The organism is Lentilactobacillus kisonensis DSM 19906 = JCM 15041 (assembly GCF_001434135.1).
Classification (GTDB): Bacteria; Bacillota; Bacilli; order Lactobacillales; family Lactobacillaceae; genus Lentilactobacillus; species Lentilactobacillus kisonensis.
This window is the reverse complement of sequence record NZ_AZEB01000021.1, coordinates 1-53438: the sequence shown is the minus strand read 5'-3', so window position 1 is coordinate 53438 and position 53438 is coordinate 1. Positions and strand designations below refer to the sequence as shown.

Below are 53438 nucleotides of genomic sequence, written 5' to 3'. Positions count from 1 at the left end.
GCCTCCTGCGAGGGTAGGACGTTGCCACGCTAACTAAAGCCTTTGATAGCACTTACTATCAGAGGCTTTTTTGTTATCATTTGATTGTTTCGTCCATTGCAGTTTTAGCTCAGAAGGTAGAGCATTTCCATGGTAAGGAAAAGGTCCCGGGTTCAAATCCCGGAAACTGCTTATTAAATACTTTAGTGTTAGCGTCTTATAAGGGCTTTGTTCTCAATACGTTTTCAAAGTTTGTCGTTTTATTTAGTGCCCTTTCAATAGTGTCACCGTTAGTCGTATGTATTCATCAATTAGATATGAATATATACGACTAACGGTGATAGGTAATTCATCCAAATTTTTGTTCATTTTTTATTCCTTATTTCATGTAGAATGGTACACTAAGTCTGTAAGTTGAACGTTGTGTACTATCTACTGCTTACAAATCTTAGAAAGTTCTGCCAGTTGGAAGCTTGTGCATAAGTGTTCAACATATAAATGCTGTATCAAACTATGGATGGATTTCTAACTGGCTGGTTCAGATCACTTTTAGGGGGAATCAACATGAAGAGTCATTTTTTGCACGGATTTAAATTGCTATTTTTTGTAACCGCATTCATATTCCTTGGGGGTATATTTGCTAACTCAGCCAAGGCCGCGCCTGCGAATTTGACAGATGGAAATTACACGGTTCCAATGAAACTGTGGCAAAAAGCAGATCCAACTCAGAGTTCAGTTGCCAATCAATTCTTTGATCCAACAGCTTCCGTTAATGTTTCACAAGGCAACTATTTTATTACCTTAAAACTAGTAAAGGGCGTCACCTTTATAAATTCAATGACTATCGGTGATCAGACAGTTTCTCCAACGGTGTATAGCAAGGAGCCGGATGGTGGTTCGGGAATGATAGCATTTACACAAGCAAATCCTGATGAAGTCTTGCCGGTTGACTTCTCACTCCAAGTTCCGCTTGGACCTAATGACGCGTTAATTCCGATGAATCAATGGGCACTATTTGATTTTTCTTGGTCACAAGCTACTAAGATATCTAACAATACACCCGTGACGCCTAATGTAACGCCGAATAATGGTCAAGTTGTAGTTACACCACCCTCTCAGACATCAGCAGCCACAACGCCAACTAGCACTAGTAGTTCCACTCCTGCCAAACCAGTTGCTGTCAGTGCCAAAGTAACGCCAAAGAAAGCCAAGGTACCAACAACAACTCGAACCTACGTTGTTTTGAAGGGATCTTCTAATTCAAAGTCAATGGCTAACAAATACTACACTCGAAAAGCAACGATTCAAAAAGTCAATAAGCATTATAATGTCCAATTAAAAGTTAGCTATAATAAGAGTTTAAAATTAGGCAGTAAAGCTGTTCGTCCTGTAACGATTAATAATCGTAAGGTGAAGGCTTCAACCGTGAAGTTTGGTCAAACTTCCAAAACCTATACGATGACTTACTCATTTAACGTTGCATCATTTAAGACGTTAAAGCATTTAATCAAAGGATCGATTCATGTCACCGTTCCATATATGAAGATCAGCCAAACATTCCCAATTCGATTTAAATTCAGTCAAAAAGCGCCTGCAAAGGCACACAAGGCTGCCAAAATTATTGCCTCGAATCAGCAAACAACTGATGGGAGGGTAATCAATGCGATCGGTCAATAAATTTCTATTATCAGTCACTGTGATATTGGGAATTCTATTGCTAGTTCCATTGACAGCCAACGCGCAGTCGATTTCATACAAGTCACTAAAATATGGCACTAACCAAACTTCAATGGCAACAGGCTACTTTGTGCATCCTGCAGCCGTTGTTGTTCGTGATAATTCCTACTACGTCACGATGCAAATTAAAACCGCTAAAAGTCTATCTCCGTTTCCCGTTAAAGTACTCTGGGTAGATGGGCAAACGCCACGAGCAATCCGGAAAGTCAGGGATCGAGCGGGCAATTCCCGTTTGTATTATTCGTTCTTCACGAAAAACCTGAAGAAACGAATTAACGCAAAATTGGCAATTGACGTACCAAAAGCCTATAAAGCTCGCCACTTGATTACGTTTGAGTTTAATCCGACCGGGCTACCAAAGCTTAAGGCACCTAGGTCTGTCCATCACGCTGTTTCGACCACCCACAAAGCAGCTGTTGTTTCGACAGCCAGCAAGCCCAGCACCAAGTCAGTCAGTAACTCGAAAACAGAAACACCCAAGGAACAGCAACCAAGTGCTGTTAACGATCATGCTAAAACCAAGTCCGAGTCGCATCCTAGTCAGGTAACTCACAAGAAGACGCCTAAGAAAGCAAGTTCGAAAAAACAAACTCAGCAGCCAAATAAAACGCAATCTTCCCGTGATACTGCAAAACCTAAGTCTAATGATCCGCAAAAAAGTCACCATAAAAATAACGGCACCCGTTGGATTGTTGGCGGTGTCGTTGCGGTAGCCGCCATTTCAGCTGGGGCTTGGATTTATTTGCGGCATTAGGGGGCGAATTGTGATGAAAGGTTCAAGAAAAATTGCCCTGATTGTACTATCATTGGTTTTGATTGTGGGACTAGCAGGCACGTTTTTTGTCAATCAAAGTCGGAAAAGCGCCAGCCGAAAGCCAAGGATTGTTGCCACAACCTATGCGGTGGTTCAAATTGCTGACAAGTTAAAGCTACCCTTGGTGGGGATACCCACAACTCAAAACAAGATACCTCAGCGGTATACGCATGTTACTCGGGTAGGAAACCCAATGAATCCAAGCGTGGAAAAGATTGCAGCATTAAAGCCAACGGTCGTCTATTCTGTTACGACATTAAAGGATCAGTTTGGAAGAGCGTTTAAGCAGCGGCATATTCAGCCCCATTTTTTGGACTTGACCAGTGTCGCTCAATTAGAACAGACCGTCCAAATAATGGGGACGACGTATCATCGTAAATCTCAGGCAACGAATGCTATCAATCAAATTAAGCAAGCTAAACAGCGCGCAAAAGCGGTAGCGATAAAACATGCAGTCAAACTCAGAGTGCTTGTTTTAATGGGACTGCCCGGAGCATCATATATGATTGCCACTAACAAATCTTATGTTGGCGATTTGGTCGCAATTTCTGGTGGTAAAAACGTTTTTGCTTCAAAGAGTCAGGAATATATACAGCCAAATGATGAAGAAATTAAACGGGCAAATCCCCAAGTTATTTTAAGATTGGCCCATGCATTGCCTCAAATTGTTGTCCCCCAATTTAATTCTGAGTTCAAAAGTGACCCAATGTGGCGGACGGTTTCAGCGGTTAAACATCATCGGGTTTATAACCTTGAAGAGCCAAATTTTGACGCGACAGCCAATATGCGGGCAGCACAGGCGATTAAAATCGTTTCTAATTGGCTCTATCCCTCAAAGGGGAGCGGTAATTGATGAATAACTCAGAGAAGCTTTGGTACTTAGTAATCATTTGCCTATTGATCGTAACGATATTAATTTCGTTTACCCTTGGTGCGAGTTTCATTTCGCCTCAAGAGATGATAAGTGCATTTTCAGGCCATCATCCAAATCAAAATGAAATTTTGCTAACAATCCGGGCGCCGCGGATTTTAGCAGCATTATTATGCGGTGCAATGTTAGCAGTGGCAGGGGCTCTTAGCCAGTCCGCATTTAAAAATATCTTGGCCGATCCCAGTATTCTTGGAATAACCAGTGCCGCTGAACTCTTCGTCACGTTTGGCGGGTTCTTATTACCAACTTTTACCGGTGGTAAATTGATTGATGCATTACTTGGTGGCGCCTTTGCATTACTATTTTTAACGTCTCGCTCAGTGCTAAAAAGCCCTTATAAACTTATTATTGTTGGGGTTGCGTTAATGTTGACATTTTCGGGCTTCCAGCAGTTATTCTCTGATGGAATGGCACAAACAACAACCGGATCGTTAAACGGGATTACCTGGTCAGATACAACTGGGCTCTTGATCCTGGGGGTTAGCGGGATGCTAATTGCGGTCTTAGTTTCACCATGGGCCAACTATCTCAAGTTATCGGGAGTTCAGTTGCAGACGAAGGGGGCATCGCCATTGCTTATGCGGTTTTCGTTGTTGGCAGTAATGGTGTATCTTTCGGCTGGAACAACAGCGGTTGTGGGAATTGTCCCGTTTGTAGGGATTGTTGTTCCTAACGTTGCGAGACACTTAGTTGGACGGGACTATACCACACTTATTCCAATGTCGATGTTACTGGGGGCTTGGTTACTATTGGTCGTGGATACGATTGGTAGGATTGTTGTGTTACCAAGCGAACTGTCAGCTGCAACCTTGATGACGGTACTCGGTGGCCCGTTCTTAGTTGTGATGTTACAAAGGAGGCTGTCGAATGGAATTAAATCAAGTTAGTTTCCGCTATCCAAAACATCAGACAGTTCTTCATGACATTTCAGTAGAAGCACCTAAAGGGAAAATTATCTCAATAATTGGTCCCAATGGTTCCGGTAAATCAACCATTTTAAAGTTGTTAGCCGGAATTTTAACGCCAACGGTCGGTCAGGTAACTCTCGATAATCAATCGATTAATACTTTTTCACGTAAACAACTCGCTAGCAAACTTGCAATTGTGAGCCAAAAAAACGATCTGTATGACGAAATAAAAGTGATTGACGTTGTCAAGACCGGCAGACTGCCATATCACAAGTTGCTTGACGTTATTTCTGATGAGGAAGTTACGCAGTATTTGGCAATGACTAATTTATCTGAATTAGCTCAGCGGCCTATGACATCGTTATCTGGTGGGCAGCAACAGCGCGTATGGCTAGCTTCTGCTTTGGCTCAAGAACCGGAGTATCTCCTTTTAGACGAGCCAACCACCTATTTGGATATTCATTATCAAACAGATCTGATGGCTATTTTAAAGCAACTTCATGAGCGCGAACAGATAACAATTGTTATGGTTTTACATGACATTAACCAAGCATTTAAGATTAGTGACGAATTATGGTTAATTAAGGATGGTAAATTAGTAGCTGAAGGTAGCCCGGAAAAGTGTTATGATTCTGAGCTACTGGGAGCTGTCTTTGAAGCGAGAATGCAAATTGTGACGGTGCCGCATTACGGTCGTTATATTGTGGAAATTCCAGGCAAGTAAGGGGCATTTTTTGTTAGAGGTTCTTGCATGCAATCTTTTGCTTTGCGGAGTGCGCCAATTCTACGTGAAAGAGAACAATTACTAGATTAAAATTAAAGAGAAAGTCATACCGACAACAATCCTTTTACCCACAATGTCCAAACAAAACAGCCAACAATGAACGTCTGCTCATTGTTGGCTGTTTTGTTTGGACCTAATTCTGTTGTATTTCTTGAAAGTTAATCATTATTTTTATACAGCGACTGTGGGATTCCATACCGTGAACGGCCCCAAGTCTTTTGTAACCACGGAACAAACCAGTAATCTAAACCAAATGATCTACCAGATCCATTCATCAAGGCAATTGCAGCGAACAGAATCCAAGTCGTTGGCCAAGACATCATGGCTGCGAAGAATAGGATGATCATGGCAAGGTTGGCAATCCAAGTGAATAATCCAAAGAAGATTAGGCAGCCCAGGATCGCTTCACAAATTGCCAAACCACCACTACCAGTTAGAAGGTAGTGCGCGCTGATTCCGTCAATCATCAAGGCTAACCCAAAGAATAATCGGAGGGGTACACTCCACAAAACATTACTTCTACGGGCTGTGTGGCCACCAAAGACGGTCCGATTGTCATTTACCCTGAAGAATTCATCAAGAATATACTGGAACATGAAGTAGCCCGAGCGAATTCGCCAGAAGTAAAGTAAATTTGAACCGTGCTTCATAATTGTTGCAATCCAACCACGAATCCGCTTGCCGCCAAAGACTTGGGCAATTCCGTAGTAAGCGCCAAACGAAACAGTGAACCCCATATTCTTATCATGGAATTCCATATAATTATGGGAACCGTCAATATCGGCTGCAATGTTGGTTGAAGTAACCACAGCTTCGTTTTCGGCTTCCTGAGCTGTTTGGGGAACCGCTCTTTCAGCTCCTTGTTCGGTGGCATTGGCGTCATCACCAGCAACATAGATACTACTATCTTCAAATCCCTTGGCTTGGAGATATTGATTAGTAATCAAACGGCCACCATGACCAGCATCAATTCCAAGGCTATCTGCTAGTGAACTTGTTTTAACACCAGCTGTCCAAATCAACGTGTTTGTTGCAATTGAATCTTGATCCTTGATATCCACACTGTCTTTATTGACACTTACAATCATTGATGACTTCCGGATATCAATGTTATTTTTCTTTAGGTAATTTTCAGCTGAAGCGGCGTTTGTTCGATCTAACATGTTAATAATCGTTGGGGCGGCTTCAACTAAAATAATTTTGATTTCGCTGGGATCAATCTTATTTTCTTTAGCTAAAACTTTCTTATAATCGATTAACTCACCGATCGTTTCAGCACCAGTAAAACCAGAGCCACAGACAACCAATGTTAACATAGCCTGACGTTTCCGTGGATCTCGTTCAATTGCACCCTTAGCAATAATCTCTTTAATATGCTTCCTTAATTCTAATGCATCCTCAATAGACCAGAGGGTAAAACCATTTTCCTTAACCCCAGGTGTTCCAAAGTCGTTAGGTTCACCACCCAAACTAATTAATAAGCTGTCAAATGGGTAAGTGCCGTTCTTACAAGTTACCAGCTTGTTTTCCTTATCAACTGATGTTACTTCATCAGTGACTAATTGAACGTTCTTTTGCTTGTGGAAAATTCGCTGTAGATCATATTGAATACTGTCTGGATTGACCCGATCGGTGGCAACTTCGTGAAGCCTTGTCAGATAGGTAAAGAACGAATGCTTATCAATCAGCGTGATTTTAACATCTGAATTACTCTTAAAATGCTTGGCAAGCTTTTTAGTGGCGTAAACACCAGCAAAGCCCGCACCAATAACAACGATATTCTTACTCATGAAATATTCCTCCCCCTTAGTAAACAGTGAGCAGAGCAAAGCGGCTAGAAATCGGAGTGTAAGTCTCCTATCGAGGAAATTCCCGGGCTTGGAATTTTTTCGATAGGTGCTTACGCGCAGATTTCTGCTTTGTGCAGCTGTCCTAATAACAGTGAGCAGAGCAAAGCGGTTAGAAACTGGAGCATAAGTCTCCTCTGACAGAAATCCCTGGTTTTTAGGGATTTTTGTCAGAGGTGCTTATGTGGAAGTTTCTGCTTTGCGCAGCTGTCCTAATCCTGATAAGATTGCTTAAATATACATATAATGAATGATAGCATAAACGATTCTTATCACCATTAGTATAAGAGTGCTGGTATAAATTGTCTAATGAAAGCCATTGCAAATTACGACAATGAAGCCATACTTATAAATTAAGGAGCTGTTATAAACGATTAGACATCGCTTTCATTGGCTCGCCGCAATTGTATTTATAGGGTTGATGAAATATAAGCAACAATTGATAATTAAATGCAATTAAAGTTTGAATATTAAACGGTTTCTATATACAATGTAGGTGTATGAGGAGAACTCATTATTTCTTAGCAAGGGGGGAATATTAAATGTTGAGTATTGGTCTTTCGATGTTGGGGCTATCGCGGTTTCAATTTGCGATGACCACGGTTTTTCATTTCTTCTTCGTGCCGTTTTCGATTGGTTTAGCATTTATCGTTGCAATTATGGAAACAGTTTACGTTATCAAGAAAGATGATACCTACAAAGACATGGCGAAGTTCTGGGGGAAGATCTTCCTGTATAGCTTTGCTGTCGGGGTTGTTACTGGGATTATTCAGGAATTCCAGTTTGGTATGAATTGGTCTGATTATTCACGATTTATGGGGGATATCTTTGGTGCACCACTTGCCATTGAAGCTTTGGCGGCCTTCTTCTTGGAGTCGACATTTATTGGTTTGTGGATGTTTACCTGGGATCGATTCAATAAAGGAATTCACTGTTTGTTTATTTGGTTAACTGCGTTTGGATCGACGCTTTCAGCTCTTTGGATTTTGGCTGCAAATAGTTTCATGCAGAATCCAGTTGGGTACGCAATGAACGCAGCACAGCATAAGGTCGAAATGACCAGCTTTTCTGCCGTTATTATGAACCGTCAATTATGGAATGAATTTCCACACGTTATCTTTGGTGCATTCTTAACAGCAGCATTTGTTGTAGCTGGTTGTTCGGCATGGCGGTTACTTAAGAAGGATCACGAACACTTTTATCGCAAGTCGATGAAGGTATCGTTGATCATTGGCTTAATTGCCTGCATGGGTTCAGTTTGGTCCGGTGACACGCAAACGCGTTACTTGATCAATAACCAACCAATGAAATTTGCCGCAATGGAAGGGATTTACAAAAATTCCACCAATAAAGGTGATTGGTCAGCTGCTCAGGGAATTAAGAACCACCAAAAGACTTGGTCAATTGAAATTCCTTATGTCTTAAACATTCTTGGTCACCATAGTTTGAATGGGACGTTTAAGGGTCAAGAACAAGTGAACAAGGAATTAAAGGCTAAGTACAATAAGAACGGTGAAACTCGAAATTACTATGTTCCAACCAGAACTTTATTCTGGAGCTTCAGAATTATGGCAATTTCAGCCGGTCTATTCGGTTTAGTTGCAATCGTTGGGCTGTGGTTCAACCGAATGAAGTCGCAAAGCATTATGAGGCAACGTTGGTTCCTATATCTAATGGGATTGATGGTTTGGCTACCATTTATCGTTAACACTTGTGGCTGGTTTGTCACTGAATTTGGTCGTTATCCATGGGTCGTCTATGGCCTTTTGACCATTGCTGACGCCGTTTCGCCAACATCTACCGTCGCGAGTCTCTTGTTTACGAATATTGTATACTTCTTGATATTCGCATCGTTAGGGGCCGTCATGATTATTTTGAGTCACCGAGTACTCAAGCAAGGTCCGGATTCTGTTACAACGGACGGATATTCATCTAAGACGGAAGAATCGTCTAAAGTAGATCCTTATGAAATGGGGGCGGCTCATAATGACTAATCTGCAATTACTTTGGTTTCTGTTGATTGGTGTCCTATTCAGTGGGTTCTTCTTCCTAGAAGGCTTTGACTTTGGCATTGGCATGGCCGTTCGGTTCTTTGCTAAGAATCGAGATGAACGGGATGTTGTCATTCAGACAATTGGTCCTCACTGGGATGGTAACGAAGTTTGGTTAATCACGGCCGGTGGTGCGATGTTTGCATCCTTCCCAATGTGGTACGCATCTCTATTCTCTGGATATTACATCATGTTGTTCTTAATTTTAGTTGCGTTGATTTTCCGGGGTGTTTCGTTTGAGTTCCGAGCTAACATGCAAACGGATACTTGGCGAAACTTCTGGGAATGGGCATCAACGATTGGTAGTTTCTGCGCAGCCTTTCTATTTGGCATGATGTTTGTCAGTATGATCCAAGGGATGCCAATTGATGCCAATGGTAATATTTTCGGCGGCTTTACCGATTACGTTAACTGGTTCTCAATTGTTGGTGGGGTAGCTGTCTCACTACTTTGTTTCATTCACGGGCTCAACTTCTTACGGTTAAAGACATCCGGCGAACTCCGTGATCGTGCTCAAAAATGGAGTAAGGTGCTTTATCCGGTATTGCTTGCCGGGGAAGTTGTCTTCGTTGTGTTGCTTTACTTAACCACTGATTTCTTTGCTAAGAAACCAGTTTCAACGTGGTCAATTCTAATTGCGTTGGTTATCTTTACCTTAGCTGCATGGTGGGGTGCCCAGGCTAAGCATGATTGGGCATCGTTCATCGCTAGTGGACTTTCATTAATCAGTGTCGTTGTTCTGATCTTTAACGGGTTATTCCCGCGGGTTATGATTGCGAATAATAGTGCTCATTCAATCTTAATTAAAAATGCTTCAAGTTCACCATACACGTTGCATCTCATGACGATTTTAACGTTTACGATTTTACCAATTGTTTTGATTTACTTCATCTGGAGCTATTGGGTATTTTATAAGCGCCTGAAGTCACCACGAACTGTTGAACAGTAAGGTGTAACAAGTAACTAGATATTTGAAATTTTTAATTCTATTAATAGGGTTATCATTCAGCTTTTTGAATGGTGACTCTATTTGTTTAGATGGCGTGCTTTTTAATGACGTTATTGGGATAGGCGGTTGCTTAAACTGTGGCTGCTGAATCGTTAATAAGTCCTACTTATTTTTAGTTATTTTCGGCAATTCCATATATCATTGTGCGCAATTTTTATCTATACTAAAGGTAATACGATGCAAGTTTGGGGGAGTGTAACTTTGATTGATAAAAGATTGTTTGATTTACCTGGAATGAGACGTTATGTCATGATCCTGGGGGTTCTAGTCTTTATTCAAGCAGTTGCCATTATTGTTCAGGCAAGGTATTTATCAATTGCGATTGTTAACTTATGGCACTTACAGCCAATTAGTTCTATCGTGGTGCCAACCTGTATTTTTGCGGTGGCCTTTTTGTGCCGCCATTTATTAACGGTTTGGCAAAATCGGGTGCTGTTTCCATTCGTCGAAAAAACGAGTGGTGATATGCGAGAAAGCTTGATGGCTAAGATTTTTCGCCTCGGTCCAGCTGAGATCGATAAGCGGGGAACTGGCAATATTGTGACGATGGCGTTGGAAGGGATTGATCAGGTCCAAACTTACCTGATGCTAGTCATTATCAAAATGTTAGACATGTCAATTACGCCTTGGCTTATTTTGATTTATATCCTATTCATTCGCTGGGAGCAAGCTATTTTTCTGTTTATTATTTTTCCAGTCATTATTTTATTCATGGTTATTTTAGGCTTGGCAGCTCAAAGCAAAGCTGACCGTCAGTACGAGGGTTATCAGCATTTATCGAATCACTTTGTGGATACGTTAAGGGGCCTGTCAACTTTGAAACAATTAGGTTTATCCAAACGATACGCCAACAATGTATATTCAGTAAGTGAATCATATCGAAAAGAAACGATGTCGACCTTGCGGATTGCACTAACTTCGACGTTTGCCCTCGATTTCTTCACGACGTTGTCAATTGCGGTTGTGGCGGTTTTTCTTGGGTTTGATTTGATGGATGGCAAGGTCATGTTACTACCAGCGCTCACAATTTTGGTCCTTGCCCCTGAGTACTTCTTGCCGATCCGGAATTTTGCTAACGACTATCATGCGACTTTGAATGGGAAGAACGCTATGACTGCCGTACTAGATGTTCTTAATCAACCTGAAATGAAACAACGTGAAGAGTTGCCTGATTTTAAATGGGACCAGGACTCTAAATTGGAATTAGATCACGTTAATTATACTTATCCTGAGGTCAAGCGGCCTGCCTTAAATGACATTTCGGTAACTATCAAGGGAATGAAAAAGATTGGCATCATTGGTGCTTCTGGGTCCGGGAAATCGACGCTAATCAATTTAATTGGGGGCTTTCTTTCCCCAGATAAGGCCAATCAGGTTGCAATTAACGGTCAGCGGCTACCTCATTTAGATCAGGCAGCTTGGCAGCAAAACTTCTTGTATATCCCCCAAAATCCCTACTTATTCCACGCAACGTTGGCTGACAATATTTCGTTTTATGTTAACGATGCAACGGACCAATCGATTAAGGATGCGGCTGAACGGGCTGGTTTAACGCGTTGGATCAAGTCATTGCCAGACGGTTTGGAAACGATGATCGGCGAAGGTGCAAGAACGGTTAGTGGTGGGCAAGCACAACGGATCGCTTTGGCCCGGGCGTTTTTGGATACTGACCGAAAAGTATTACTATTTGATGAGCCAACTGCCCACTTGGATATTGAAACTGAGGCAGCCTTGAAGAAGGATATTTTGCCGGTCTTCAACGATCACTTAGTTTTCTTTGCGACTCACCGGCTTCACTGGATTGGGGAAATGGATTATGTTTTAGTAATGGATCACGGCCGGTTAGTCGAGCAAGGAACTCCTGATGAGCTCGCTGCCAAAAATGGCGATTATGTTAAATTGCGTTCAGAAATGGAGGCATCAGATCTATGAAACGATTAAAAGAGACGTTTGCAAACGACACATGGGTGATGCCTTATCTTAGAAAATATAAAGGGTTATTAATATTAGTCTTATTCTTGGGATTTATGACCTTTTTCTCCGGCGGGGCCTTGATGTTTAACTCTGGTTACCTGATTAGTGAAGCGGCTAGACAGCCATCAAGCATTATTTATATCTATGTCCCGGTTGTTTTGGCGAGAGCCTTCGGGATTGCGCGGCCGTCATTTCGGTACGTGGAACGGCTGACCAGTCATAACTGGGTGTTAAAGATTGTTTCTGATTTTCGAAAAAAGCTCTATGAATCGGTTGAGAAAAAGGCATCGGCAATTCAGCGGTCACATCAAACGGGGGATATTCTAAGCATTTTAGCTGATGATATTGAACATATCGAAAACCTTTATTTGAGAACGGTTTTCCCGATGGTTATCGGCTGGCTACTATACCTATTTATCGTCATTGGAGTTGGCTCTTTGAATTGGGTCGTGGGGTTATTAATGCTGCTGTTGCTGGGGGTTATTGTGATTATCTTGCCGTTAGCGTCAGTCGCCACAAACGGTGTTCGTGAATATCAACAACATCAAATCCAGCACCAGTTTTATACCAATTTAACGGATGAGGTTCTTGGACTTGGCGATTGGTTGATTTCAGGTCGGTATCACGATTTTATTAACCTGCAGAAAAAGCCGATTAAAGAAATTGCCCAATTACGGCGTAAGGATCACTATTACCAGTGGTGGCGGTCATTTTTGGTCCAATTTATGGTGTTATTGACGACCATTACCCTTCTGGTTTGGGCGGCCAATTCATTTACGGCGACCAAGTCACTAGCCAATTGGGTTGCTGCCTTTGCGCTTGCCATTTTTCCAGCGGTATCACCGTTTCTAAATATTAGCCAAGGGGCGTCAGAGTGGCCAGTTTATCGCCGCTCAATTGAACGGGTTAACCAACTTGATAAAGATAATGTCACCCCCACTAAACAGGTTGCTTTAAAGGCGTCATTCAAACAACTGGATATTGATAACGTGACGTTCAAATACCCAGATGGCGACCGGGACATTGTCAAAAATATTTCAATGACGATTCATCCGGGTGAAAAAGTGGCATTACTGGGTCCTAGTGGGACTGGCAAGAGTACCTTCTTAAAATTGTTAGTGGGGGACTTGATTCCTAATACCGGCAAAATTGAAATTAATGGTCAAAGCGTTGCGGCACTTCAAAATGTGCGCTCATCGCTGTATGGTATTTTGGATCAGCAGCCCTATTTATTTGATACAACGGTTATGAATAACGTGAGATTAGGAAACGTCAATGCAACTGATGAGGAAATCAAACAGGCGATTGCTGCGGTTGGCTTGAAGGACCTGATTGAATCGCTACCAGATCAATATGATACCGAAGTTCAGGAGGCTGGCAAACGCTTCTCTGGTGGGGAAAGGCAGCGATTATCACTTGCAAGGATTCTGTTGCAAGACGCGCCAATTATTATTTTGGATGAACCAACAGTCAGCTTGGATCCGATTACGGAAAAGAAATTGCTAGACCGGGTATTTGCGTTGCTTCAGGATAAAACCATTATTTGGGTAACTCATCATCTAGCTGGGATTAATCACGTTGACCAAGTTCGGTTTATGGAAAATGGCCGGTTTGATATGCAAGGCAGCCCACAGGAATTATATAAGCAGGAGCCGAGGTTTAGGCAGCTGTATGATTTGGACAGAGGAAGGTGAGCGGAGAGAAGCGGTTAGAAGCGGTTAGATGCGATAATATAATGGCACTCCTCCAGAATCCGGGGTTGAATTTTGGAGGAGTGCCATTATATTTCAAGACAAGCATCTGCTTCTCAGAGCGGTCCTAATCCTATGTAGCTAAGAAATTAGTTTTGAACATGTTCGAAGCGCACCTCAGACTGATAAATCACATTTATCTATGATTAGCTTTCTACTCATTTGGGCAAAAAATGATTTACCAAACGAATCCTTTCTTGTATGATAATTCTTAGTTTGAATTGATACAACGAGTTATGATGAGGAGTATAAATGCCAAAAAAGAATCAGCTACAATTAAGAACGGTTATTTCGGGGATTATTGCCGTTGCTGCGATGACTTTATTAGCCATTGTGCTAGTTAGCGCCCCAAATCGCCAGGTCCATGTTGATGCTGCTGCGAATTCAAAGCACCAGGAGTCGCCCAAAATTCATTTAACCAAGCGTGAGCAGCGAGTTGCCCATCAATATCGTTTGACAAAACAACAGACGAGGACTGCTTCTAAAACACCTATTACGGCAATAGGTGATTCAGTAATGTTAGATGTTAAGCCAAATATCAAACAGGTATTTCGCCACAGTGCAGTTAGTGGCTCCGTTGGCAGACAATTTTATTCATTACCGAAGATTGTTCGTGATTTAAAAGCCCATGGTCATCTGCGCAAGTATGTCGTGATTAATTTGGGAACCAACGGACCGCCGACTCAAGGTGACATTAATGCCGTATTAAAAACCGTTGGCAACAAACGGCAACTTTTTTGGATCAATACCCGGGTGCCGAGACATTGGCAGGGAACAACTAACCGTTTGATCGCCAGGAATGCTAAGAAGCATGCTAACGTGCACGTGGTTAACTGGTATCAGGCAAGTAGCGGGCATGCTAGTTGGTTTGCCAGTGATCGCGTTCACGTTGACTTAACCGGAGCACGGTATTATACCCGTGAATTAGCCAGGGAAGTTTCGAAAGTATTAAACTAACATAGGACAAGGGATGCTCGTTCATTTTTCATTGAATGAGTATTCCTTGTCCTATGTTGTTAGATAGATGTTAATAATGTTTTGAGTTCCGTAAATGCTATCGGCAGTTCTTTGTCATCACCCATGTCAGTAAAATGATGGCCTGTCGGCATGAGAACAAACTTTGCGTGAAGGCGTCTCGCCATCGTTAGCGTGTAGGAATAGGGGACGCTTGGGTCGTTGATTGCCGAAATAACAGTGGCCCGCCTAATCTTAGGTAGTATCTCCGAATAGTCAACCGGATGCTTTGTGAAGCTGTTTAATTCTGGGATTGTCCAAACGGGTTCATCAAAGCCGGAAACTAAGAGGACGTTAATGTTTTTGATCGCGTGAGCTTGTAGATAATGAAGGACCTGAATGCACCCTAGACTATGCCCAACAAGCGTTATGTTATCTGCTGCCTGAATTGTTTGGTCACAATAACGATCCCAAGCTGCCACGTCAGGATGATAAGAGTCGGGAAAATTAAGTTTCTTGAAGGGAATTTTCAATTGGTGTTCAACCTGATCTTCAAGCCAAGGAAACCAATGGTCATCCGCAAACGATGTAAAACCATGAAACATATACACGGTGGGTTTTGTCATTTTGTTAGCTTCCTTTAATCTTATTGTTCACGTGATAGGAGTAATTGGGTCAATTCCTTCAAATCGTGTTTTGCCTGTTGATCTGGCAGCTGATTAATTAAATCAAGCGCTTCGTTTGTGAGACGATCAGCGACTTGATATGATTTTGAAACGCCACCGGAGTCAATGACAATTTGCTGAACACGGGCAATATCAGCCGACGATAGCTGTTGCTTTTTGGCGAGTAAGGGTTTTAAATCCTTAGATATTTGATTAGCAAAAATTAATGGTAACGTGTAAACACCTGACTGAAGATCCTCTAACACGGGCTTTTTCGTCTTCTTTGTAGTGCCCTGATAATCCAAAATGTCGTCAAGAATTTGATAGGCTTGACCAATTCGAAGGCCAATCTGCCCCCCCAGTTTGATGATTGATTCCGGGGCATTCGTCAAAATGGCACCTTGCTCAAAACTCAGCCGAAACAATTCAGCTGTTTTACCGGTGATTTCATGGAAGTAATCAGCTTGGGTCATATGAGTACTATAGTTATAGCTCATTTGATCAAGTTCACCGTTTAGGATTAGTTGCATTGCGTCAATGTGCCGATGCATATTTTGGGGATCTGACGTAGCCTTTAAGACTTCGGTGAAGTAACATGTAAATAGATAGTCACCGGCGTAAATGGCGTTTTTTTGGCCAAATTCCGTGTGAACAGTCGCAACGCCTCTACGAACAGGGGATTGATCGATCACGTCATCATGAATAAGGGTGGCAACGTGAAGTAGCTCAACTGAAGCGGCGCCGGATCTGAGAATTGCCGGATCGGTTGGTTGCCCAAATTCTGAGAATATGTAAAAAAATCCCGGCCGCAGGAGCTTCCCGCTTGCTTTTAACAATTGTAAAACCTTATGATGAATAGGTTGATTATTTAAATTAACTGCCTTCAACAGGTAGGGCTGTAGTTCAGCCAGTTTTGTTTGAATGCGTGGGAATTGACGCCAGAGTTGATGAACCATGGTATACCTCAATTTTTAACGAATTTTTAATTACAACATCTAAGATACAAATTCGATGCCCGCTTGTCAATTGAACGGCGCTAGGATCGAAAATTTAGGGGTGAAAAAAGTGGCAAATTTTATGCAAACACTTGATGCGAGAAAGGTAGCGTTAGTTCAGGCACTCGGACAACACCTGGAGATATCATTTTGGGCATTGCTGATCGCTGTGATGATCGCAATTCCACTAGCAATTTGGGTTCGGAGATTTCCTAAAATTGCACAAGTTATTTTACAACTCACTGGTGTGCTTCAAACAATTCCGTCATTAGCACTTTTGGGGCTGCTCATCCCGTTAGTAGGAATCGGAACGGTTCCAGCAATTATTGCGTTGGTAGTATATGCCCTTTTACCAATTTTCCAGAATACATACGTTGGGTTAACTGAAATTGATCCATCAACAGAAGAGGCCGCAGACGCAATGGGGATGTCACGGTCTCGCAAGCTTCTTCGGGTTGAACTGCCAATGGCAATGCCGATCATTATTTCCGGAATTCGAACCTCGATGGTATTGATTATTGGGACCGCTACTCTAGCAGCCTTAATTGGAGCTGGTGGTTTAGGAAACTTTATCTTGCTGGGAATTGATCGGAATAATACGAGCCTTATTTTAATCGGCGCGATTTCAGCAGCGTTGCTGGCAATCATGATGTCGTTTCTAATTAGTATCTTACAAAAGATGAAGTTCAAGTACGTCCTCATTCTTTTATCAGCAATCATCGTCGTTGGTGGTGGGGTAGCAGGTTATACGACAATTTCTCAGTTAAATAATAAAGTTGTGATTGCGGGTAAGCTGGGGGCTGAACCCGAAATTTTGATTAATATGTATCGCGACTTGATTCGTGATAAAGATCCTAGAATGGACGTTGAACTGAAGCCTAATTTTGGGAAGACCAGCTTTCTATTCAGCGCATTAAAGAGTAATCAGATCAACGTTTATCCTGAATTTACTGGAACCGTTTTGGAAACACTGACGCATGCGAAGCAGACGCCAAAAAGCCCCCGGGCAATTTATCAATTGGGTAAAAATCAGCTGGCCCAACAGGATCGAATGACCTATTTGAAACCAATGGCTTATAATAACACTTATGGTATTGCGGTTAAAACGAGCTTTGCAAAACGCAATAAGCTTAGAACGATTCAGGATTTACAGAGTGTCCAGGGTAAGTTAAAAGCTGGCATGAGCATGGAATTTATGGACAGAAGCGATGGGTTGAAGTTAGTTGAACGCCGCTATCATCTAAAGTTCCCGGTTAAAGGGATGGAACCTGAATTAAGGTATCGGGCAATTCACGACAATCAGATTAATGTGATTGATTGTTACTCTACGGATAGTGAACTGCGACAATATCACTTGACGGTCCTTAAAGATAATAAACACATTTTTCCAACCTATCAAGGGGCACCATTGATGACAACGAAGTTTGCTAAAAAGCACCCTCAAATTGTCACCAGCTTAAATAAACTAGCCGGCAAGATTTCTGAAAAGCAAATTCAGGAAATGAATTATGAAGTTAACGTGCTCGAAAAATCGCCAGCAAGCGTTGCCCATCATTATCTGATTAAACATCATTTGATAAGGGAGTGATTTGATGGTGGCACCACTAATTGAATTTAAAAATGTGTCGAAAAAGTTTGATGGGAAAACGGTCATTAGCGACCTTAATCTTGGGATTATGCCTGGCGAGTTATTTGTGTTGGTCGGTAGCTCAGGCTCTGGCAAAACAACGACACTGAAAATGATTAATCGGTTGTTAGAAAAAAGTTCTGGGACGATTACAGTTGCTGGCCGGGGAATTGAAGATTATTCATTGACCGATTTAAGATGGCAGATTGGCTATGTGCTCCAGCAAATTGCCCTATTTCCGACAATGACCGTCGCTAAAAACGTTTCTGTCGTTCCAGATATGCAACGGGTTTCTGGTAGGAAGGTCCGTGGGTTAGTTGATAATCTATTAGCTGAGGTTGGCCTTGATGCCAGTTTTCGAAACCGGATGCCTATTGAGCTTTCGGGTGGTCAGCAGCAGCGGGTCGGCATTATCAGGGCACTTGCAGGGAAACCGCCAATTATCTTAATGGATGAACCCTTTAGCGCGTTAGATCCATTAGCCAGGGAATCGTTACAAAAGTTAATTTTAAAACTGCATACTAAGTATCAAAACACGATTGTTTTTGTGACTCACGATATGGATGAGGCGTTAAAATTAGGGGATCGAATTGGCATCATGAAAAATGGGAAGCTTCTCCAAGTTGATACGCCAAAAGAGATTACCAATAATCCGGCAAATAAATTTGTAGCTGATTTTTTCAGTAACAATCGTTACTCTGATTTAAATAAAGTCCTCGTTAACCAGATTATTGAAGCTGGGTTCATGGCACCTCGGCAAATTGATGAAAAGGTAAGGGCGGCGCCAAGTGTTGAGCAGCTGTCAAACTTAAAGGAAGTTTTGCGATTACTGGCGTCGTCACCATTAGTTAAAATTATTGACGCTCGCGGCAAGCCAATTGGTTGCTTTGATAATGAAAGTATTATTCGTTTTTTGAGTACAATTTGAGAGGAGAAGTTTAAATGGTTGAAAAATACGATGTTGTCATCCTTGGCGGTGGGGTCGCTGGTGGTTCACTGGCCCATTCGTTGCGTCGGCAAAATAAGTCAGTTGCAGTTGTTGAAAACAATCTGTTCGGCGGTACGTGTCCAAACCGGGGTTGTGATCCTAAAAAGATTTTATTGGCTGGCTTAGAAGTTACCCAGACAGTCGCTGATATGCAGGGTAATGGGATTTCTGGGCACGTATCGGTTAATTGGCCTGATTTGATGCGCCATAAAAGGCAGTATACCGATCCAATTTCGAATGCAACGCAACATGCTTTGGTAGCTGACGGGGTTGATACTTTTCATGAACAGGCGCAGTTTAATGATGCTGGCCAGTTGCAGGCTGGCAACCACGTTCTTGAAGCGGATAAGTATGTAATTGCGACAGGACAGCGACCAAACAGGTTACCGATTACTGGCAGCGAGTATTTTAAAACTAGCACTGATTTCTTGAATTTGAATGACATGCCTAAGGACGTTACTTTCATTGGTGGTGGCTACATTGGCTTTGAGTTGGCTGGAATTGCCCATGCGGCTGGAGCAAAGGTACATTTAATTCACCATAATGACCATCCATTGAAGCAATTTGATCCGCAATTGGTAAAGGATGTGATGAACCATCTTGAAGATGAGGGAGTTGACATTCAGCTGAATACATCAGTAACCCAGGTTGCCAAGGTTGGTGAACAATACGTGGTTTCTGGTGAAGATGGGTTTAAGTTACCAACTGACGCGGTATTTTGTACGGCTGGGCGAATTCCAAATGTTGACACCATTGGACTAGATAAAGTTGGCGTTGAATATGATCGTCATGGTGTTAAGGTTAATGACTTTTTGCAGACTACCAACGATAAAATCTTTGCCATGGGGGATGTTGTTAGTACCAAGCGACCAAAGTTAACACCGGTAGCTAGTTATGAAGCCAGTTATTTAGCCGAGTATTTTGCGGGTAATGAAGCAAAGATTGCTTTCAAGTCAATTCCAACGTTGGTCTTTGGCCAGCCGACCCTTGCTCAAGTTGGCCTGCCAGCAAGCATTGCAACAAACGATGACCATTACTTGTTGATTAGTAATGATATGACTGGCTGGTATAGTTATCATCGTCTCAATGAACCACTAGCCAAAGCAAAGGTCGTTGTCGATCGGGAAAATGAGACGGTGGTTGGAGCAACCGTCTTAAGTAACCACGCGGATTATTTAATCAATATCTTTACGTTGATGATTGATCAACGAATGAAGATTGACGATTTTAACAAGGAAATTCTGGCTTACCCGTCGTTTGCGAGTGATGTGACGTATTTGGTGTAGTGAGCGGAGCAAAACGGTTAGAAAGCGAAACCTAAGTTACTCCTGCCAAAAGCCATGGGCTTGGGCTTTTGGCAGGAGTAGCTTAGGTGCAGCTTTCTGTTTTGCGGAGCGGTCCTAATCTGTGCTGCCAGAAAGCTTCAGTTATAGTACCTGTAAACGACTGCTCGTCTAGGTGGGCTTTTCTGTATTGCCAAGAGAAGGCCAAGAACCGAGTTTTGAAAATCCATAAGCAAAATGAATTCTAATAAATATTTATTAATTACCAGACAAAACAAAAGCGCTGCACCCCCCTTAACCTCGGAGATCGCAGCGCTTTTGTTATGTTTTCACATGCACGAGCCATTATTGCCGTCAAGCCTAACTAATAGTTCGCTCAATCTTAATTTGACTATTATGCAGTGATTCATCCGAGATTAACGGGGTCACACTGTCGATGCTAATCAAAGTGAGATGATGCATCGCGCGGGTGATAATTGTGTAAAGCGTTCCCAGTAGCGACGCATCAGGATAATTCTTTTCCGATGTGTCCCAGGCAATCACTGAATCAAATTCAAGCCCCTTTGCTAAGTAAATTGGTAAGACCAAGACGCCTTTGGGGAGCGTTCGATCCGCGTCCTTTAAAAGGGTTGCATCGGTTTGACTGTGGATTTGCTCGTAGACCTGCTTGGCTTCACGCATATTTTTAGTCAAAACAGCAACCGTTCCGTACTTGTTCCGTTGACCGGTGATGGCTTTGATGAGTTGATTAATGCCATCTTTGAAGCCGGTTGAAAGGATCAATTCGGGGATGCTCCCCTCCCGGTTAAACGCTTCGATATCAGCTCCGTTTGGTAAAATGGATTTAGCAAAAGTTGTGATTGGAAAGGTTGACCGGTACGATCGCATCAAGCTGATTAAGCGTGAGTGGCGAACCTTAAACGCTGAATTGAGTTTCCGCAAGATTTCTTCTGGTTGTTCAACGTCTTTAAAAAGGGCCTGTTCGCTGTCACCAAGTAGCGTCCACTTAGTTTGCGGAAATGCATAACGCAAGTACTTAAGCTGAGCAACAGAATAGTCTTGCATTTCATCCACAAATAAATATTTCATCGTATTATTTTGACCGGTGTTACAGATATAATCCCGCATATAGAGCAAGGGGGCACAGTCATCGAGTTTAATTGAATGAAACTCGATTGAACTGTTAAATTCATTAATGGCTTGTTGCCATTGGGGTTGATCAATGTTTTGTGGGAGATCGACCTTACCCAGAAAATCAGCATACTGCATGTAAGCATCTAAAAAGTTATCGTTAAAAATAGCATCGTAAACGACCCGCAAGCGATCGGTAACAATTTTTTGGGCGATGAAGAAGCGTTCAGCATCTTCATTTTGAAACTCACCAAGTGTTTTTCCCGCCAACAAATCATGGTACTTTTCATCACTTAACTGGTCAATTTCGTCATTAACCCAGTCTTCCTGGGTCTCCCGGTTAATTCGTCGCTTGAGCCGTTTGATTAATTCGTTTTTGGTTTGTAAGTAACGGTCTGAGACTTTGGCGGCCTTTGGGAAACTATTGAAGATTGATCGGATTTCACGTTTACTAAAGAAAACGGCTTCGTTAAAAATAATGTCGCTAAAGTAAATATCACTGGCAGCTAAGTTGTCACAGTATTCCTTTGCTTCATCCATAAACTTAGCAGATTCCTTAAAGCTTCGAACGAAACGTTGCTGATTGGTTAATTTACCGTCGGTTTCGTATCGTTCAAACAAACTTTGGACGTTTAAACCCTTTAGGCGATTATCAATGAATTCATCAAAAGTGACTTGTCTCATGTTCCGTTCACCTAAGCTAGGTAGCACCTCTGAAATATAGTGGCTGAATAGTTTATTTGGCGAGAATAGAATGATTTGGTCAGCTTCTAGGGTATCCCGGCTGTGGTAGAGTAGAAAAGCAATTCGTTGGAGAATTGCCGACGTTTTTCCTGATCCAGCAACGCCCTGGACAACTAATAGGTTACTCTTAGTGTCTCGAATAATGTCGTTTTGCTCGTGTTGAATGGTTGCCACGATGTTTTGCATATAATCGTCGTTTTGAGCGCCTAACGCTGATTGCAGCATTTCATCACCGACGGTTTCATTAGTATCAAACATATTTCTGATTTTGCCGTCAACAATCTGAAATTGGCGCTTTTTCTTTAACGTCGTTTCTTGTTTGCCCATCGGGGTCTCATAAGCAACTTTTCCTAAGGTGCCGTTATAGTAAACGCTTGAAATAGGTGCGCGCCAGTCGTATACCAAAAATTCCCCGTCAGCGTTTTCGAACGATGCAATTCCAATGTAAAGTTGCTCAGTATCGGGCTCGCCATCGTCTTGGATGTCAATTCGGCCAAAGTAAGGTGATTTTTTTAAATCTTTCAGTGTGTCTAATTGGTTTTTTAAAATACTTTCATTTTCAGTTAACCGGGAAACTAATCCCCGTTGTTGCTGAAGCTCAGCGCTGGTTTCAATTCGATCATCGACTTCGAAGTAGTTGACTGAAGTGTTGTCAGCGTAATTTTGCTGAACCTTCTTGGTTTCCGAGTGGGCACTGTCATATTCGCGCTCGGTGGTTGAAATCTTATTATCGATTTTTGAAACGACCAGGTCTACTCGTTGCTGTTCTTTTTGTTGTTCGTCGTTTTCCAAAAGGTGCCTCCATTCGTCCATCACTTCATATCAATAGAAACTAAATGCTTGCACAATTTTAGATGGATTTGGGGAAGATGTCAATTAAAGTGAGTGAGCGGAGCAAAGCGGTTAGAAAGCGGAGCCTAAGTTACCCCGTTCAGAAATCCTGGGCTTGGATTTTTGAACGGAGTGGCTTAGGTGCAGCTTTCTGCTTTGCGGAGCGGTCCTAATCTATGTGGCCAAGAACTATTAATCCTTAGTCTTTGGGGATTTTTGTCAGTGCGTATGCTCCAGTTTCTGCTTTGCGGAGCGATCCTACTCCATGTACCAAGGAACACAGAATAACTTGGAATTTTTGGCGGAGAAGACTTGGGTGAAAGTCTCTGCTTGGGGGGACGACCCTAATAATCTATGTACCGAAGAATATGAGTAAGGGGCCTTGAGTTCTGACCAGAAAAAGCCAAGATTAAACTTGGCAATCCTAACTCAGGCTGCCCAAAGATTCTCTTGTTTTTTTAATAATACTGTCATAAAAAATGAGTTTCCCAGAATAAAATTCCACTCGAAATACATATGCTTCCCTATATTAATCCAAATAATCAATGACATCATTTATATCAGGAAGAAGTCTTTACTTTTTCCCCGTTTATAAGTAAAATTAACGTGTTATTAACAAGTAAGTAGATTTGTCACAAACAGAGAGCCTGTGTTCGCTGAGAGCAGTCATGACAAATCAAAATGGAAATTAAAAGGGTGACTCCCGTATCGTTTAAAGAGGCGGCCAGACTGTGGCTGCAATTTAGGTGGTACCACGTTTAAGCGTCCTATTGTTAACGCAATAGGGCGTTTTTTGAAAGGATGGGTATTTTGGAAAAAAAGATTATTTTAACTGGGGACCGACCAACCGGGAAGTTACATATTGGTCATTACGTTGGGTCATTGAAGAACCGGGTGGAATTGCAAAACTCTGGTGATTACGAAACGTTTATCATGATTGCGGATATGCAGGCACTCACTGATAATGCCCGGGACCCTGAAAAAATTCGTCACAGTTTGATTCAAGTTGCTTTAGATTATCTAGCGGTTGGGATTGATCCTCAAAAGTCGACAATTTTAGTTCAATCACAAATTCCAGCTCTCCCAGAATTAACGCAACATTATTCTAATCTAGTGACGGTTTCACGGCTCAACCGGAATCCAACCGTTAAGACCGAGATTAAGCAAAAGGATTTTGGTCAAAGTGTTCCAGTTGGCTTTGCAATGTATCCGATTAGTCAGGCGGCTGATATTACGGCGTTTAAGGCAACCACCGTTCCCGTTGGTGATGATCAGGAACCAATGCTTGAACAGACTAGAGAAATTGTCCGTTCATTTAATTCGATCTATAAGGAAGACATTCTAGTTGAACCGGAAGGCTATTTCCCACCAAAGGGGATGGGACGTATCCCTGGTTTGGATGGCAACGCGAAGATGAGCAAATCACTTGGCAATGCGATTTATTTGGCGGACGATGAAGATACAATCCAAAAGAAAGTTATGTCGATGTATACTGACCCTAACCATATTCATATTGAAGATCCGGGCCAAATTGAAGGCAACACTGTCTTTACTTACTTGGATATTTTTGACCCAGATAAGCAAAAGGTGGCAGATTTAAAGGAACAGTATCAGCATGGTGGTCTGGGTGACGTCAAAATTAAGCGTTATCTAAACGACGTTTTGCAGGCTGAACTAAAACCCATTCGTGAACGTCGAAATCGGTATGCCGAAGATGAAGCTGGCGTTTATGATATTCTCAAAAAGGGCAGCGAGCATGCTAATGAAGTTGCCAGCCAAACACTTAAAGAAGTTCGTGATGCTATTGGAATCAATTATTTTAATTAAGATATCCAGAAAGGGTGGCCGAAATGGAAAACCTTGTCATTTTGGATATTGGTTCCAATTCCGTCAGGATGGCGATCAATCAGATTGCCGATGACGGTTCTTACCGAGAAATCAAGCGGGTTAAAAGTGATAGTCGTTTGTCAGAAGGAATGGGGAAGGCAAAAATTCTCCAACCTCCTGCCATGGAGCGAACGATTAAATCATTAGCTGATTTCAAACGGATATACGTCAAGTATGGTGCCAAGCAAGTTATCGGAATCGCAACGGCAGCGGTCCGACAGGCAAAAAATCAAGCTGAATTTTTGCAAGAAGTTAAGGAACGAATTGGCATTCAGCTGGAAGTTCTTTCAGGAACTCAAGAAGCTTATTACGATTATCTCGGGGTTATCAACCGACTCGGGGTAAAAAACTGTTTGATCTTAGATATTGGTGGGGCAAGTTGTGAATTGGTCCGCGTTAGCCATGGAGAAAGTAAGAACCTCACGAGTATCCCAATTGGTGCGGTCAATCTGACTGAACATTACCACTTAGACGACACAATTTCTGGAGCAAATTTATTTAACGCCCAGTTTAGTATTCGTAAGCTCTACGCAAAAATTAAATGGTTAAGCCGCTCCTATCATCAACCGCTTGTCTTACTCGGTGGTGCTAATCGAACCTTGGCACGGATTAACCGTAAGCGGCAGCATATGATGAGAATTGATGCGATCCACGGATATCATTTAACTTATGAACAGGTCAATCGAACCTACTTAAATCTTTTACGGGGAAACGTTAATCAACGTCGCCAAATTCAAGGATTAGAAACTGACCGCGCGGATATTATTGTCGGTGGGCTGTTACCACTAATTGTCCTGATGGATAAGGTCGATGCCAAAAAGGTTTTGTTTTCAGAAAGTGGTGTTCGAGAAGGTATTATTACGGAATACGTTGATAAAAAGTATCATGGACAAGCAACTAATTAAAAGGCTGGCATCAAGGTTCTTTCTTGACCAGCTTTTTGTGCCTTTTTTAATGATGGTGATATGATGAAGATGAAATGGGATCAATTTTATAAGAAACCTTACCATGAACGACTGGAGATGATCGCAAGCGACCGTGACTTGTCTGATGAAGAACGTCAACGGTTATTTGCTGATAACTCTGACGTTTCAAATAATCTGATTGAAAACTTTTTAACGGATTACCCACTACCAGAGGGGGTTGTGACGAACCTCAAAGTTAACGGCCGATCGCACTTAGTTCCAATGGTTGTCGAAGAGCCTTCGGTAATTGCCGCGGCCAGCAACGGTAGTAAGTTACTGGCCGCGGGGGACGGAATCCATGCCGTTGTTTCCGATCGATTGGTAGGGGGTCAGATTATCGTTAAAGGCGCTGAAGTTGACCAACTAAAACGTTTTGTAAACGATAACGAAGCCACTATTTTCAAAATTGCTAACGACAGTCATCCTCGGGTCTTACTATATGGTCGGGGTGCCCAAAAACTTGGTGTTCGGAAGCTTGACGAGACCTTTGCATCCGTTGACTTAGCTGTTGATACCGGGGAAGCAATGGGTGCTAATATGATCAATACAATGTTAGAGACCGTTGCAGCCTGGTTGCAGCAGAAGTTGGGGGTTGTCATTACAATGGCGATCCTATCAAACTATGCTGACCAGAGTATTGTGGCTGTTAGTGGGATTGTTCCCTTTGATAAATTAAAGAATCAGTTTCTTTCAGGTGAGGTGGTTGCTCAGCGAATTGCTGATGCAAGTCATGTTGCCCAAATTGATATCTATCGTGCAGCCACTCATAACAAAGGCATTATGAATGGAATTGATGCAGCCGCTATTGCCTTTGGCAACGATTGGCGGGCAATTGAAAGTGCCGCTCAGTCGTTTGCTTCAAGGGATGGCCAGTATCGGGGCCTTAGTCAGTGGCAGGTAACACCAGCCGGTCTTCGTGGTAAAATGACGGTCCCAATTCCAATTGGTTATGTTGGTGGGGCAACTAAGGTTCTGCCACTAGCAAAAATTAATCAGAAAATTGCTGGGGTTTATAATGTGACTGAGGAAATGCAAATCATTGCTGCCGTGGGGCTAGCTCAGAATTTGGCTGCGCTTAAAGCGTTGGTGACCGATGGCATTCAAAAAGGGCATATGAATCTTCAACTTAAATCGCTGGCAATGGCAAACGGAGCGACGAGTGAAGAAGTCGCGGCGGTTGTTACTGCGCTACGGAAATTAGACCATCCCAGTTCTCAAGCCGTCAAACAAATTTTAGAACAGCTAAGGAGATAACAATGGATAATAGTATTAATATCGAATTAAACGACCAGGTTCAAGACCTTATCAACGCGGTTAACCAGCTTTTCCCGGGGACGATTACCGTTACTTTCATTGGGAAGCTTCAATCAGGTTACGTGCGTCATGATCAGGCACAAGCAGTTCAGGATGGCAAAAACGTCATTATTCAGATTGCTGATTTAAGTGCCCCCAACTACACGGCTTCCCATGAACTCTTACATCTCTTGATGGTTCTACGCGGATTTCCACAGGTCTTTTATTCACTCACAACGGGTGACGATAAGCTGGATGATCAGCTTAAAATGATGGGAACTGAATTATACGATATCGTTTCACACTTTGTGGTGGTTTCTGAGCAACGCAAGCATGGGTTGATTAACGACGAAATTGAACAAATGTATCTCAAGGGGATTTACGCAACAATTAAGCCGGAACCAGATCCATTAGATGACGAAATGATGCTACGATTAACAACGCTATTGGATGCGATGGTCTTTTACGGCGACAAGTTGGCAACGGTTGCCGATAAGTTAAAGAAGGATTTCCCGGTTTCCTACGCTGCAGCTGAGAAATTGTACGCAATTATTACCGATAAGCCGACTGATTCACCATTTAGCCTGAGACGAAACGTTGTGAAATTATTCAAGGCGTTCGATGAGCAGTTGAAAGATTGGGAGTTACCTGCGCTTCACAATACAGAATTTACCACCCTGACCAGTGTTCTTTCTGAACGGCAGTTAGGATTGGAAGTTAAGCAATTGTTTGAAGTTTATCACTCTGAATTAGTTGAGATTAACAGTAATACCAAGGCCTATGTTGGCTTTAACCGGGTGGATGACCAGAATTCATTTGTGATTGCTAATCCGAAGGGTGATCAGGATAACCCAGAATTTTTCAAGGACGTTTATGGGAAAACTGTTAAGCAATTGTTTGATGACTTGAAGATGCCTTACATTATTAGAAAGTAGTGAGGGGTTAAAGGACAGCTTCTCCAGGCAGAAGTCTGCGCGTAAGCACCTCTAACAAAAATCCCAAAACCGGGGATTTCCGTTAGAGGAGACTTACACTCCGACTTCTAACCGCCTGGATCCGCTCACTTTATTTTAGGACAGCTACGCAAAGCAGAAGCTTGCACCTAAGCCATCTCGACAGAAATCCAAAACCGGGATTCCTAGTCAAGAAGACTTAGGCTCCAGCTTCTAATCACTTTGCTTTGCTCACTTATTTTTTAGGAGGAATACAATGATTGATAAGGAAATTCAAACTGAATTTGATCAGGCAAAGAAGATTGTGTTTCTAACTGGCGCTGGGGTTTCGACCGCTTCTGGCATCCCAGATTATCGTTCTAAGGGTGGTTTATATACCAATGATAAATCCAACCGTCCAGCCGAATATTATTTGAGCGCTGATTGTTTACGTGATGAGCCCAAGGTATTTTATCAATACGAAAAGAAAAATATGTACTACCCGGATGCTAAGCCGAATGTTATCCATGAAAAGCAAGCTGAATTCACACAGCAAAAAGATGCGGTGGTGGTCACCCAGAACATTGATAGTCTTTACCGCAAAGCTGACACTCGGAATTTAGTGGAATTTCATGGTAATTTGTATAACGTATACTGCCAAAAATGCCGGAAAAAGGTTGATTATAAAGACTATTTAACCAGCATGTATCACCGAAATTGTGGCGGCGTCCTGCGACCCGATATTGTTTTATATGGGGAAGGCCTAAATGAAAGTGCCATCTCTAAGAGTGTCAATGCAGTGTCTAACGCTGATTTAATCGTTATCGTGGGGACTTCCATGCGGGTCTATCCGTTTGCTGGACTGATTGATTATCGATCAGCCGCCGCTAAGGTATTGGCAATCAATGAAGAACCGTTAAGCTTTGCGTTTCCATTCACCATGATTAAGGAAAATGCCGTTGACTTCTTCAAAGATTTGAAAGTGAATGCGTGAGTGATTAGGACAGCTGCGCAAATGTAGAAACTTCCACATAAGCACCTCTGACAAAAATCCCCCAAAACCAGGGATTTCTGTCAGAGGAGACTTATGTTCCAGTTTCTAACCGCTTTGCTCCGCTCACTATTATTAAAGGAGGGGCGAAATATTGATCACAATTGGGTTGACCACTTTTTCGGAACATCCATCATTGATTCATGAAAAACGTAAGGTGAGACTAACTGAATATAGCGCGCATTTTCCGGTGGTTGAGTTAGACACGCCCTTTTATGCGATTCCAAAGGTTGAAGTGATTACGCACTGGCAACAGCAAGTACCTAATAACTTTCAATTCATTTTAAAAGCCAACCGGGTGATGACGATGCACGATCAGGGGAGTGAAGATCCGGTCGATAATCAGCAGCGGCTGGTTGAATTTAATAATTATAAACGGGCAATTGCACCCTTGATGGCGACTCATCAGTTGAAAAGTATCTTATTTCAGTTTCCGCCTTATTTCTCTCGCCAAGTTGCCACGATTGAATATCTTCGCCGGATCCATACCCTCATGGCAGGGTATCCGATCGCGGTTGAATTTCGTAATCCAAGTTGGTATGGCAAGGAGATTACGAATGACGTTGCTGGTTACTTACATGAACTTGGTTTTAGCCTGGTGGGGGTGGATGAACCACACACCACCAATATGGGGGTCCCCTTTGAGCCAGTTGTTACCAATGAAGATCTCTATCTTCTTCGATTTCACGGTCGAAACGTAAAGGGCTGGTCTGAGCATTCCAAGGATTGGCGCAGTCAGCGAACCCTGTATCGTTATTCTCAAGCCGAACTCCAAGAATTTGCTAAAACAATTCTGGCGCTTCAAGAGAAGACGAAAGAGGTTTGTGTGATTTTTAACAATAACTCTGGTGGTGACGCCGCTGATAATGCCCTTCAGTTACAAAAGTTGCTTGGCATTTCATTTGATGGGTTATCACCGTTACAAATGGATTTATTTTAGTGGGCAGTAAACATTATTGTGGTTAGTGGGGATGATAATCCCTTTTAATTATTCGGTTGTTTCTATCCGTTACGATTTTTCATCGCCATTACCACGGATTTTTGCTATACTTGACTATAATTATTAAGATTATCAGTTTGGAAAAGAGGACCTTTCATGGCAGAAAGTAAGCCAACGTTTTACATTACAACTCCAATTTATTATCCATCAGGAAGATTACATATTGGTAATTCCTATACGACGATTGCCTGTGACGCCGAAGCGCGGTTTAAACGGGCAATGGGTTATGATGTCTTCTTTTTGACGGGGACCGATGAACATGGATTAAAAATCGAACAGAAGGCCGAACAGCTGGGAATGTCGCCTCAAGATTACGTTGATAAAATGGCGGCTACCATCAAGAAATTATGGCAGAAGCTGGAGATTTCGAATACGAAGTTCATTAGAACAACGGATGATTATCATGAAAAAGTGGTCGCAGATATTTTTCAAAAATTACTTGATAAGGGTGATATCTACCTTGGCGAATATACTGGCTGGTACTCTGTTTCTGATGAAGAGTATTTTACCGAAAGCCAACTCGCTGAAGTCTATCATGACGATAACGGTAAGGTGATTGGTGGTAAAGCGCCTAGTGGTCATGAAGTACAATTGGTTCACGAACAATCCTACTTTTTTAAGATGAGCAAGTATGCCGATTGGTTACTTCAGTACTACAAAGATCATCCTGACTTCATTCAACCCGATACTCGTATGAACGAAATGATTAAGAACTTTATTGAACCCGGCCTAGAAGACCTGGCTGTTTCCAGGACAACCTTCCACTGGGGTGTTCCGGTTAAGTCAGACCCCAAACACGTGGTGTATGTTTGGATTGATGCGTTAACCAACTATATCACGGCACTAGGTTATGATGGCAAGGATAACAGTGACTTCAAGAAGTATTGGCCTGCCGACGTTCAAATGGTCGGTAAGGAAATTGTTCGGTTCCATACAATTTATTGGCCAATTATTTTGCATGCACTCGGATTGCCGTTACCGAAGAAGGTTTTCGGGCATGGGTGGCTTTTGATGAAGAACGGCAAAATGTCTAAATCAAAGGGAAACGTCATTTATCCTGAAACTTTGGTTGATCGCTATGGTTTGGATGCATTGCGCTATTATTTGCTGCGAGCAATGCCGTATGCTAACGATGGCTTGTTTACACCGGAGGATTTTGTTGACCGGTTGAATTACGATTTAGCCAATGATTTGGGTAACTTGTTAAACAGAACCGTTTCGATGATTAATAAGTATGAAAATGGCAGTGTACCACAAATCAAGTCTGGAGTTACTGATTTTGATAGTGATCTTGAAGATACTTCGGCCATGGTAATTGATCATTATAAAGAATTGATGAATGAGTTACACTTTTCTGATGCGTTAAGCGAAGTTTGGAAGCTCGTTGCCCAGTCTAATAAGTACATTGATCAGACTGAACCATGGAAGCTTGCCAAGGACCCAGACGATAAAGAGAAGCTTGATTCGGTTATGGCCCATTTAGCTGCCAGTTTGCGAGTCATTGCTGAGTTAATTAGCCCTGTTATGACCCATGCACCTAAAGAAATCTTTAATCAGCTTGGGCTTACCGACGAAATTGACTTGAAGAATCTTGATTTCATGAAGTTACCCGCCGGTAGTCAAACAGTCAAAAAGGGAACCCCGATTTTCCCACGGGTTGATGCTGATGAGGAAGTTGACTTTATCAAGCAACAAATGACTAAGACAGATAAGACCAAGGGGAGATCTGCTATGAAAGCTGCTGCAGAGAACCAATTTAATCCGGAAGAGACGGATTTAAACTTAACCAAGAAGGAAGTTCGATTTGATGCTTTTGAAAAAATCGAACTTAAGGTAGCCGAAATTAAAGATGTTAATAAGGTTGAAGGTGCTGACAAGCTGCTTCAGTTCCGATTAGATGCTGGCGACGATGGCGATCGGCAGATCCTTTCAGGAATTGCAAAATGGTATCCAGATTTCAAAAAACTGGTCGGTAAAAAAGTGATCATTGTTTCAAATCTGAAACCGCGGAAGATGCGTGGCCAGGTTAGCCAAGGGATGTTACTATCCGTTGAGCATAAGGACGGTAATGTTGAATTGGTAACCGTTAGTGAGCACCTCGAAAATGGGGTCACATTGGAATAGAAATTGAATGGGCCGGCTTTCAGAAATCTTGAAAACGGCCTGTTTTTATTCGTGAAGATACTGAGGTAAATTGATGAAAATTTTTGATTCCCACACACATTTAAATGATGAGTCGTTGTATCCTGATGCGGACAAGTATTTTAAGCACGCCCAAAGCTTAGGCGTTGTTAAAATTGCGAACGTTGGGTCTAATCAGATACTTAACGATCGCTCGCTGGAGTTGGCCGCTAAATATCCAGATATGTATTCGATTATTGGCTGGCATCCAGAGGACTCAATCTACTATCATCAGGCACAAGAGGACTTACTAATTGAACAGCTTCAAAGCCCTTCGGTAGTAGCGGTTGGTGAGATTGGCTTAGATTATCACCAGACGACTTCTCCAAGACATATTCAAAAAGAAGTTTTCAGACGCCAGATTGACATTGCCAAGCAATTGCACTTGCCAATTTCGGTTCATAACCGGGATGCTTTTGAAGACACCTATGACATTCTAAAAGAGATGGGTATTTCAGACATTCGAGGCGTGATGCACAGTTTTAACGGTGACACCGAATGGTTAAAAAAGTTTCTTGATTTGGGGATGTCCGTGTCATACAGCGGGGTTGCCAGCTTTAAGAAAACACGAGAGGTCCATGAGGCGGTGAGAAACACACCGTTTGATCGGATGCTAGTAGAGACCGATGCCCCATATCTCGCTCCTGAACCGTTGCGTGGCAAGCAAAATGAGCCAGCCAACACGTTGTACACGGTGGAAGCAATCGCTCGGTTTTGCGATGTTAATCCAGACATCATTGCCAAGCATACTTATGAAAATACATTGCGTTTATTTAGAATTGAGGATAAATGAAAAAGATAAAAGAAGTGATCGTTGTTGAGGGTAAGGATGATACCAAACGAATTCAACGGGCGGTCGATGCTGATACAATTGAAACACGCGGTTCAGCGATCCCAGAAGAGACATTGATGTTGATTAAAAAGCTGGCCAAGACCAGGGGCGTCATTGTTTTTACCGATCCAGATTTTTCGGGTGAAAAAATTCGAAAAACGATTGCAGCTGAGGTCCCTAATGCTAAGCACGCATTCATTACCAAGAAGCAGGGGGTTCCTAATCGTTCGGAGGGATCTCTAGGGGTTGAACATGCAAGTGTTGAGTCCATTCGCCAAGCCCTAAGTCAGGTCTATACAGAGGATGATTCCGCTGAAGAATTAATTTCGCAAACAGAATTGATGGTTCATGGCTTGATGGGTAACCCGGATGCCAAAGAACGGCGTAAACAGTTAGGGGAGTTGTTGCACATTGGCTATGTAAATGGGAAGCAGCTTCAACACCGTTTACGCATGTTTGGCATTACCCACGACCAGTTTATTGATGCAATCAGCAAAATTGATGGAGATAATATAAATGACTGAATACCCAGCAATTGCCAGCCCTGCACGGACTCAGGCAATCTTAAATCGTTACCGGCTCTCAGCTAAGAAAAGCTTAGGTCAAAACTTCTTAGTGGATTTAAATGTCTTAAGTAACATTGTTGAAGCGGCTGAAATTACGGGTGACGATGATGTTATCGAAATTGGCCCTGGAATTGGTGGGTTGACTGAGCAATTGGCAAAGGTGGCCCATCGTGTTTTAGGGTTTGAAATCGACCAAAATTTGCTGCCGGTGCTGCAAGAAACTCTTGCACCTTATAGCAATATCAAGATTATTAATCAAGATATCTTAAAGGCAAATTTACCTCAAGTGGTTAAAACTGAATTAACGGGCAAACATCCCTTAAAAGTTGTGGCTAACTTACCGTATTACATTACGACGCCGATTGTGATGAACTTATTGGCAGGCGACCTCGCTTTTGATGCGATCGTTGTGATGATGCAAAAGGAGGTTGCTGAACGGCTGACTGCTGTTCCAGGTACCAAAGCTTATGGGTCATTATCGGTGATTGTTCAAGAAAGGAATAACGTTGAAATTTCTTTCATTGTTCCTAGAACCGCGTTTATTCCCCAGCCTAAGGTCGATTCCGCAATTATCAAGTTAACTCCCAAGTTGGCTAAGGAAGTCGTGCCATTTGATGAAAAGAGGTTTGCTGGTTTCGTGCGTGGTTGCTTTATGCATCAACGAAAGACGTTGTGGAATAACTTGTTAGGTTTTTTTGGTAAAACGGATGCAGCTAAGGAAACAATTACCAAGGTATTAGCTGATGTTCAAATTGATCCAGGTGATCGTTCCGAGCAATTAACGATTGACCAGTTTGTCAATTTGGCGAACGCTTTCCATGACAACGGGATTTTAAACTAATCTTTAAAGATTTGTGGTTGAAAGTAAAAGTCGTTTGTGGTAGAATTTGCGATTTTATAACCTGCGTGGTATAATGAACCATCGTGAGGTGATTTGGATGCCAATTACTTTATCAGTGATTAAGCATAAGATGGACGACCACATTGGTCAACACGTTTTAGTGACTTCGCAAATTGGTCGAAGAAAAACCACTAAGCGTCATGGGATTTTAAAGGAAACTTTTCCGGCAGTCTTTGTTGTCGAGTTGGATCCAGGGAAATCCAGCTTTGAACGAGTTTCTTACAGCTATACCGATATTTTGACGAAGAATATTGAAGTTGATTTTGATGCTGCTCAAGTGAACTAGCGGGTAGGATTAATTTTTTTGGGGGCCAGATGGCCTTTTTATTTTGCCATTTTGTTGCCATAATGCTGTATAGCGCGGTTTGTACGAATAGAAGAGTGGTGGTCAAGTAGCCACACAAAACTAAAAACGGCGATTGATATTCGGTCTCTTTTTTTACCGTTTTTACGGGATAAACACTGACAATAGGGTCATTATTTAGTATAATTTTCTTAATCAGAGTGTGATCAATAATAATTTCTTAATGATATTGGCGCACACTTGTGGAGTGGGGGGATGTCGATGAAGCGGATTGTTCGAGCTCCAGCCAAATTGAATTTAGGGCTTGATGTCCCGTATACTCACCCAGATGGTACTATCGAATGGCGGATGGTCATGACTTCGATTGGCCTAAGTGATCATGTGCAGATTGAGACGAATTCTTCTTCAAGAATCCGAATTATTTCTGATAGTGGTTTTTTGCCCAATGATAAACGAAACCTAGCTTATCAAGCCGCTCATCTTTTTTTGAGGCATACGGGCGTAAAGAGTGGGCTGACGATTACGATCGAAAAAAGCATCCCGGTTGCCGCTGGTTTAGGTGGTGGCTCGTCTGACGCAGCAGCTGTTTTAAGAACCTTAAATGAGATGTTTGCGACGGGCCTTTCACTAGCTGAAATGGCTAAACTGGGGTTAGCGATTGACTCAGATGTTCCGTACTGTGTCTATGGGAGAACTGCTTTGGTTAGTGGTCGGGGTGAGATTGTAACACCCTTAAAGTCCCTACCTAAGATGTGGTTTATCCTTGCTAAGCCAAACGTTAGTGTGTCAACGCCACGAATTGTCCGGAGGCTTCGGCATATTCAGATTGATCATCCAGATATTGATGGTTTGTTGGCTGGAATTATGCAATCTGATTATCATCAGATCGTGGCAAGTATGGGGAACACACTAGAACCAATTACCACCGCCAACCACCCCCAAATCCAAGTTATTAAGGAACGCCTTTTGAAATACGGTGCTGATGGCTCTCAGATGAGCGGCAGCGGACCCACCGTTTTTGGAGTTTGCCATAGTGAGTCCCGTGCTCGTCGGGTTTATAATAGTATTTCGGGTTTCTGCCATGAAGTATACGTAACGCAGCCAATTAACCACGGTGCTAGCTTATAATTATTTCTAACAGGCTGGTTGACCTGCTGGTATCCATGAATGTTTATACAAATACGCTGGGTTGCCCCAAAACAAAGCTTTAGTTTTGGTTAAGCAACCCTTTAATTATGCATTTGGCAATTGACAAAATCTCGATTTAATCTAAACTAAAATAGTAATTATTACTTTTTACAATAATTGTTGGAGGTCTTCATTTGAGTGAAACATTAATTTCAGTTGAAAACTTGTCACTTAGTTTTCCAAATCATCCGGTCTTTTCAGACCTCAGTTTTCAAGTTAACCGGGGTGACTTTCTTGGTGTTATCGGTGAAAATGGGATTGGCAAGACGACCCTGGTTCGGGTAATTTTAGGGCAACTACATCCAGGTGTTGGAAAGGTGATTATTAAGCAAGGCATTCGAATCGGATACGTCCCACAATTCCGAAATGTCGATGTTGAATACCCTCTGTCAATCAAGGATTTTGTGGCGTTAAATTTTACTGGTCTCAAATTGCCATGGCTATCGAAGAAAGAACGGGCTCGGGTGAATCAGGTTATCAAACAGGTTGGTTTGGAACAGATTGCTAATCGCCCACTTGGTTTGGCATCCGGTGGCGAAAAGCAAAAAGCCTATTTAGCACAGGCCTTAATTAATCATCCGGATTTATTGATTCTCGATGAGTCCACTGCAAGTCTTGACCCAAATACCAAGAAGGAATTGTTGGATGTCGTTTTTCGGTTGAATAAAACGATGGGGCTCACGATTTTCTTTGTTTCCCATGATATGCAAATGATCCATGAATACCCAGACCATTACCTTTGGCTTCAAAAGGGGAAGTACGAATCTGGACCAATTGCGGATTTGCACAATGAAAATAAGGAGGGCCAGTATGTTTAGTTTTGAATTTATGCAAAATGCTTATCTGGCTGGGACGTTGATTGCCATTGTCAGTGGGATGATGGGGGTCTTTGTTGTTGCTAGGAATATGCCCTTTATGACCCATACTCTGTCTGAAATTGGGTTTGCTGGCGCGGCATTTGGGATCTTTATTGGTTGGACACCGTTAAACGGGATGCTAGCATTTACCACGGTTAGTTCAATTATGGTGGGCGAGTTAAGCGGAGCCGTTGAATCGCGACGTGAATCTGTGATCAGTGCCATTTCTGGCCTATTCATTGGTCTAGGGATCCTATTTTTGTCGTTATCGCGGAAAAATGCCAGCTATGCGACTAATATTTTATTTGGGAGTGTCATTGGGATTAGTCGTCAAGACGTTATCCAAATGGCGGCATTATCGATTTTAGTATTAGTTGTTTTGCTATTAATTTTTAGAAATTTAAAAGACGATTCTTTTGATGCGATTGGGTCACAAACCAATCATATTCATCGAAACTTGATTTCAATTATTTTCTTAATCATGTTGGCTTTTAGTGTGAGCGTTGCTGCCCAAATTGTTGGTTCGTTATTGATCTTCGTGTTGCTGACGTTGCCCGCCTCAAGCGCGAAATATTTTGCTCACACAGTGCTTCGTATGATGTCACTCGCAATTCTATTTGCGTTATTTGGGGTTTGGGTTGGACTATATTTAGGTTATCTGACAAATTGGCCGGTAACGTTTTTCATTGCCTCAATTGAAGCAATCATTTATGGGATTTCACTCTTCTACAACTTTATTCGAAGTAAAAGTGAATAAAATGATGTCAATTTAGGTTATTTTTCGATATAATCTCCTAAAGACGAACATTTATGATAAAATTTTAGTGTATGTTACATAAAAGTAGAGGTGGAATTTTTGAAAGTACGAAGAAGTGATCGGTTGATCGACATGACCAGATACTTGCTTGAGCGGCCCCATACGTTGGTTCCGTTGACGTTTTTTGCGGAACGCTATGGATCCGCAAAGTCCTCAATAAGTGAAGACTTAACCATTTTAAAACGAACTTTCCAAGCCCGGGGGACGGGATTGCTGGAAACAATTCCTGGCGCCGCTGGAGGAACCCGGTTCTTGCCATACATCTTAAAAGAAGAGGCTGAAGAGGTCGTTGACAACTTAATTGAACAAATGTCTTCTAATACCCGGTATTTACCTGGTGGGTATGTGTATATGTCCGACCTGCTTGGTAGTCCGGCAACGCTGCGGCAAATTGGCCGAGTGTTTGCAACTCAGTATTTAAATCAGAGTGTTGATGCCGTAATGACGATTGCAACTAAAGGCGTGCCAATTGCGCAAAGCGTTGCCGATTTCCTAAATGTTCCGTTTGTCATTGTTCGCCATGACACTGAAATTACTGAAGGTTCAACGGTTAACGTTAACTATGTGTCTGGTTCTTCTACCAGGATTGAAAAGATGTCGCTATCTAAACGAAGCTTGAAACCTGATTCCAACGTTTTAATCGTTGATGATTATATGCGTGGCGGCGGGACCGTTGGCGGCATGATTTCGATGGTCGAGGAATTTGATGCCAATTTGATTGGTGTCGGGGTGGTTGCCGAAAGTACTGCGCCAAATGGGCGGTCAGTTGGTAATTACACATCACTGATGAGAGTTGATGCCAAGGACAATACCGTCATTTCACAACCTGGCAATTATTTAGAAAAGATTTTTAATTAAAACGCATTTGGGGAGACATTTATAATGGCAACAAAGAATACAATTATATTAGCAGCAGGTAAGGGAACCCGGATGAAATCCAAGCTATATAAGGTTTTACACCGGCTTTGCGGCAAAACGATGGTCGATCATGTCCTAACTGCCGTTGAAGGTGCTCAGATGGATAATATTGTGACCGTTGTCGGCTTTGGTGCCGACGCAGTTCGTGATAATTTGGGTGACCGCACGCAATACGTTGTCCAGGAAAAGCAATTAGGGACTGGCCACGCTGTTTTGCAGGCTGAACAGCTGTTAGGGGACCTTGATGGGATGACGATGGTGGTGAGTGGTGATACGCCGCTCTTTACCACCAAGACGTTTGAAGATTTATTTACTTATCATCAGAATAAAAAAGCAAAAGTCACCATTTTAACTTCTAAAGCGCCTAACCCAACCGGTTATGGTCGAATTGTTCGCAATGATTTGGGAATTGTTGAAAAAATTGTCGAACAAAAGGATGCAACTAAAGAAGAACAAGCCATCGATGAGATTAACACTGGCGTTTATGTTTTTGACAACCGGGCTTTATTTGAGGCCCTTCATAAGATTAATAATCACAATGCTCAGGGTGAGTATTATTTAACTGATGTGATTGAAATCCTAAAGGCTGAGGGCGAAACCATCGCCGCTTACAAGATGGTTGACTTCGACGAATCAATGGGGGTTAATGATCGTTTGGCACTGGCGACGGCCACCAAAATTATGCGGTCGCGGATTAATCGGCGGCATATGAAAGACGGTATTTCAGTGATTGACCCAGAACGAACGTACATTGATTCCGATGTTCAGATTGGCCCGGATACTATTATTGAGCCAGGTGTTCAATTGAAAGGTAACACCGTCATTGGTGAGGATTGCTATATTGGCGCCAATTCTGAAATCCGCGATTCAGTTATTCATGATCACGTAACGGTGACATCATCGTTAATTGAGCACTCTGAAATGCTTGATTATTCAGACATTGGGCCTAACAGCCACTTGCGGCCAGATGCCCTCATTGGCAAGCACGTTCACCTTGGCAACTTTGTTGAAGTGAAGAAGGCAAGCATTGGCGAAGGCACGAAAGTAGGTCATTTGACTTACGTAGGGAATGCCAAGCTTGGCAAGAACATCAATGTGGGTTGTGGTGTTATTTTTGTCAATTATGATGGTGCCCACAAGCACGAGACCACGGTTGGTGACGATTCATTTATTGGCAGCAATTCGAATTTGATTGCCCCACTAGATGTTGCGGATCATTCGTTTATTGCTGCTGGCTCAACGATTAATCGCCAAGTGAACCAATACGATATGGCGATTGCTCGAAGTCGGCAGACAAATAAACCCGATTATTTTAAAAAATTACCATATCAGAAGGATTAACGCTGAAATTTATAGCGAAAACATTGTATAATCAATGTGGGAAAGCGAATTGAACTAATAAAACGTATGGGAGGATCATATGTCTCAGCAATATTTTGATTCTAAACTAAAAATTTTCGCGTTAAACTCGAACCGTCCATTAGCCGAGAAGATTGCCGAAACCGTTGGTGTACCACTTGGCAAGACATCCGTTGACCGGTTTAGTGATGGTGAAATCAGAATCAACATTGAAGAAAGTATCCGTGGGGATAATATCTTCATTATCCAGTCAACATCGGCACCGGTGAATGATAATTTAATGGAATTGTTAATCATGGTGGATGCATTAAGAAGGGCTAGCGCGGGAACAATCAATGTCGTTATTCCTTACTATGGATATGCTCGTCAGGATCGAAAAGCCCGTTCAAGAGAACCGATCACAGCCAAATTAGTTGCTAACATGCTTCAAAAAGATGGCGTTGACCGGGTTGTTTCACTTGACCTTCATGCGGCTCAGATTCAAGGCTTCTTCGATATCCCAGTAGACCATTTAATGGGTGCACCGCTACTAGCTGATCATTTCATCAAACAAGGCTTTGGCAGCGATGACGTTGTGGTTTCTCCTGATCATGGTGGGGTTTCTCGGGCACGGGCTTTGGCGGAGTTCTTAAAAGCCCCAATTGCTATCATTGATAAGCGGCGTCCCCAAGCAAACGTTGCCGAAATTATGAATATTATTGGTGACGTGGCCGGTAAACGCTGTTTGATGATTGATGACATGATCGATACGGCCGGCACAATTACTTTAGGGGCGCAGGCACTCATGGATGCTGGTGCTTCTGAAGTTTATGCTTGCTGTACGCATCCAGTTCTTTCTGGACCGGCCATTGAGCGGATTAAGAAATCACCAATCAAGCAATTGGTGGTGACTGATACAATCCAATTACCTAAGGACAAGCAGTTAGATAAGATTGAGCAAGTTTCGGTTGGCCCGTTAATTGGCGATGCAATTAAACGAATTAATGAAGATAAGCCGGTTAGCCCGCTCTTTCGAAATCGGTTTCGTGGTGATGAAAGTTAATGGTCAAAAAGCTTAGAGACCACCTGACAACCGTGTGTGTTACGGGAATCATCTTGGTTAATCTCCTACTAGTTTTAGTGGGAGTTCCTAAAATTGGATTAGGAAATTTTGATTTTTTAGCTGGCCTATTTTTAACCGTGTTGGCTTCGATTTTTGTAGTTGGGTCAGGTCATTTGTTTACTGGGTGGCGGTTCTTTATCCCCAAGAAGAAACCAACTGATTTAGAGTCAGAAAATGATCCAAAACATCCTAAGGCAAAAGACGTCGCTGGCCTTAAGAACCAGCCAATTAAGGTTAATAAGTATGCCCGCTTTTGTCTGAGTACGGGTGGTCTATTGATCGTACTGGGAATCTTATTAACAATTATTTGATTGATGAATGAAAAAAAGTGAACTTTAAACACAAATAAGGCAATCCTCTTAGTTTTGAGGGATTGCCTTATTTGTGTTTCTCAATTGATAAACGGTTATTTTATGATTATTTGTGATCAACTAAAGGAGATATTTCTTAAGTGCGTAAGCAACACCATTTTCAGTGTTAGGCTTAGTTGTGAACGTTGCGGCATCTTTAACGGCTTTAATACCATTGCCCATTGCGACACCTAAACCAGCGTATTTGATCATTGTCAGGTCATTTTCTTGGTCACCAAGGGCCATAACATTGTCAGCAGTAAGGCCTAATTTAGTTGCTAATTCTCCAAGTGTCTTGCCTTTATTAGCTTGTTTACTCATGATTTCGATGAAGAAGGGCTCACTTTGAACGATATATAGTTTATTACGAAGTTCGTCAGAGATGCCGTTGTTGGCGTTTGCGATCAACTTAGGGTCATCAATCATCATGACCTTTGAAATGACCAAATCCTTTGAAATGTCTTCAGGAGCCCGATACTTAACTGGTAATCGTACCAGATAACTTTCTCCAATGGTGTACGGGCTTAGATCCCGATTAGTTGCATAAATCGTGTCAATCGTTTCGAGCTGGAAGTGAACACCAAACTTGCGACTGAGCATTTCGGTCTCTAAAAAGTCATCGTAATCAAGGGTGTGGTGAACGAGCACATCACCAGATAAGGTTTGAGCCATCGCGCCGTTAAAGGTAATTGCAAACTCATCATTGCCACTAATGGCTAACTGGTCGAGGTAAGGTTGAACGCCGCTAAGTAGGCGACCAGAGCACAATACTACCTTAATGCCCCTTTGCCTGACCGCCTGAATTGCGTCAATTGTTGCTTGGGCTAGTTGGTGTTTTTCGTTTAATAAAGTGCCATCAATGTCGATAGCGACTAATTTGATATCCATGGGAAATCTCTCCTCTGATTAATTGATTAGTTGGTCATTTCGGATGTGATTGTTAAATTCGTCGTACTCGGGTTGAAATAAGTCTACGTTTTCCTCTGGCCGTAAGATTTCTCTGGGGAAGAAGAAACGGTTATCACCGGACTGCCTATCGGAAATGGCACGGACAAGTGGACTGATTGACGACAATTCGATAAGGGTACCATCGTTTTGCATCAATTGGATTTGCTTTTTTCCTGGTCGATAAGCATCGTAAGGCAGATCGAAACTATTGTCGGTTGCCGTGTAATACTTGGGATTAAATCCAGATTGCTCGATAATTTTGCGCAGTCGTGGCAAGAGATCTTTGGTTGAATCGTCGAACTTAGCTGATTTCAATGGTTTCCGGTCAATAAATCGGCTAGCCAAGTTACTTAAGAGATCATCTGGATAACGTTTCCAGTGAATAAAGTAAGTATTTAAAACGCCATCGTCTAATTGAAGGTAGTCGTCTAAATTAAAATCATGGTGGAAAAATGGCAACAGTAGATAAGGTGTTTGGGGATCGTGCGTTACTTCGGCACTAAAAATCTCGTTGGCTCGCTGTAGGAGACGGTTTAAGATCACTTCCATTGACCTAGAAACGGGATGGAAGTAGACCTGCTGGTACATTTGAAATCGACTGACAATGTAGTCCTCAACGGCATGCATGCCACTCATTTCAAAACAAATACCATCCTGATACGGCCGCATCACCTCTAAAATCCGCGATAAGTCGAAGGTGCCATATTTTACACCAGTGTTGTAAGCATCGCGGAGGAGGTAATCCATGCGATCGGCATCTAATTGGCTGGAAATCATTTCGACAACCTGCTTGTTTGGATAGGTCTTATTAATGACGCTGGCAACCTTTTCTGGGAAATCAGGGCCAACCTTCTCAAGAACGTGATTAATTTCGGTGGTATCAGACGTAATAATGTCGCGGGTAATTTGTTCGTGATCGGTTCCAAAAATGTGCTCAAACGTGTGTGAGTATGCCCCATGACCAATATCATGAAGTAGTGCTGCACATAGTGTGAGAAGCTTTTCTGAATCGTCCCACAAACCATCACCGGGTATTTTTGATGGAAAATTTTCTTCAAATGACTCAATAATCCGGCGGGCAATTTCATAAACTCCCAGCGAATGGGCAAAGCGAGTATGCTCAGCACCATGAAAAATAAGCGAGGTTGTCCCTAGCTGATGAATTCGCCGTAATCGTTGAAACTCACTTGTATTAATTAAATCTAAAATAACTTGGTATTTAACATGAACATAGTTGTGAACTGGGTCTCGAAAGACTTTTTCCCTTTCGAGTTGTTGATGTGCGTAATCCAAAAAGTTGCCTCCTTAGACAATGGGTAATTGATTATTTCGCAATTGAATTTTCTTGAGCTGCGTTGCTTGTTCATTAATAAACTGGGCTGACCGTAGCAATTCTGGTGCACTCGATAGGTCAATTGCGTTTTCTTGAGCAGCCAGGGCAGTAGTGATTTGATCTTCCACGGCTTCAACTGAAATGTCTAAACTCACTAAATTTGCCAGGGTGGTCATCGTGGCTTTATCAACCTTTGGAAAGTGCCATCGGTCTTGACGATAGGCATCACCTTGCTCATAGAATTGCGCAACGGTATCACTTCGGCCGTCCTGATCACCGGCAATACTCATATAAAGCATCAATACTAAAGCTCGTTGAGTTCTTCGTTGGGCGATGCCAGCGATTTTTTGACCATTAACACTCAAATCAAATTTTCCAGGACAGTATGAGTTTGCGATTTCATGAACAGCAATCGTAAGGCTGGGAAAAATTGTTTGAATAAGATCAGCAACAATTTGATAAGCTTGGTCAATTGAATAATTATGAGTTGCTGTTGGGATAAATAACGAGACATTTAAGACTTTAGGGTCACTGATCACAGCGAGGCCACCCGAATTGCGTAAAAAGTAATCATAATGATTAACAGCTAACCCCTTTAGGCCAGCTGCTAAATTAGGGAGATGGCGGTCGTTAATCCCGAGAATCAGTGTGGGCTGTTCCGTCGTCCAAAAATGAAGGAACGGCCGTTGGAACTTATCACAAATTTCAAGTAGGGTATTCGTATCCGCAAACGAAATTAGTTTGTGTTCACTCGAATACGTTCGGTTAATGACAGTGATTGGAACGTTTGCCAGCAACATCGCGATTCCTCCTGTAAAAAAATGACAACTATCCTAATTATAACAGAATCTGTTCCTAAAATAGGGTAAGATCTAAATAAGGTAAGTTGAAAAGTGACTGATTAAAAGATAAAATAAGTGCGAAATCTGGATCAAGGTTATATAATATATTAGTTAAGCAGGACAGCTGTGCAAAGCAGAACTCTGCACATAAGCACCACCAGCAAAAATTCCAAAACCGGGAATTCTTGCCGGCGGAGACTTATGCTCCGAGTTCTAACTGCTTTGCTCCGCTCACTTATTAGGACAGCTGCGTCAGGCAGAAACTGGAACATAAGCACCTTGGTCAAAAATTCCAAAACCGGGAATTCTTGACCAAGGAGACTTATGTTCCAGTTTCTAACCGCCTGACTCCGCTCACTTTAGAATTAAAGAAGGTGCATTATGGATAACTTGGCAACTGGGGTTCCAGTTCAAATTCATTTAGAGACAAACATTATTCAAAATAGTGAGGCATCTAATTTTGTTTTTGATGTGACTGGTCAATTAGTTCAAGTTGGCACCAGCATTTATATTAGATATACGGAAGATGCCGAAGAAGGGCCAGTTCCCGTTACCATTAAAATTATGAATAACGGTGATATTAAGTTAACCCGGTCGGCCGAAAACCGGTTGCAGTTGCTGTTTAGTCAGGGTAAACGGGTGGCAGCTCGTTATCGGACACCGTATGGACTCTTAGATGTTCAAACCGTCACCTCAGCTTTGAGCACGGAAATCCTTGAACAGCCACTTCGGGGATCCGTTGGCATCGATTATTTACTTTATGCCGGGAATGACTTGTTAGGCAAATATAATATTCGATTGCAATTTACAGTTTAATCGAGTATAGTGATTTTTAGATTGTTGTTAGACTGTTGAAAGGACGTGTACCAGTTTGGAATTAGAAGTCTTTAAAGGCCAAAACAAAAACGAACTATCGATGATTGAAGTCGCTCATGCGATCTTAGCAAAACGCGGTGACACTATGCCATTCGTTGATTTAGCTAACGAGGTACAATCATATTTGGGTGATAGTAACAAAGAAATTCGTGATCGTTTATCGCAATTTTATACGGATTTAAACATTGATGGTAGCTTTATTTCACTTGGTGACAATCTTTGGGGACTACGAACATGGTACCCATACGAATCAATTGATGAAGCAACTGTCCATGCTGAAGAAGATGAAGATCGGCCGAAGCGGAAGAAGCGCCGAAAGGTTAATGCCTTTCTTGCTGATGCTTCTGATGACGATGACGTGATTGATTACGATGATGACGATCCAGAAGATCAAGACGACGATGATTTCGTTGAAGACGATGATGACGATGCTTCTGATGACGATGCCGGTGAAGATCTTGGCAAGTACAATAAAGATCTTCAAGATATTGACGACGGTACCGATGATCCAGACAACGAAGATTTACCAGATGGTATCGAAGGTCAGTTAAATGAGCTTAATGACGATGATGACTCATTTGATGATGATGACGATGATGAAAACGACTATAATTCAAAAGATAATCAATAATTCTTGACTAATATCTAAAAAGTATGTATCATGTTTTTTGGGCTCCTTGAGGTTTTCAAGGACATCTGAACGATGATAAATTGTTCCCTATTCACTTATGGATAGGGATTTTTTTATTTGTGAATTCCCCGTCTAACTATTAAGAGGAGAGGATTATATAATGACCAAATATATTTTTGTAACCGGTGGCGTTGTTTCTTCCTTAGGAAAAGGAATTGTGGCTGCTTCATTAGGTCGATTGTTAAAAAATCGAGGACTGAACGTCACAATTCAAAAGTTTGATCCCTACATCAACGTTGACCCTGGAACGATGAATCCTTACCAACATGGTGAAGTTTTCGTCACCGATGATGGAACCGAAACTGATCTTGATCTTGGCCATTATGAACGATTTATCGATAACAACCTAAACAAGTATTCAAACGTGACGACTGGTAAAATTTATGATGAAGTTTTGCGCAAAGAACGCCACGGCGACTATTTAGGCGCAACCGTTCAAGTGATTCCTCATATCACGGGAATGATCAAAGAAAAAATTATGCGGGCCGCTAAGGTGTCTGATGCTGAAATTGTGATCACAGAAATTGGTGGCACTGTTGGTGACATTGAATCGCTGCCGTTTTTGGAAGCTATCAGGCAAATGAAGACCGAAGTTGGTGATGAAAATGTCTTTTACGTTCATACAACGCTCATTCCGTATTTGCGAGCCGCTGGTGAAATGAAGACTAAACCAACTCAGCATAGTGTTAAGGAATTAAGAAGTTTAGGAATTCAGCCTAATTTGCTGGTAGTTCGTTCTGAAAAGCCGATTACCGATGCCATGCGAAAGAAGATCTCATTGTTCTGTGACGTTAAGCCCAAGGCAGTTGTTGAGTCACTCGATGTGCCAACGCTATATACCATTCCACTAAATTTACAAAAGCAGGGGATGGATCAACAAATTCTGGAGCATTTTGGTATCGAAAAGCCGGCTGCTGACATGTCTGACTGGCGCGAATTAGAGCAACACGTTCAGCATTTGAAGCGAACGGTTCACATTGCCTTGGTTGGGAAGTACGTTGGCCTTCACGACGCATATATCTCCGTTGCTGAAGCCTTGAAACATGCTGGTTACAAGGTAGATGCTGATATTGATTTGGAAATGCTGGATTCTGAAAAGATTAATGATGACAATGTTGACGAGTTATTATCAGCTGCTGATGGGATTATCGTGCCTGGTGGCTTTGGCGACCGGGGAATCGAAGGGATGATTACCGCCATTCGTTATGCCCGTGAAAAGGATGTACCATACCTAGGCGTTTGCCTGGGAATGCAAATGGCTTGCGTTGAGTTCGCGAGAGACGTTCTTGGTTATCAGGATGCAAACTCAACTGAGATGAATCCACGAACGAAGCATAACGTGATTGATTTAATGGCTGATCAAGAAGATGTTCACGACATGGGTGGAACGCAGCGCTTGGGTGCCTATCCATGCAAGTTAAAACCAGGTACCGTTGCGGCTAAGGCTTATGACAACGCAGATGTTATTTCTGAGCGTCATCGTCACCGTTATGAATTCAACAACGCATATCGAGAGGCGATTGAGAAGAATGGCATGGTCATTTCAGGAACTTCTCCCGATAACCATTTGGTCGAAGTTGTTGAAATCCCAGCGAATAAGTTCTTTGTGGCTTCTCAATACCATCCAGAATTCATTTCCCGACCTAACCGACCAGAGGGATTGTTCAAGGATTTCGTTGCTGCTGCAAATGATGTTTATATCGAAAGAAATAAATAGTTAATGATATTTTGTTAGCTGATGATTTACTGGGTCAGGGTGAAAGCAATCACCTTGACCTTTTTTCATCACAACAGATGTTGAGAAAACTCGGTATTTTAATGCCGAGATGAATCAACGATTTTAGCGGCCTATAGAGGTCGGAATTATTTTAAAAAATGGCGGGATTTTCTCCTAATTTGGTCGCCTCTAGTACCTGAAATTTGTTAATGCCATGATATAATATAATTACCGAATCTGAGTATCAGGGGGGATCCAAATGGTTTTGGCCGGGATGAAGTTAAGAATCTATCCAAATCAGACCCAACAGCTCCAGATCAAACTGAATTTTGGTTACAATCGGTTTGTCTGGAACCAAATGCTAAACATGCTCATTAAACGTCATGAGAACAATCCTCAAGCGCCTTTGCCTAGTGCCTTTGCGTTGAACAATTTATTGCCAGGACTAAAAGCTGAATACCCTTGGTTAAAATCCGCTGAGAGTACCAGTTTACAGGCTACTAATCACGATCTGATTGCTACCTATCAGCGGTTCTTTCAGTCCCGGCACGGCTTTCCGAAATTCAAATCACGAAAGTTCCCCAAGCAGAGCTATCAGTCCCGGATGGGCATCAAGCTGGTTGATGAACGACATCTCAAACTACCTAAGCTGGGAATTGTGCGTTTTAGAGGTTGCCGAGTTACCGGCAAAATTAAGAACGTTACCATCCGGCTTTCGGCCACTGGCAAGTTCCATGCGATTTTACTAGTGGATACAGGAATCGAGCAGTTATCTAAAACTGGCAAGAAAGTCGGCATTGATCTGGGAGTTGCTGATTTGGTGATCACCAGCGATGGAATCAAACACCCCACCATCCGGTTTGACAAGCAGTTATCTCAAAGGAAACGTTACTGGGAAAAACGGTTAGCCCGTAGAAGACGTCAGGCCCAACAGGTAATCGCTTGGGAGAAACATAATCATGTGCTGGTTCCACGTGAACTCGGCGATTTCAAAAATTACCAGCAAGCAAAACACATGGTGGCAAAGTATGCCGAAAAGATTGCCAATCAACGGCAAAACTATCTGCATCACATAACTAAGCAGCTCGTGACCCAATATGATGTGATTAAAATGGAAGATTTGAAAACCAAAAATCTGCTTAAAAACCATAAATTGGCGCGGGCAATTGCGAATCAGGCTTGGCGAACTCTGCGCTTGTACTTAGAATACAAATGTGCGTGGTATGGTAAACAGTTGGTCACGGTAAATCCGCGGAGAATCAGCCAAATTTGTTCTAACTGTCACTATGATGATGGTAAACATCCTCTCGATATTCGGCAGTGGATTTGCCCAAATTGTGGCATTAACCATGATCGTGATATTAATGCCGCCAAGAATATCTTGAGTGCTTAAAAATAAAGCTGGGCCGGAACTGCCCTTAGTTAATAGCCGTAACCGCTGCTGAACATTCCGAGAATGTTTGGTAAGTCCGCGGTGTTCCTAGAAGCTCGTTACTTTAGTGACGGGTAGTTCGCGAGTTTGTATAATTAATGGGATTACTTGTGCTATCTGAGATAATACGTGGAATACAGTGGCTTGATGGGAGCTGGGGCGTTGTAGCTTGTGAATCTTTATTGTGTTGCAAAGCAGGGCCTCTCTTGGCGACATTGTGGAAACGTGCTACACCAAGCAGAAAGCTGCACCTAAGCCACTCCGTTCAAAAATCCAAACCCGGGATTTCTGAACGGAGTAACTTAGGCTCCGCTTTCTAACCGCTTGGTGTAGCACTCTGGTTACTTTCATTGTTTTTCCCATTACAAATTGTATAATTCAAGTAAAGGTATTGTAATTTGCAAATTTTTTCTTTAGTATGATTCTTAGCGTTAAAAATGTTCGATATGTAAAAGTGAGGAAAGTTTGATGACTAAATTAATAATAAATGGCGGGAATCGTCTTTCCGGTGAGGTAGCTATCGGTGGCGCCAAAAATAGTACGGTTGCACTGATTCCAGCAGCTATTTTAGCTGATACCCCGGTTAGATTTGATTCGGTTCCAGACATTTTGGATGTCCACAATTTAATGCTGATTTTAAAATCAATGAATGTATCATCTCAGTTCAAAGGTGATGTTTTATCGATCGATCCAACAAATATTGTCGAGGCACCTCTTCCAAGCAAAGCTATTAAGAGCTTGCGAGCCTCTTATTATTTTATGGGCGCACTATTGGGGAGATTTCAGCGAGCCACGGTCAGCTTTCCTGGTGGCGATAATATCGGTCCTCGGCCGATTGATCAGCATATTAAGGCGTTTAAAGCCCTCGGTGCGGAGGTCAGTGACCATGATGGTACGGTTACCATTCAAACCGGGCCTAATGGGCTACACGGCGCCCAAATTTTTCTGGATGTTGTTTCAGTTGGCGCAACGATCAATACTATTTTGGCATCAGTAAAGGCACCGGGAACTACAATTATTGGTAATGCCGCAAAGGAACCCGAGATCATTGATATTGCAACGTTCTTGAACAATATGGGGGCCAACATTCGTGGTGCTGGAACTGATGTCATTAGAATTGAAGGGGTACCAACGCTTCAGGCAACCAATACCCATACAATTATTCCCGATCGAATTGAGGCTGGTACATATCTTTCAATGGCTGCGGCGGTTGGGAACGGTGTTTTAATTACCAACATTATTCCTGAGCATTTAGAGGCATTCGTTGCTAAGTTGGAAGAAATGGGTTGTGATTTAACGGTCTATGAAGATAGTATTTACGTTGGCCCTTCTCATGATCTAAAGCCCATCCAGATCAAAGTGATGCCGTTTCCGGGGTTTGCAACAGATCTTCAGCAACCGGTTACGCCACTTTTGTTTAAAGCTGAGGGACGCAGCATGATTATTGATACGATTTATCCCAAGCGAATTAAGCATATTTCAGAATTAAACAAGCTTGGCGGCAAAATCAAGTCTGAAAATACGGACGAAGGGGTCATTTTAGTAGACAAGTCGCCCCACTTGAAAGGTGCAAAAGTTGACGCGGGCGAGATTCGGGCTGGTGCGTCATTAGTCATTGCTGGATTGATGGCAAGTGGTACAACCGAAATATCTCATGCAGAATATATTCTGCGTGGTTATGGCAGTATTGTTGATAAATTGACATCAATTGGTGCTGACGTTAAGCTAGAAGTCGAAGAAAAAGTTTAGCTAAAAACGTGTTGAATGCCTAATTATTTTATGTTAAACTTACAAGGTTGACTAATCGATAATCTCTGGGTCATCGAATTGATTCAGGGCAAAGGAGCGATATATTATGAAAAAAGGAATTCATCCAGATTACCATCAAGTTGTATTTCAAGATTCAAGTACTGGTTTCAAGTTTATGTCAGGATCAACTAAGACTTCTGACGAAACGATTGAGTGGGAAGATGGCAACACTTACCCATTGATTCGGGTTGAAATTTCATCTGACTCACATCCATTCTACACTGGGAAGCAAAAGTTTACCCAGGCCGATGGTGCTGTGGATCGTTTCAACAAGAAATACGGACTTACGAACAACTAATTATTCACAAAAAGCAGGCTACGATTGTGGCCTGCTTTTTTATTTGGTTTTTTTTAGGATAATTGATAAATTTTTAGGAAAGGTTAACCATTTCTACATGCTTGGCGCATTTGTTTTGTATTATGATAAACCAGTGCTAAATTAAGGACGACCAGCAGAGCGGTTGAAATAAATACGCCAGCGTAATCAAATGTGGTCGAAACAAATGACCCAATGAGTGGCCCAGCAACGTTTCCCATTGCTTGAAATGACTGATTCCAGCTGAAAACCCGGCCGGTAACCTGTGGCGGTGTATTTTTGGCCAAAATTGTTTGGACGGCTGGCAACATTGACGCATTAGCAATGCCAATTACGAACCGCAGGCCAATTAATTGCCAGACGTTTGTGACAAACGCCATTGGAATATAAACGCTCATTGCGAGGACAAAGCCGATTATCAAAATGCGGTCGGTACCGATTTGATCACCGACCCGGCCGAGAAGTGGTGCTGCAAACAGGGTTGCAATTCCTGGTACAGCGGCGACGATGCCACTATAAAAAGTGGTTGCCGGGCTGAAGTGCAACAGAAAAGTTAGACAAGTTTAGATATTGATTTAAGCTACCATGGCTTGATTCCTGTATTCTACAGGGGTCAGGCCATTTTTATTCCTAGAAATTCTTTCATTATTGAACCACTGAATATATTGTTTTACCAATTTACGTAAAGCAGTAATATCATTAATTTGGTATCGATTGAGACACTCACGTTTCATCAGATTAAAGAAACTTTCAATTGGTGCGTTGTCATGGCAGTTTCCCTTTCGGGACATGCTTTGACAGATATTCATGTGCGTTAAGCGGCGTTGATAATCAGGAATTTGATACTGCCAACCTTGGTCCGAATGAAGAATCGGGCGAATTCCTGGTCTCAAGTGAGGTTTAAGTTTATCCAAGGTGGCATGAATCAAAGCTTTATTTGGAGAAGTGCCGACAACGGCAGCTAATACTTCACGACTGGCTTCGTCGGTAATAGCTGAAATGTAGCCCCATTCACCGTTGTACAAGCGTACTTGAGTAACATCTGTATGGAAAACCGTTAATGGTTGCTTGGCATTAAACTGCTGTTTAAGGACATTGGGCGCCACTTTACCGATTCGACCCTTATAGGAATGGTATTGAGCGGTATGTTTTGAGTAAATCGAGACTTTCAGACCCATATCGCTCATTAGTCGGCGAATTGTCTCTTCCGCATATTTAAATCCATGTTTCACTGCTGCATCATGAATTCGTCGATAACCGTAGGTTTCGCGTGTCTTGGAATATAGTTTTTGAATGAAAACCTTAACTTTGGCATATTTATCCGGCTTCTGGTTCCGCTTAAGTCGGTCATAATAAGTTGCCCGTGGCAGCTTTAACGCCCTTAATAGTTCTTGAAGTGCATAGTGCGNATTACTTAAGAGATTTTAGACAGCTTCTTAATAGTTCTTGAAGTGCATAGTGCAACCGTAACGATGAAACAATACTGGCTTTCATCTTCGTGGTGAGCGATTGGGAGCCTTCCTCGTTAAAGTCGCAAGTGCTTTTAAAATATCACGATCCAGTTCAGCTTCATGCAGTTGCTGCTTAAGATTTAAGATTTCCTGCTGATATTTCTCTTCTTGGGTTGGTTTCAGTCGCTTGATAGTCTTAGTGCGTTTACGCTTATTGGTGGTCGGTCTTCCTCTCCTTTTCGGACGCAGTCCGGCAACACCTTTTTCCTTAACGATTTGATCCCATGAATAGACCTGGCCCTCAGAGATTCCAAAATGTGCTGCTGCACGCGCTCGACTTACCTGATGTGTACCCATATATTCTATCACTGCTACCTTAAAGGATTGGGAATAGGTGGCTTTAGTATGCCTAACTGCAAGAGATTGCGGACCATGTTCTTGGGCCCGTTGAACCCACGCACGAACAACGCTAGTTGATGGAACTTTGTATTGCTTACACAGTTCACGATAACCAATG

45 protein-coding genes, 1 tRNA gene and 2 pseudogenes are annotated in these 53438 nt (G+C 42.3%); 38 read left to right on the top strand and 10 right to left on the bottom strand.

All coding sequences use genetic code 11. From position 1 onward, the window contains the following. Nucleotides 1-98 precede the first annotated feature (98 nt). The 6 genes from FC98_RS10280 (at nt 99) to FC98_RS10255 (ending at nt 5093) form a co-directional block, all read left to right on the top strand. Nucleotides 99-171: transfer RNA gene (locus FC98_RS10280), tRNA-Thr, on the top strand. Nucleotides 172-543: 372 nt separating this feature from the next. After that, a complete protein-coding gene (locus tag FC98_RS10275) occupies nt 544-1656 on the top strand; it encodes an NEAT domain-containing protein (RefSeq protein WP_162254963.1) in 1113 nt (370 codons plus the stop codon). Continuing rightward, nucleotides 1640-2470: an NEAT domain-containing protein gene (locus FC98_RS10270; RefSeq protein WP_054655451.1), complete on the top strand. Its 831-nt coding sequence runs from the start codon at nt 1640-1642 to the stop codon at nt 2468-2470. Before FC98_RS10275 ends, FC98_RS10270 begins: the two co-directional genes overlap by 17 nt. Nucleotides 2471-2483: 13 nt before the next feature. Continuing rightward, the gene (gene isdE / locus FC98_RS10265; protein WP_056949528.1) at nt 2484-3383 is read left to right on the top strand and encodes a heme ABC transporter substrate-binding protein IsdE; all 900 of its coding nucleotides are present in this window, start codon (nt 2484-2486) and stop codon (nt 3381-3383) included. Then, nucleotides 3383-4348, top strand: a complete 966-nt coding sequence (locus tag FC98_RS10260; protein WP_008857670.1) for a FecCD family ABC transporter permease — start codon at nt 3383-3385, stop codon at nt 4346-4348. The genes isdE and FC98_RS10260 overlap by 1 nt, the downstream gene beginning before the upstream one ends. Next, entirely contained in the window at nt 4329-5093 is a 765-nt protein-coding gene (locus FC98_RS10255; protein ID WP_008857669.1) for an ABC transporter ATP-binding protein, read from the top strand. Before FC98_RS10260 ends, FC98_RS10255 begins: the two co-directional genes overlap by 20 nt. Before the next feature lie 218 nt (nt 5094-5311). On the opposite strand, the gene FC98_RS10250 is transcribed toward FC98_RS10255, so the two are convergent. Next, on the bottom strand, nt 5312-6943 hold the full coding sequence (locus FC98_RS10250) for an NAD(P)/FAD-dependent oxidoreductase (protein WP_056949527.1): 1632 nt from the start codon (nt 6941-6943) through the stop codon (nt 5312-5314). A 599-nt stretch (nt 6944-7542) separates the two neighbouring features. Here FC98_RS10250 and FC98_RS10245 point away from each other — a divergent pair. From FC98_RS10245 to FC98_RS10225, 5 genes are all read left to right on the top strand, one after another. Continuing rightward, nucleotides 7543-8994 carry a cytochrome ubiquinol oxidase subunit I gene (locus FC98_RS10245; RefSeq protein ID WP_056949526.1) on the top strand — a complete coding sequence of 484 codons (1452 nt, stop codon included), beginning with the start codon at nt 7543-7545 and terminating at the stop codon, nt 8992-8994. Continuing rightward, on the top strand, nt 8987-10000 hold the full coding sequence (gene cydB, locus FC98_RS10240; protein ID WP_008857666.1) for a cytochrome d ubiquinol oxidase subunit II: 1014 nt from the start codon (nt 8987-8989) through the stop codon (nt 9998-10000). The genes FC98_RS10245 and cydB overlap by 8 nt, the downstream gene beginning before the upstream one ends. Nucleotides 10001-10261: 261 nt before the next feature. Next, entirely contained in the window at nt 10262-11992 is a 1731-nt protein-coding gene (cydD, locus tag FC98_RS10235; protein ID WP_040471829.1) for a thiol reductant ABC exporter subunit CydD, read from the top strand. Continuing rightward, nucleotides 11989-13728 (top strand): thiol reductant ABC exporter subunit CydC, encoded by a 1740-nt coding sequence (gene cydC / locus FC98_RS10230; RefSeq protein WP_008857664.1) that lies wholly within the window; start codon nt 11989-11991, stop codon nt 13726-13728. Before cydD ends, cydC begins: the two co-directional genes overlap by 4 nt. A gap of 309 nt (nt 13729-14037) precedes the next feature. Next, nucleotides 14038-14742: an SGNH/GDSL hydrolase family protein gene (locus FC98_RS10225; RefSeq protein WP_054655453.1), complete on the top strand. Its 705-nt coding sequence runs from the start codon at nt 14038-14040 to the stop codon at nt 14740-14742. Between the two features lie 59 nt (nt 14743-14801). Here the strand turns inward: FC98_RS10225 and FC98_RS10220 are convergent, their stop codons facing one another. Both FC98_RS10220 and FC98_RS10215 read right to left on the bottom strand, forming a co-directional pair. Further along, nucleotides 14802-15365, bottom strand: a complete 564-nt coding sequence (locus FC98_RS10220; RefSeq protein WP_056949525.1) for an RBBP9/YdeN family alpha/beta hydrolase — start codon at nt 15363-15365, stop codon at nt 14802-14804. Nucleotides 15366-15385: 20 nt separating this feature from the next. Next, nucleotides 15386-16360 (bottom strand): polyprenyl synthetase family protein, encoded by a 975-nt coding sequence (locus tag FC98_RS10215; RefSeq protein WP_008857661.1) that lies wholly within the window; start codon nt 16358-16360, stop codon nt 15386-15388. 109 nt (nt 16361-16469) lie between these two features. Between FC98_RS10215 and FC98_RS10210 the strand changes: the two genes are divergently transcribed. The 3 genes from FC98_RS10210 to FC98_RS10200 are packed head-to-tail and all read left to right on the top strand — an operon-like array spanning nt 16470 to nt 20300. Further along, nucleotides 16470-17987 (top strand): ABC transporter permease/substrate-binding protein, encoded by a 1518-nt coding sequence (locus FC98_RS10210; RefSeq protein WP_162254962.1) that lies wholly within the window; start codon nt 16470-16472, stop codon nt 17985-17987. A 4-nt stretch (nt 17988-17991) separates the two neighbouring features. Beyond that, on the top strand, nt 17992-18954 hold the full coding sequence (locus tag FC98_RS10205) for an ABC transporter ATP-binding protein (protein ID WP_008857659.1): 963 nt from the start codon (nt 17992-17994) through the stop codon (nt 18952-18954). A gap of 14 nt (nt 18955-18968) precedes the next feature. Next, nucleotides 18969-20300 carry a dihydrolipoyl dehydrogenase family protein gene (locus FC98_RS10200; protein WP_056949523.1) on the top strand — a complete coding sequence of 444 codons (1332 nt, stop codon included), beginning with the start codon at nt 18969-18971 and terminating at the stop codon, nt 20298-20300. Nucleotides 20301-20657: 357 nt separating this feature from the next. On the opposite strand, the gene helD is transcribed toward FC98_RS10200, so the two are convergent. Further along, nucleotides 20658-22964 carry an RNA polymerase recycling motor HelD gene (gene helD / locus FC98_RS10195; protein WP_056949522.1) on the bottom strand — a complete coding sequence of 769 codons (2307 nt, stop codon included), beginning with the start codon at nt 22962-22964 and terminating at the stop codon, nt 20658-20660. Nucleotides 22965-23804: 840 nt separating this feature from the next. Between helD and trpS the strand changes: the two genes are divergently transcribed. From trpS to FC98_RS10105, 18 genes are all read left to right on the top strand, one after another. Continuing rightward, nucleotides 23805-24830, top strand: coding sequence for a tryptophan--tRNA ligase (gene trpS / locus FC98_RS10190; RefSeq protein WP_008857652.1), 1026 nt, complete (start codon nt 23805-23807; stop codon nt 24828-24830). A gap of 23 nt (nt 24831-24853) precedes the next feature. Then, nucleotides 24854-25795 (top strand): Ppx/GppA family phosphatase, encoded by a 942-nt coding sequence (locus FC98_RS10185; protein WP_008857651.1) that lies wholly within the window; start codon nt 24854-24856, stop codon nt 25793-25795. Between the two features lie 60 nt (nt 25796-25855). After that, on the top strand, nt 25856-27109 hold the full coding sequence (locus FC98_RS10180; protein WP_082602876.1) for a hydroxymethylglutaryl-CoA reductase, degradative: 1254 nt from the start codon (nt 25856-25858) through the stop codon (nt 27107-27109). A gap of 2 nt (nt 27110-27111) precedes the next feature. Then, nucleotides 27112-28083 carry a hypothetical protein gene (locus FC98_RS10175; protein WP_008857649.1) on the top strand — a complete coding sequence of 324 codons (972 nt, stop codon included), beginning with the start codon at nt 27112-27114 and terminating at the stop codon, nt 28081-28083. A gap of 274 nt (nt 28084-28357) precedes the next feature. Continuing rightward, nucleotides 28358-29074, top strand: a complete 717-nt coding sequence (locus FC98_RS10170) for an NAD-dependent protein deacylase (protein ID WP_008857648.1) — start codon at nt 28358-28360, stop codon at nt 29072-29074. A 151-nt stretch (nt 29075-29225) separates the two neighbouring features. Next, the gene (locus FC98_RS10165) at nt 29226-30071 is read left to right on the top strand and encodes a DUF72 domain-containing protein (protein ID WP_054655455.1); all 846 of its coding nucleotides are present in this window, start codon (nt 29226-29228) and stop codon (nt 30069-30071) included. Between the two features lie 156 nt (nt 30072-30227). Next, complete coding sequence (gene metG / locus FC98_RS10160) at nt 30228-32255, top strand: methionine--tRNA ligase (protein ID WP_008857646.1); 2028 nt, start codon at nt 30228-30230, stop codon at nt 32253-32255. Nucleotides 32256-32328: 73 nt separating this feature from the next. Next, nucleotides 32329-33105, top strand: coding sequence for a TatD family hydrolase (locus tag FC98_RS10155; protein WP_008857645.1), 777 nt, complete (start codon nt 32329-32331; stop codon nt 33103-33105). Next, complete coding sequence (rnmV, locus tag FC98_RS10150) at nt 33102-33668, top strand: ribonuclease M5 (protein ID WP_008857644.1); 567 nt, start codon at nt 33102-33104, stop codon at nt 33666-33668. The genes FC98_RS10155 and rnmV overlap by 4 nt, the downstream gene beginning before the upstream one ends. Next, nucleotides 33661-34551 carry a 16S rRNA (adenine(1518)-N(6)/adenine(1519)-N(6))-dimethyltransferase RsmA gene (gene rsmA / locus FC98_RS10145; RefSeq protein WP_008857643.1) on the top strand — a complete coding sequence of 297 codons (891 nt, stop codon included), beginning with the start codon at nt 33661-33663 and terminating at the stop codon, nt 34549-34551. Before rnmV ends, rsmA begins: the two co-directional genes overlap by 8 nt. Nucleotides 34552-34648: 97 nt before the next feature. After that, entirely contained in the window at nt 34649-34897 is a 249-nt protein-coding gene (locus FC98_RS10140; protein ID WP_054655457.1) for a Veg family protein, read from the top strand. Between the two features lie 279 nt (nt 34898-35176). Beyond that, nucleotides 35177-36043, top strand: a complete 867-nt coding sequence (gene ispE, locus FC98_RS10135; protein ID WP_056949521.1) for a 4-(cytidine 5'-diphospho)-2-C-methyl-D-erythritol kinase — start codon at nt 35177-35179, stop codon at nt 36041-36043. A gap of 194 nt (nt 36044-36237) precedes the next feature. Next, the gene (locus tag FC98_RS10130) at nt 36238-36921 is read left to right on the top strand and encodes a metal ABC transporter ATP-binding protein (protein WP_008857640.1); all 684 of its coding nucleotides are present in this window, start codon (nt 36238-36240) and stop codon (nt 36919-36921) included. Further along, a complete protein-coding gene (locus tag FC98_RS10125; protein WP_056949520.1) occupies nt 36914-37717 on the top strand; it encodes a metal ABC transporter permease in 804 nt (267 codons plus the stop codon). Before FC98_RS10130 ends, FC98_RS10125 begins: the two co-directional genes overlap by 8 nt. A 99-nt stretch (nt 37718-37816) precedes the next feature. Then, a complete protein-coding gene (gene purR, locus FC98_RS10120) occupies nt 37817-38635 on the top strand; it encodes a pur operon repressor (protein WP_081467832.1) in 819 nt (272 codons plus the stop codon). A 24-nt stretch (nt 38636-38659) separates the two neighbouring features. After that, a complete protein-coding gene (glmU, locus tag FC98_RS10115; RefSeq protein ID WP_056949519.1) occupies nt 38660-40036 on the top strand; it encodes a bifunctional UDP-N-acetylglucosamine diphosphorylase/glucosamine-1-phosphate N-acetyltransferase GlmU in 1377 nt (458 codons plus the stop codon). A 79-nt stretch (nt 40037-40115) separates the two neighbouring features. Further along, on the top strand, nt 40116-41096 hold the full coding sequence (locus FC98_RS10110) for a ribose-phosphate diphosphokinase (RefSeq protein ID WP_008857635.1): 981 nt from the start codon (nt 40116-40118) through the stop codon (nt 41094-41096). Further along, nucleotides 41096-41467, top strand: a complete 372-nt coding sequence (locus tag FC98_RS10105; protein ID WP_008857634.1) for a DUF3899 domain-containing protein — start codon at nt 41096-41098, stop codon at nt 41465-41467. The genes FC98_RS10110 and FC98_RS10105 overlap by 1 nt, the downstream gene beginning before the upstream one ends. A 120-nt stretch (nt 41468-41587) precedes the next feature. Here FC98_RS10105 and yidA read toward each other — a convergent pair whose 3' ends face one another. The 3 genes from yidA to FC98_RS10090 are packed head-to-tail and all read right to left on the bottom strand — an operon-like array spanning nt 41588 to nt 44587. Beyond that, nucleotides 41588-42394: a sugar-phosphatase gene (yidA, locus tag FC98_RS10100; RefSeq protein ID WP_054655459.1), complete on the bottom strand. Its 807-nt coding sequence runs from the start codon at nt 42392-42394 to the stop codon at nt 41588-41590. A gap of 18 nt (nt 42395-42412) precedes the next feature. After that, a complete protein-coding gene (locus FC98_RS10095; protein ID WP_008857632.1) occupies nt 42413-43747 on the bottom strand; it encodes an HD domain-containing protein in 1335 nt (444 codons plus the stop codon). A 12-nt stretch (nt 43748-43759) separates the two neighbouring features. Then, nucleotides 43760-44587, bottom strand: coding sequence for a lipoate--protein ligase family protein (locus FC98_RS10090; RefSeq protein WP_008857631.1), 828 nt, complete (start codon nt 44585-44587; stop codon nt 43760-43762). 423 nt (nt 44588-45010) lie between these two features. On the opposite strand from FC98_RS10090, the gene FC98_RS10085 reads away from it, so the two are divergent. The 6 genes from FC98_RS10085 (at nt 45011) to FC98_RS10060 (ending at nt 51452) form a co-directional block, all read left to right on the top strand. Further along, complete coding sequence (locus FC98_RS10085) at nt 45011-45445, top strand: YwiB family protein (RefSeq protein ID WP_008857629.1); 435 nt, start codon at nt 45011-45013, stop codon at nt 45443-45445. A 55-nt stretch (nt 45446-45500) separates the two neighbouring features. Beyond that, the gene (gene rpoE, locus FC98_RS10080; protein WP_054655461.1) at nt 45501-46136 is read left to right on the top strand and encodes a DNA-directed RNA polymerase subunit delta; all 636 of its coding nucleotides are present in this window, start codon (nt 45501-45503) and stop codon (nt 46134-46136) included. Nucleotides 46137-46296: 160 nt separating this feature from the next. Continuing rightward, nucleotides 46297-47913: a CTP synthase gene (locus tag FC98_RS10075; RefSeq protein ID WP_008857627.1), complete on the top strand. Its 1617-nt coding sequence runs from the start codon at nt 46297-46299 to the stop codon at nt 47911-47913. 259 nt (nt 47914-48172) lie between these two features. Continuing rightward, on the top strand, nt 48173-49306 hold the full coding sequence (locus tag FC98_RS10070) for an RNA-guided endonuclease TnpB family protein (protein WP_054655463.1): 1134 nt from the start codon (nt 48173-48175) through the stop codon (nt 49304-49306). 507 nt (nt 49307-49813) lie between these two features. Further along, entirely contained in the window at nt 49814-51094 is a 1281-nt protein-coding gene (locus FC98_RS10065; protein WP_008857615.1) for a UDP-N-acetylglucosamine 1-carboxyvinyltransferase, read from the top strand. Nucleotides 51095-51200: 106 nt separating this feature from the next. After that, complete coding sequence (locus FC98_RS10060) at nt 51201-51452, top strand: type B 50S ribosomal protein L31 (RefSeq protein WP_008857616.1); 252 nt, start codon at nt 51201-51203, stop codon at nt 51450-51452. 83 nt (nt 51453-51535) lie between these two features. Here the strand turns inward: FC98_RS10060 and FC98_RS10055 are convergent. The 3 genes and pseudogenes from FC98_RS10055 to FC98_RS10045 form a co-directional block, all read right to left on the bottom strand. Then, nucleotides 51536-52006 (bottom strand): annotated as a pseudogene (locus tag FC98_RS10055) (MFS transporter); the annotation flags it as partial. 39 nt (nt 52007-52045) lie between these two features. Then, nucleotides 52046-52878: pseudogene (locus tag FC98_RS10050) on the bottom strand (IS3 family transposase); the annotation flags it as partial. A gap of 82 nt (nt 52879-52960) precedes the next feature. Continuing rightward, the coding region (locus tag FC98_RS10045) for a helix-turn-helix domain-containing protein (RefSeq protein ID WP_082602875.1) at nt 52961-53438 on the bottom strand (478 nt) is incomplete at its 5' end.

Coding starts and splice junctions, on each gene's coding strand:
- FC98_RS10275 (WP_162254963.1), top strand. CDS start 544: ATGAAGAGTCATTTTTTGCACGGATTTAAATTGCTATTTTTTGTAACC.
- FC98_RS10270 (WP_054655451.1), top strand. CDS start 1,640: ATGCGATCGGTCAATAAATTTCTATTATCAGTCACTGTGATATTGGGA.
- isdE (WP_056949528.1), top strand. CDS start 2,484: ATGAAAGGTTCAAGAAAAATTGCCCTGATTGTACTATCATTGGTTTTG.
- FC98_RS10260 (WP_008857670.1), top strand. CDS start 3,383: ATGAATAACTCAGAGAAGCTTTGGTACTTAGTAATCATTTGCCTATTG.
- FC98_RS10255 (WP_008857669.1), top strand. CDS start 4,329: ATGGAATTAAATCAAGTTAGTTTCCGCTATCCAAAACATCAGACAGTT.
- FC98_RS10250 (WP_056949527.1), bottom strand. CDS start 6,943: ATGAGTAAGAATATCGTTGTTATTGGTGCGGGCTTTGCTGGTGTTTAC.
- FC98_RS10245 (WP_056949526.1), top strand. CDS start 7,543: ATGTTGAGTATTGGTCTTTCGATGTTGGGGCTATCGCGGTTTCAATTT.
- cydB (WP_008857666.1), top strand. CDS start 8,987: ATGACTAATCTGCAATTACTTTGGTTTCTGTTGATTGGTGTCCTATTC.
- cydC (WP_008857664.1), top strand. CDS start 11,989: ATGAAACGATTAAAAGAGACGTTTGCAAACGACACATGGGTGATGCCT.
- FC98_RS10225 (WP_054655453.1), top strand. CDS start 14,038: ATGCCAAAAAAGAATCAGCTACAATTAAGAACGGTTATTTCGGGGATT.
- FC98_RS10220 (WP_056949525.1), bottom strand. CDS start 15,365: ATGACAAAACCCACCGTGTATATGTTTCATGGTTTTACATCGTTTGCG.
- FC98_RS10215 (WP_008857661.1), bottom strand. CDS start 16,360: ATGGTTCATCAACTCTGGCGTCAATTCCCACGCATTCAAACAAAACTG.
- FC98_RS10205 (WP_008857659.1), top strand. CDS start 17,992: ATGGTGGCACCACTAATTGAATTTAAAAATGTGTCGAAAAAGTTTGAT.
- FC98_RS10200 (WP_056949523.1), top strand. CDS start 18,969: ATGGTTGAAAAATACGATGTTGTCATCCTTGGCGGTGGGGTCGCTGGT.
- trpS (WP_008857652.1), top strand. CDS start 23,805: ATGGGTATTTTGGAAAAAAAGATTATTTTAACTGGGGACCGACCAACC.
- FC98_RS10185 (WP_008857651.1), top strand. CDS start 24,854: ATGGAAAACCTTGTCATTTTGGATATTGGTTCCAATTCCGTCAGGATG.
- FC98_RS10180 (WP_082602876.1), top strand. CDS start 25,856: ATGATGAAGATGAAATGGGATCAATTTTATAAGAAACCTTACCATGAA.
- FC98_RS10175 (WP_008857649.1), top strand. CDS start 27,112: ATGGATAATAGTATTAATATCGAATTAAACGACCAGGTTCAAGACCTT.
- FC98_RS10170 (WP_008857648.1), top strand. CDS start 28,358: ATGATTGATAAGGAAATTCAAACTGAATTTGATCAGGCAAAGAAGATT.
- metG (WP_008857646.1), top strand. CDS start 30,228: ATGGCAGAAAGTAAGCCAACGTTTTACATTACAACTCCAATTTATTAT.
- FC98_RS10155 (WP_008857645.1), top strand. CDS start 32,329: ATGAAAATTTTTGATTCCCACACACATTTAAATGATGAGTCGTTGTAT.
- rnmV (WP_008857644.1), top strand. CDS start 33,102: ATGAAAAAGATAAAAGAAGTGATCGTTGTTGAGGGTAAGGATGATACC.
- rsmA (WP_008857643.1), top strand. CDS start 33,661: ATGACTGAATACCCAGCAATTGCCAGCCCTGCACGGACTCAGGCAATC.
- FC98_RS10140 (WP_054655457.1), top strand. CDS start 34,649: ATGCCAATTACTTTATCAGTGATTAAGCATAAGATGGACGACCACATT.
- ispE (WP_056949521.1), top strand. CDS start 35,177: ATGAAGCGGATTGTTCGAGCTCCAGCCAAATTGAATTTAGGGCTTGAT.
- FC98_RS10125 (WP_056949520.1), top strand. CDS start 36,914: ATGTTTAGTTTTGAATTTATGCAAAATGCTTATCTGGCTGGGACGTTG.
- glmU (WP_056949519.1), top strand. CDS start 38,660: ATGGCAACAAAGAATACAATTATATTAGCAGCAGGTAAGGGAACCCGG.
- FC98_RS10110 (WP_008857635.1), top strand. CDS start 40,116: ATGTCTCAGCAATATTTTGATTCTAAACTAAAAATTTTCGCGTTAAAC.
- FC98_RS10105 (WP_008857634.1), top strand. CDS start 41,096: ATGGTCAAAAAGCTTAGAGACCACCTGACAACCGTGTGTGTTACGGGA.
- yidA (WP_054655459.1), bottom strand. CDS start 42,394: ATGGATATCAAATTAGTCGCTATCGACATTGATGGCACTTTATTAAAC.
- FC98_RS10090 (WP_008857631.1), bottom strand. CDS start 44,587: ATGTTGCTGGCAAACGTTCCAATCACTGTCATTAACCGAACGTATTCG.
- FC98_RS10085 (WP_008857629.1), top strand. CDS start 45,011: ATGGATAACTTGGCAACTGGGGTTCCAGTTCAAATTCATTTAGAGACA.
- FC98_RS10075 (WP_008857627.1), top strand. CDS start 46,297: ATGACCAAATATATTTTTGTAACCGGTGGCGTTGTTTCTTCCTTAGGA.
- FC98_RS10070 (WP_054655463.1), top strand. CDS start 48,173: ATGGTTTTGGCCGGGATGAAGTTAAGAATCTATCCAAATCAGACCCAA.
- FC98_RS10065 (WP_008857615.1), top strand. CDS start 49,814: ATGACTAAATTAATAATAAATGGCGGGAATCGTCTTTCCGGTGAGGTA.
- FC98_RS10060 (WP_008857616.1), top strand. CDS start 51,201: ATGAAAAAAGGAATTCATCCAGATTACCATCAAGTTGTATTTCAAGAT.